Annotated in this window: 51 protein-coding genes and 6 pseudogenes; 11 read left to right on the forward strand and 46 right to left on the reverse strand. The window is 49.2% G+C overall.

The genetic code is table 11. The annotated features are described in order from the left end of the window. The first annotated feature begins 101 nt into the window (after window positions 1–101). Window positions 102–2,099: an AAA family ATPase gene (locus LHL20_RS11490; RefSeq protein WP_105934053.1), complete on the forward strand. Its 1,998-nt coding sequence runs from the start codon at window positions 102–104 to the stop codon at window positions 2,097–2,099. A gap of 102 nt (window positions 2,100–2,201) precedes the next feature. On the opposite strand, the gene LHL20_RS11495 is transcribed toward LHL20_RS11490, so the two are convergent. From LHL20_RS11495 to LHL20_RS11560, 14 genes are all read right to left on the reverse strand, one after another. Next, a complete protein-coding gene (locus LHL20_RS11495; protein WP_105934054.1) occupies window positions 2,202–2,909 on the reverse strand; it encodes a hypothetical protein in 708 nt (235 codons plus the stop codon). Between the two features lie 89 nt (window positions 2,910–2,998). Beyond that, window positions 2,999–4,072, reverse strand: a complete 1,074-nt coding sequence (locus LHL20_RS11500) for a DUF7146 domain-containing protein (RefSeq protein ID WP_105934055.1) — start codon at window positions 4,070–4,072, stop codon at window positions 2,999–3,001. Between the two features lie 90 nt (window positions 4,073–4,162). Next, complete coding sequence (locus LHL20_RS11505) at window positions 4,163–4,504, reverse strand: hypothetical protein (RefSeq protein ID WP_053426186.1); 342 nt, start codon at window positions 4,502–4,504, stop codon at window positions 4,163–4,165. Further along, the gene (radC, locus tag LHL20_RS11510; protein ID WP_105934056.1) at window positions 4,504–5,001 is read right to left on the reverse strand and encodes a RadC family protein; all 498 of its coding nucleotides are present in this window, start codon (window positions 4,999–5,001) and stop codon (window positions 4,504–4,506) included. The genes LHL20_RS11505 and radC overlap by 1 nt, the downstream gene beginning before the upstream one ends. Window positions 5,002–5,083: 82 nt before the next feature. Further along, window positions 5,084–6,739 carry a VWA domain-containing protein gene (locus LHL20_RS11515; protein WP_105934057.1) on the reverse strand — a complete coding sequence of 552 codons (1,656 nt, stop codon included), beginning with the start codon at window positions 6,737–6,739 and terminating at the stop codon, window positions 5,084–5,086. Between the two features lie 69 nt (window positions 6,740–6,808). Continuing rightward, window positions 6,809–7,249 carry a hypothetical protein gene (locus LHL20_RS11520; RefSeq protein WP_015066586.1) on the reverse strand — a complete coding sequence of 147 codons (441 nt, stop codon included), beginning with the start codon at window positions 7,247–7,249 and terminating at the stop codon, window positions 6,809–6,811. Window positions 7,250–7,310: 61 nt separating this feature from the next. Continuing rightward, a complete protein-coding gene (locus LHL20_RS11525; RefSeq protein WP_015066585.1) occupies window positions 7,311–8,264 on the reverse strand; it encodes a DUF3150 domain-containing protein in 954 nt (317 codons plus the stop codon). A gap of 98 nt (window positions 8,265–8,362) precedes the next feature. Next, window positions 8,363–9,127 carry a hypothetical protein gene (locus tag LHL20_RS11530; protein ID WP_442855911.1) on the reverse strand — a complete coding sequence of 255 codons (765 nt, stop codon included), beginning with the start codon at window positions 9,125–9,127 and terminating at the stop codon, window positions 8,363–8,365. A 2-nt stretch (window positions 9,128–9,129) separates the two neighbouring features. After that, window positions 9,130–10,089, reverse strand: coding sequence for an AAA family ATPase (locus LHL20_RS11535; RefSeq protein WP_015066583.1), 960 nt, complete (start codon window positions 10,087–10,089; stop codon window positions 9,130–9,132). Window positions 10,090–10,298: 209 nt separating this feature from the next. Next, entirely contained in the window at window positions 10,299–11,315 is a 1,017-nt protein-coding gene (locus tag LHL20_RS11540) for a YqaJ viral recombinase family nuclease (RefSeq protein WP_015066582.1), read from the reverse strand. Window positions 11,316–11,376: 61 nt separating this feature from the next. After that, on the reverse strand, window positions 11,377–11,520 hold the full coding sequence (locus LHL20_RS11545; RefSeq protein ID WP_015066581.1) for a hypothetical protein: 144 nt from the start codon (window positions 11,518–11,520) through the stop codon (window positions 11,377–11,379). Window positions 11,521–11,601: 81 nt separating this feature from the next. After that, window positions 11,602–12,420 (reverse strand): phage recombination protein Bet, encoded by an 819-nt coding sequence (bet, locus tag LHL20_RS11550; RefSeq protein WP_000414662.1) that lies wholly within the window; start codon window positions 12,418–12,420, stop codon window positions 11,602–11,604. 79 nt (window positions 12,421–12,499) lie between these two features. After that, window positions 12,500–12,919, reverse strand: coding sequence for a single-stranded DNA-binding protein (locus tag LHL20_RS11555; protein WP_015066580.1), 420 nt, complete (start codon window positions 12,917–12,919; stop codon window positions 12,500–12,502). 15 nt (window positions 12,920–12,934) lie between these two features. Then, complete coding sequence (locus tag LHL20_RS11560; protein ID WP_000455722.1) at window positions 12,935–13,261, reverse strand: hypothetical protein; 327 nt, start codon at window positions 13,259–13,261, stop codon at window positions 12,935–12,937. A 367-nt stretch (window positions 13,262–13,628) separates the two neighbouring features. On the opposite strand from LHL20_RS11560, the gene LHL20_RS11565 reads away from it, so the two are divergent. From LHL20_RS11565 to LHL20_RS11585, 5 genes are all read left to right on the forward strand, one after another. Beyond that, window positions 13,629–14,231, forward strand: a complete 603-nt coding sequence (locus LHL20_RS11565) for a hypothetical protein (RefSeq protein WP_015066579.1) — start codon at window positions 13,629–13,631, stop codon at window positions 14,229–14,231. A gap of 431 nt (window positions 14,232–14,662) precedes the next feature. Then, the gene (locus tag LHL20_RS11570) at window positions 14,663–15,634 is read left to right on the forward strand and encodes an AAA family ATPase (protein ID WP_020744900.1); all 972 of its coding nucleotides are present in this window, start codon (window positions 14,663–14,665) and stop codon (window positions 15,632–15,634) included. A gap of 14 nt (window positions 15,635–15,648) precedes the next feature. Then, a complete protein-coding gene (locus LHL20_RS11575; protein ID WP_015066576.1) occupies window positions 15,649–18,027 on the forward strand; it encodes a S8 family peptidase in 2,379 nt (792 codons plus the stop codon). Window positions 18,028–18,104: 77 nt separating this feature from the next. Next, window positions 18,105–20,030 carry an ATP-dependent nuclease gene (locus tag LHL20_RS11580; RefSeq protein WP_015066575.1) on the forward strand — a complete coding sequence of 642 codons (1,926 nt, stop codon included), beginning with the start codon at window positions 18,105–18,107 and terminating at the stop codon, window positions 20,028–20,030. After that, window positions 20,027–21,703 (forward strand): UvrD-helicase domain-containing protein, encoded by a 1,677-nt coding sequence (locus LHL20_RS11585; protein WP_015066574.1) that lies wholly within the window; start codon window positions 20,027–20,029, stop codon window positions 21,701–21,703. The genes LHL20_RS11580 and LHL20_RS11585 overlap by 4 nt, the downstream gene beginning before the upstream one ends. A 141-nt stretch (window positions 21,704–21,844) precedes the next feature. Here LHL20_RS11585 and traN read toward each other — a convergent pair whose 3' ends face one another. From traN to LHL20_RS21235, 9 genes are all read right to left on the reverse strand, one after another. Further along, window positions 21,845–25,537: a conjugal transfer protein TraN gene (gene traN, locus LHL20_RS11590; protein ID WP_015066573.1), complete on the reverse strand. Its 3,693-nt coding sequence runs from the start codon at window positions 25,535–25,537 to the stop codon at window positions 21,845–21,847. A gap of 2 nt (window positions 25,538–25,539) precedes the next feature. Further along, entirely contained in the window at window positions 25,540–26,568 is a 1,029-nt protein-coding gene (locus LHL20_RS11595; protein WP_015066572.1) for a TraU family protein, read from the reverse strand. Then, window positions 26,552–27,679 (reverse strand): TrbC family F-type conjugative pilus assembly protein, encoded by a 1,128-nt coding sequence (locus LHL20_RS11600; protein ID WP_443983612.1) that lies wholly within the window; start codon window positions 27,677–27,679, stop codon window positions 26,552–26,554. Before LHL20_RS11600 ends, LHL20_RS11595 begins: the two co-directional genes overlap by 17 nt. A 7-nt stretch (window positions 27,680–27,686) precedes the next feature. Then, window positions 27,687–28,199: a S26 family signal peptidase gene (locus LHL20_RS11605; RefSeq protein ID WP_015066570.1), complete on the reverse strand. Its 513-nt coding sequence runs from the start codon at window positions 28,197–28,199 to the stop codon at window positions 27,687–27,689. Further along, a complete protein-coding gene (locus LHL20_RS11610; RefSeq protein ID WP_015066569.1) occupies window positions 28,183–28,530 on the reverse strand; it encodes a hypothetical protein in 348 nt (115 codons plus the stop codon). Before LHL20_RS11610 ends, LHL20_RS11605 begins: the two co-directional genes overlap by 17 nt. After that, window positions 28,523–30,922 (reverse strand): type IV secretion system protein TraC, encoded by a 2,400-nt coding sequence (traC, locus tag LHL20_RS11615; RefSeq protein WP_015066568.1) that lies wholly within the window; start codon window positions 30,920–30,922, stop codon window positions 28,523–28,525. The genes LHL20_RS11610 and traC overlap by 8 nt, the downstream gene beginning before the upstream one ends. Continuing rightward, window positions 30,922–31,614: a DsbC family protein gene (locus tag LHL20_RS11620; protein ID WP_015066567.1), complete on the reverse strand. Its 693-nt coding sequence runs from the start codon at window positions 31,612–31,614 to the stop codon at window positions 30,922–30,924. The genes traC and LHL20_RS11620 overlap by 1 nt, the downstream gene beginning before the upstream one ends. Window positions 31,615–31,824: 210 nt before the next feature. After that, complete coding sequence (gene tnpB / locus LHL20_RS11625; protein WP_011788498.1) at window positions 31,825–32,079, reverse strand: IS66 family insertion sequence element accessory protein TnpB; 255 nt, start codon at window positions 32,077–32,079, stop codon at window positions 31,825–31,827. Beyond that, a complete protein-coding gene (locus LHL20_RS21235; protein ID WP_071979591.1) occupies window positions 32,076–32,348 on the reverse strand; it encodes a hypothetical protein in 273 nt (90 codons plus the stop codon). The genes tnpB and LHL20_RS21235 overlap by 4 nt, the downstream gene beginning before the upstream one ends. Window positions 32,349–32,467: 119 nt before the next feature. Between LHL20_RS21235 and LHL20_RS11630 the strand changes: the two are divergent. Next, window positions 32,468–32,970: pseudogene (locus tag LHL20_RS11630) on the forward strand (IS4 family transposase); the annotation flags it as partial. Window positions 32,971–33,048: 78 nt separating this feature from the next. On the opposite strand, the gene LHL20_RS11635 reads toward LHL20_RS11630, so the two are convergent. The 9 genes and pseudogenes from LHL20_RS11635 to LHL20_RS11665 form a co-directional block, all read right to left on the reverse strand. After that, a complete protein-coding gene (locus LHL20_RS11635) occupies window positions 33,049–33,240 on the reverse strand; it encodes a heavy-metal-associated domain-containing protein (RefSeq protein ID WP_015066565.1) in 192 nt (63 codons plus the stop codon). A 97-nt stretch (window positions 33,241–33,337) separates the two neighbouring features. Then, a pseudogene (locus LHL20_RS21240) lies at window positions 33,338–33,721 on the reverse strand (efflux RND transporter permease subunit). Beyond that, a pseudogene (locus LHL20_RS21245) lies at window positions 33,712–34,245 on the reverse strand (efflux RND transporter permease subunit). The pseudogenes LHL20_RS21240 and LHL20_RS21245 overlap by 10 nt, the downstream one beginning before the upstream one ends. Next, window positions 34,229–34,321, reverse strand: a pseudogene (locus LHL20_RS21250) (hypothetical protein); the annotation flags it as partial. The pseudogenes LHL20_RS21250 and LHL20_RS21245, both read right to left, overlap by 17 nt. Before the next feature lie 213 nt (window positions 34,322–34,534). Then, on the reverse strand, window positions 34,535–36,028 hold the full coding sequence (locus tag LHL20_RS11650) for an efflux transporter outer membrane subunit (protein WP_226433432.1): 1,494 nt from the start codon (window positions 36,026–36,028) through the stop codon (window positions 34,535–34,537). 1 nt (window position 36,029) lies between these two features. After that, on the reverse strand, window positions 36,030–39,221 hold the full coding sequence (locus LHL20_RS11655; protein ID WP_226433433.1) for an efflux RND transporter permease subunit: 3,192 nt from the start codon (window positions 39,219–39,221) through the stop codon (window positions 36,030–36,032). Next, on the reverse strand, window positions 39,218–40,276 hold the full coding sequence (locus tag LHL20_RS11660; RefSeq protein ID WP_319003228.1) for an efflux RND transporter periplasmic adaptor subunit: 1,059 nt from the start codon (window positions 40,274–40,276) through the stop codon (window positions 39,218–39,220). The genes LHL20_RS11655 and LHL20_RS11660 overlap by 4 nt, the downstream gene beginning before the upstream one ends. Beyond that, window positions 40,273–40,527 carry a hypothetical protein gene (locus LHL20_RS21185; RefSeq protein ID WP_269464978.1) on the reverse strand — a complete coding sequence of 85 codons (255 nt, stop codon included), beginning with the start codon at window positions 40,525–40,527 and terminating at the stop codon, window positions 40,273–40,275. Before LHL20_RS21185 ends, LHL20_RS11660 begins: the two co-directional genes overlap by 4 nt. 362 nt (window positions 40,528–40,889) lie before the next feature. Then, window positions 40,890–43,544 (reverse strand): heavy metal translocating P-type ATPase, encoded by a 2,655-nt coding sequence (locus tag LHL20_RS11665; RefSeq protein WP_011788492.1) that lies wholly within the window; start codon window positions 43,542–43,544, stop codon window positions 40,890–40,892. A gap of 329 nt (window positions 43,545–43,873) precedes the next feature. On the opposite strand from LHL20_RS11665, the gene LHL20_RS11670 reads away from it, so the two are divergent. Then, on the forward strand, window positions 43,874–44,062 hold the full coding sequence (locus tag LHL20_RS11670) for a hypothetical protein (RefSeq protein WP_226433434.1): 189 nt from the start codon (window positions 43,874–43,876) through the stop codon (window positions 44,060–44,062). A gap of 71 nt (window positions 44,063–44,133) precedes the next feature. On the opposite strand, the gene LHL20_RS11675 is transcribed toward LHL20_RS11670, so the two are convergent. Together LHL20_RS11675 and LHL20_RS11680 are read right to left on the reverse strand one after the other, a co-directional pair. Further along, window positions 44,134–44,412, reverse strand: a complete 279-nt coding sequence (locus tag LHL20_RS11675; RefSeq protein WP_443983613.1) for an ArsR/SmtB family transcription factor — start codon at window positions 44,410–44,412, stop codon at window positions 44,134–44,136. 44 nt (window positions 44,413–44,456) lie between these two features. Beyond that, the gene (locus LHL20_RS11680; protein ID WP_011788490.1) at window positions 44,457–45,485 is read right to left on the reverse strand and encodes a cation diffusion facilitator family transporter; all 1,029 of its coding nucleotides are present in this window, start codon (window positions 45,483–45,485) and stop codon (window positions 44,457–44,459) included. Window positions 45,486–45,911: 426 nt separating this feature from the next. On the opposite strand from LHL20_RS11680, the gene LHL20_RS11685 reads away from it, so the two are divergent. Together LHL20_RS11685 and LHL20_RS11690 are read left to right on the forward strand one after the other, a co-directional pair. Next, window positions 45,912–46,253, forward strand: coding sequence for a hypothetical protein (locus LHL20_RS11685; protein ID WP_226433435.1), 342 nt, complete (start codon window positions 45,912–45,914; stop codon window positions 46,251–46,253). Continuing rightward, window positions 46,247–46,768, forward strand: a complete 522-nt coding sequence (locus LHL20_RS11690; protein WP_226433436.1) for a hypothetical protein — start codon at window positions 46,247–46,249, stop codon at window positions 46,766–46,768. Before LHL20_RS11685 ends, LHL20_RS11690 begins: the two co-directional genes overlap by 7 nt. 40 nt (window positions 46,769–46,808) lie before the next feature. Here LHL20_RS11690 and LHL20_RS11695 read toward each other — a convergent pair whose 3' ends face one another. From LHL20_RS11695 to LHL20_RS11710, 4 genes and pseudogenes are all read right to left on the reverse strand, one after another. Further along, the gene (locus LHL20_RS11695) at window positions 46,809–47,162 is read right to left on the reverse strand and encodes an ArsR/SmtB family transcription factor (protein ID WP_011788489.1); all 354 of its coding nucleotides are present in this window, start codon (window positions 47,160–47,162) and stop codon (window positions 46,809–46,811) included. 370 nt (window positions 47,163–47,532) lie between these two features. Then, window positions 47,533–47,741 (reverse strand): annotated as a pseudogene (locus tag LHL20_RS11700) (IS4 family transposase); the annotation flags it as partial. Between the two features lie 183 nt (window positions 47,742–47,924). Next, entirely contained in the window at window positions 47,925–48,350 is a 426-nt protein-coding gene (gene cueR / locus LHL20_RS11705; protein ID WP_011788488.1) for a Cu(I)-responsive transcriptional regulator, read from the reverse strand. A 307-nt stretch (window positions 48,351–48,657) separates the two neighbouring features. Continuing rightward, on the reverse strand, window positions 48,658–48,948 hold the full coding sequence (locus tag LHL20_RS11710; RefSeq protein WP_226433437.1) for a hypothetical protein: 291 nt from the start codon (window positions 48,946–48,948) through the stop codon (window positions 48,658–48,660). A 452-nt stretch (window positions 48,949–49,400) separates the two neighbouring features. Here LHL20_RS11710 and LHL20_RS11720 point away from each other — a divergent pair. Continuing rightward, a pseudogene (locus tag LHL20_RS11720) lies at window positions 49,401–49,850 on the forward strand (Cd(II)/Pb(II)-responsive transcriptional regulator). An 86-nt stretch (window positions 49,851–49,936) separates the two neighbouring features. Here LHL20_RS11720 and cueR (LHL20_RS11725) read toward each other — a convergent pair. The 8 genes from cueR (LHL20_RS11725) to traL form a co-directional block, all read right to left on the reverse strand. Continuing rightward, entirely contained in the window at window positions 49,937–50,401 is a 465-nt protein-coding gene (gene cueR, locus LHL20_RS11725) for a Cu(I)-responsive transcriptional regulator (protein ID WP_226433438.1), read from the reverse strand. Window positions 50,402–50,426: 25 nt separating this feature from the next. Next, a complete protein-coding gene (locus LHL20_RS11730) occupies window positions 50,427–52,922 on the reverse strand; it encodes a heavy metal translocating P-type ATPase (RefSeq protein WP_011788479.1) in 2,496 nt (831 codons plus the stop codon). Between the two features lie 408 nt (window positions 52,923–53,330). Then, window positions 53,331–53,720: a TraA family conjugative transfer protein gene (traA, locus tag LHL20_RS11735; protein WP_011788478.1), complete on the reverse strand. Its 390-nt coding sequence runs from the start codon at window positions 53,718–53,720 to the stop codon at window positions 53,331–53,333. After that, window positions 53,717–54,289 (reverse strand): TraV family lipoprotein, encoded by a 573-nt coding sequence (locus tag LHL20_RS11740; RefSeq protein WP_015066557.1) that lies wholly within the window; start codon window positions 54,287–54,289, stop codon window positions 53,717–53,719. Before LHL20_RS11740 ends, traA begins: the two co-directional genes overlap by 4 nt. Window positions 54,290–54,363: 74 nt before the next feature. Next, window positions 54,364–55,653 carry a TraB/VirB10 family protein gene (locus LHL20_RS11745; protein WP_020745001.1) on the reverse strand — a complete coding sequence of 430 codons (1,290 nt, stop codon included), beginning with the start codon at window positions 55,651–55,653 and terminating at the stop codon, window positions 54,364–54,366. A gap of 2 nt (window positions 55,654–55,655) precedes the next feature. Continuing rightward, window positions 55,656–56,552, reverse strand: coding sequence for a TraK domain-containing protein (locus LHL20_RS11750; protein ID WP_226433457.1), 897 nt, complete (start codon window positions 56,550–56,552; stop codon window positions 55,656–55,658). Continuing rightward, entirely contained in the window at window positions 56,536–57,162 is a 627-nt protein-coding gene (locus LHL20_RS11755; RefSeq protein ID WP_000667170.1) for a TraE/TraK family type IV conjugative transfer system protein, read from the reverse strand. Before LHL20_RS11755 ends, LHL20_RS11750 begins: the two co-directional genes overlap by 17 nt. Next, on the reverse strand, window positions 57,159–57,440 hold the full coding sequence (gene traL / locus LHL20_RS11760; RefSeq protein ID WP_000433891.1) for a type IV conjugative transfer system protein TraL: 282 nt from the start codon (window positions 57,438–57,440) through the stop codon (window positions 57,159–57,161). Before traL ends, LHL20_RS11755 begins: the two co-directional genes overlap by 4 nt. Window positions 57,441–57,671: the final 231 nt, after the last annotated feature.

Raw genomic sequence — 57,671 nt, forward strand, 5'->3', positions numbered from 1 at the left:
TCTAAGAATATAATAAAAATATCAAAGAAAGTGGGACGGTTGGCATCGCTAACTCTGGATACCATGTTAGGTAAAATTTATGTTGAAAATGGAGTTCGAACATGGGTCTGATGCGAGTTAATAAGCTTATTTATGAAGGAAGCAAGTATTTTTTCGAGTCTAAAGAGTTCGACGAAAATATCATCCTAATTGAGGGCGATAATGGAACAGGGAAAAGCACCTTTTGTAATTTGATTTATTTTGCATTGGGTGGAGAGGTTCCAATATTTCGAATAAATAATGATAAGCGCCACGATGAAATAACTTCTGATAGTGATAACTATGTTGATCTTTATATCTCAATCAATGATGGCAGTTATTTACTAAGGCGCTACTTTGGAGATAATGAAGTAACAGTAATCCCCTATGAGCGGGTGGTTGAGAAGATATATTCAGAAGATAAAAATACTTTAATTGAAGAGAAGGTAAGATTTTCTCTTTCGGAAGATAAGACTGAAATATATCCCGTAAACAGAAGCAAAGATTCATACGTTTTTTCTGACTGGATTCTCGAGAAATTGGAAATATCTGTGGTCGAGCTTTTTCATGGATATAATACATTTAAAATTAATATATCAGACTTGATGCGGCTGATTTATCACGATCAACAGCCGAACCCAGAGGGTATTTATAAAAAGCCAGATACTAATTCAACGTATGTTTCTGATTCTGAGTTGGTTCGAAAAGCTATTTTTGAACTCTTAGTTGGTAAAGCCTATTCTGATTACTACGACTCTATTGTCGAGGAAAAGAAGCTGTCGAGAGAGAAAAGCTTGGCTAAAGCGGTTGTGAATGAGTACACGCTTTTAGCCGACAAAATGCGAAAAAATGGCGGGGCTAAAAATGTCAGTTTTTTACAGAAAGAAATCTCTGATAAAGAGCAGCAAATTGACAAGTTGCATGATGCCAGACAGGCATTCAAGCGAAATCGAACTGGATCAAATACAATTAATCAAGATATTGAGTCGTGCAAATCAGAATTAATTGATTGTGAACTTAGATTAAGCCGATTAAAAGAAAATCTGGTTTCAGCTCTTGATGAACGGTACAAATTAAACGTAGTTAGAAATGAATCTGCTTCAGAGATTAGACGTATTGAAAAAGTTATTTTTTCACACGATCATCTAAACCTTTTTACATCTGATACTTGTCCATACTGCTTAAGTCACGTGGATCGTGTGGAAGGGCATTGTGTTTGTGGCGCTTCGATAGAAGAAGAACAATATGAGAGGTTTTTCTACACATCAAAAGAGTATAAAGATATTCTGAAAACGAAACTTAAGGCACTGTCAACAATTAAAACCGCATATGATGATTGTGACTCTGAAGTTCAAGAGATTAAAAAAGAAATTGAGTTGATAGAGAAAAAGTCGGTGACTTTCCGTGAAAAGCTACAAGAAATGCTTGGGCGGGTCGATGAAATTGTTGACATTGAAAGCCTAAATGATATTGACGATAAAATATTGCAGCTTAGAGAAGATGTTGCGAATTTGAATCGATTGTTGGAGATTGAATCAAAGCTGGAACGTATCCAAAAAGATTTTGATCTGGTTAGCTCTAAAGCAAAAGACGCTGAGTTAAAGAGGAAAGGGCTTGAGATTAAAGCTCAACAGGATGTAACTTCGAAGGTAAATGCGTTTAGTAAAAAGTATGATGAGCTGATGAAAAATACTTTGCCTGATTGCAGATCGGCAAAGATTGCGCTTGATAACTATTTGCCTTCAATTAATGATGGTCTCTATCGAGAAACAAGTTCACTTGTTTCAATTCGAATGATGTACTTTATCACTCTCATGCATTTAGCTTTGTCTGATGAATCAGTGACATTCCCGCGCTTTTTACTTATTGACACACCTGAAACTGCCGGAATCGAATTAGAGTATCTGATTAACTGTATTCGTCAGTTGGAAGAATTGAAAAATTATGGAACTGACTTTCAAGTTATCATTTCGACAGGTTTAAACAAGTATCCCGAGTCATTAAAGGACAATCGTGTACTCTTTATGCCCGATAAGCAGAAGGAACATATGCTCTTGAAGAAGAAGAGCCTTTCTAAGTAATAACGTCAAGCAATTTAGATTCAACTAGTTAGTATGATTAGTTACTGAAGTTCTGCTATCGGCACGTAAGTAATATTCAGAAATTTTGAATACTACATTAACTCACTTTACTGCAAAAACCGTAACCAACGTTTTAATTGAGTCACCCGGAACCATAACAAAGTGCATTTTGCTACCAACATGCTGCCATAACTCGGCCTCTTGTGCATATTTTTTGGCTTTTTGGATAGTGACCCTTTCAGGTAACTGGGCTTTAGTTAGCGCAGAACATAGCAGCTTTGTGCACAAAGCCTTCCAAGGATGCTTGGGCACTCCATCAGAAAGCCGTTCCACAAATCTTTCAAGCGCGTGACGAGTCACCACGACAGGTCCAATGTTCGGAACGTTGATGACCTCATCGATTTCTCTCACTGTAGTATTATCGACGCTGTATTCTTCGAAGGAATGTGAGAGCCAATCGTCCCGCTTCTCTACCGAGATCTGTGCTTCCTGGTAGCGGGTGAGCAAGAACCTGGTCAGGCTGTAAAGTGAATGCTGAGTTGAGCGTTTTTTCTGTAACTTTTTGATAGCTCCTTTACTGACCCGGATTTGAAGCCCATTACCGCTTCGGTTACTCCCCATCACCTCTTTCACTGACAGTAGGTGATGAATCGCATAGAGCTCAGCTGCAATTGGCTTTTGCTGCTCAGCTAGCTTGTCGTATTGCTCACCTAAATCGACCTTTAGTTCGCCTCCTCTTCGAAGGCCGGTCTTCCAGTAAACCGTAAACTCACCATCAATCTGCTTTGTTAACAGGGTTAATACCATCATGTTTGTTTCTCCTATTGGTTATCTTTTTTCCATTCTCCATGTTTTTTCAAATATGCAAGGCGCAAAAAAAGGGGCCGAAGCCCCTTGGATCAGATATGAACTTTCGGAAAGCCCATGGCACCGTATACATTCAGCACATCATTCCAATCCCAACTTTTCACGCCGAGTGACGTTGGTATCGGGGGGATCAGGACTTGTGTCAGAATGCCTTTTTGCCAGGCTTTTTTCTTGAGTTCATTCGCTGCATTCAGGCCGGTCTCAGAGAGATCGTGATCTGCCCAGATGTACAGCATTTTCACATTACTTGGTGGTTCAAATCTAGCCAGTAGCGTTGCATTCACAACCGACCAACATGTTTGTCCCGTAGCTCTGGTAACCGCTAAAGCTGTTTCGATGCCTTCAGAAACACCTAATACCTCACCAGGCTCACCTATAGGAATGGCACCACCTGTGATTGTTCTGTCACTTGGTATCGGCATCATCTTTTTAGGCTTTTCAACCGGCGCTTTGAATCCATCTTCACTTAGGTAGATCCGATGAAACGTGGCCGAACGCCCTTGCTGAGTAACGATTTTACCTAGCAGCGCTGGGTAGCTATCGATAAACAAGCCATCTTCATCATGGTAAGGCAAGTTTGGATGATACCTCAGCACCGAATCCCATTCAGGACGAAGCCGGGTAACAATGCCACGACGATGCATGTAGTTCCAAACTGGTTGCGCACGAGTATCTGTAAGAGAAAACGTTTCTCCCCAAGTTTGATTCAAGCGATGGATAATCGCTTTGTCCTCGTCCTGCTTTCTAGCCTTCCAATCAACTGCGTTACTCGGTATTGGCCGAATAGGCGCTTGTATTTGTCCGGGTTGAATACCAAGAACCTGGCCGATTGCTTCAATAGACTGAGCAAAGTTCCACCCATTAATCCAAGACAACAGTTCAAAGCCATCATGAAAGATACCGCAGGTATTACAAACGCCACCACCGGTATATTCAGCATCTTTGAACAGCCTAAAGCCATCACGACCGCCATGAACAGGACAAGCCACATGACGACCTTTTCGAGCAATAGCGGCATCAAGTTCTGGCACCAATGCCGCCAAGACTTGAAGCCATTGGCCCTTGAGATATGGCCTTACTGTGTCAATTTGTAAAGGTAACGCCATATAACCTCCTTAAGTAAAATGCCGACTCCTACCACAGGTGGTAAAAGTCAGCTTAGGACCTGCATTAGCCGTTTGGTTAATGCAGGAACGTTAGTCAAGCTGGATACCATGTCGTCTTAATAGCCACATGATGGAATCACGAAGCACATCAGGATCGACAACCGCAGCCATCGCGCAAACACGAAAGCAAAATGGCGCTATTTCGTCATTTTGAATCCACGACAACACATCCTTGCGCAACCGAGTACTGACACGACCGTCCAGCAACACACGGATCGCATCCAAAAGAATGCCTTCGCGTAACTGCCAGATTTCTGTGTCAGACCAAGTGACAGGGGCATCATCAAACTCAAATAGAAATTCGAGCTGTGCTGATGTGTGCTGATGGGACTGCTTTTGTGATGAAGGAGAATGGGCAATGCGCCCATTCATTAAAGATAACCGCGTTCGGCAAGCGAAACGCAGCCCTCGGATGCGACCACGACATGGTCAAGCGTTCGAATATCAACAAGTGACAAGGCGTCACGGAGTCGATGAGTGATGCGTTTATCAGCTTCACTGGGTTCAGGATCACCCGATGGATGGTTATGAACCATTATCACTGCTGCCGCATTAAGTTCTAGCGCACGCTTTGTTACTTCCCTTGGATACACGCTCGCCGCATCTAAAGTGCCTTTGAATAGCTCTTCAAATCGAATAACGCGATGCTTTGTATCAAGAAACAGCACGCCAAAGACTTCGTGCTCATACTCGTGCATCAGTGTTTGCAGGTATGAGAACGCCGACGATGGCTGTTCAATTTTGCGACCTTTACTCAATCGACCACGGGCAAGCTTGAGCGCCATATCTAATATATCCGCTTCAGTCACTTGCTCAGGAACGATGTAAGTACCGGCTTCTTCGCCAGCTAAGAACTTTCTGTTTTTCATAGGAGTCTCCAAAAAAAACGGAGACGAACCCATGCCCTGACGGGGACGGAATCGTCCCCGCAGGGTGGTAAAGTTGATGTGGTTACTGAATTAACAGTTGTTGTGTTACTTCGAATAACTCACGCTTCAGATCTTTGACGTCGTTAATCACGATGCTTTGAGGAAAGAATTTCTCAACACTGCGTGTTTGAATCCCGATCCCCAGCAGCTCAAAGCCACTTCGTCTGCAACGGTCAACAATGTCATGCGTAGCAGCCCAATCATCTGGGTCACCATCGGTTAGCACTATCATTAGCTTTCGCTTCTGTTTTTGTGCCAACAAACTGTTTGCCGCAAACCACATAGCTTGTGCCATAGGCGTACAACCTCGTGGTTTTTGGTCAAAACAGGCGGCCCGATGTCGAACCGATTGCTTGGGCAATAACGCGATAGAAACTTCCTGATGAATACCAGGAAAATAACTGACCGCAGGTACAACACCCGGTATACCTTCCAATGCCATGGCCAAAGCCAAAGCAGCTTCATTGGCAACATGAAAGTACTTGCGATTACCTTCGCCAATGGGTTTACCCATTGAGCCCGATATATCGACAAGCAAGTGAACAGCAGCATTGGGCGCAATGCGCGGCTGCCTTTGAATAAACAATCTCGACTCACCTGCTTGGGAAGCGGCAAGACGATGGGTTGCAACTCGAAGACCGTGCCGTTTGGCATGATTCCGATTGTCCTGACTGGACTGAACCATACCTCTAAGTCGGGCTCGAATTTGAGCCGACTCAGACGCCGATAAGGTCAAGATGGCCTCATCACCCAACATAGCTTGCTCTGCTTGGGGCAAACTGAGTGGAGTGACGCCCTGATGTCCTTCAGCTTGTTCCGACAACACTTCTGCCACTTGTGCAAAGGTATCGGGTTCAAACTGAGCGGCACTGGCCTCTAAGGCTTGTCGCAAATTGTCAGCTTGATCAGAGTTATCTGAATCACCCGTTTCAGCAAAATCCCCCGTTGCAGACGAATCTGTTTCTGGGGTTTGACTATCACTACTGTTATTGCTGTCATTACTCGCATCTTGTCCAATGTCATTACCGCTATCAGCATCCGACTCATCCTGTGGTGGACGAGATTCTTCTTCCAACATGGCAACGATGGCATCGACAAGTTTCAGCACTTCACCTGTAGACCCTAAGCTAGGCACTGCTGTCAGCATGGCGCTTAACCGGCTCATCGCTGCGGCAGGAAAGAGTTGTCTCACTCTTTCATCAATCGCTTGATACAAAGGCGTCAGCGCTTTCTGGCCCAGAAAATGGCATCTCAAGCGGAACAACAACCATGCTTGCAAGTTAGATGCAGGCTCAAGCTGTTCAGGTACACACATTTGCTGTGTGTCCACCATGTACTCAATCACTTGCGAAATACTGCGCCTGGTTCCGGGGTAATCCTTTGCCAATTCGTTTTCAATGCGAACATCCTCAATGATATTGAGAAGTGCCTTACGGATCGGTTTGGACAACGCCTTCTGCACCATGTCAAAATTAGTATGGCGAATATGCGCCGCTTCATGAGCCAGGTAACCCCAAGCTATCTGTTGATAGTGTGGGTCGTCTGGGTTTGCTGTTGGGATCACAATCCGCTCACCATCGGTAAACGCATCTTGTCCTTGAATAAGCACCTTCACACCAAACTTTTCGCCATAAGCGGCGGCAACGATTGGCAGTGCGTTTTTTAATGGATGATTCATGGGAGTCTCCTAATCATTAGGGGGAATACTCCCTCAGCGGGAGCGTTTCCCCGCTGGGAATGTGGATGTTTAAACCTGTGCTTTTAGCTTATCCAGGTCGTATTTTTGACCTAACCAAGCCACCAATTGAGCTGGACTCTCGTGCTGTTCAAATGACGTTTTAAGCTGGTCTAAACTCAGGATGTCATCCAATGTCAGACCGTACTGGTCCTGTAACTGAGTAGACACCTCGTGTTGATATTGCAGCCAGTCCCGCTCAAAAGCGGCTTGCTGCAATGCCATGTTTGGAACAAATACCATGGCTGATAACCAAACACCTTGTGCGTCCGCATCTGCGATCAGCACAGGGTTCTTAGGGATCACGACACTATGTGTTGAGTACGACCGTTGTACTAACGCTCGACAACACGCCACTTCTGGTATCGATTCACTTTCAACCGCATCAGTCACACCACGAAAATGCGGTTCAAACTGGTTCAGTTGGCTGGGGTTATGGATGGTTGATTGCATAATTTCCTCTTACATAGTTCAGAGGACATGCGCCCTTCAGGGCAACATGCCCTCAAGGACGTTAGAAATAAAATGAGTTTGGTACAGTCGAACCAAGGTTTGGTCTGACGGTTGGTTGTGGTATTGCACGTAAGTTATCTGCCTGAGTAGATACTGGCTGTGCGGGTTTAGGTTCAGGTTTGGGCATCAGTTGTCTGATATCCAATTGACCTTCACCGTGCATTCTCATCTTGTCTGGATCAGACAAAATTAAAATGGTCGCCATCAGTTCGTGATAGAGATTGTCTGTCACAGGGCCGGTCTTCGGCAGACGAACAAATAAATTGTCCATCGCTTCAACCATCGGCTGAACTCGATGATCCAGGAATGACAAACCATCCAACTTGTCTCTTAATCGCTTGAGAGGATTAAGGGCTCGCTGGCTGATTTGATTCTTACCTGCAACGGAACGCTCAAACAGTTCATTGGCATCACGAGCCACCTCCCTAAAGAGGGTGTGTCCCATGCCATTGACCTTGTCATCTAAGCCACCACCTTGTTCAGCCGGTTGCATTCGATAGATGGCATAATCGAACTGAAGCCGTTGTTCCACGTCTTCGATGGGTGACAGCGCACGCCGGATTGCATCTGCAAATTCCGGGTGTTTTGCAACCCAGTCAAACGTCACCTGATCATAGTTGTCCAAGAACAACTGCTTGCACTGCGCAAACTCCTGACCGATCCGGTCAAGCTCTGGAACAATCTGATCAATTCGGTCCTCAGGGACGGCATAGCCACCTAAAAACCGCACACCGACTTGCTCACACAAGCGCTGCGCTTCTTTCTTAAGCCTTTCAAAGTTCGCCAATGCCTCAGGGTCGCAAATTTTTTTACTCCCTAAGCTGGCAACATCCTTCGGTGGAAGTTGGCTACCATTGGCTAATCTGAAATCTTCAGGCCTTAGTTTTTTTCTACCGCTCCAGATGGAACAGTCGATGTGACAAATCAAAAGTTTGTCGAGGGTTTGAATACTCATAGTGCATCCTCATGCGAGATGGGGACGCACCACTCCCAACAGGAGCAATGGCCCCCATTTGGGTGGTAGTAGTTGACGCGCTAATGGCAACATCACTATCAGAAATAGTAATTTTGCGAATCAGGCGACGATTGGTTGAGATCGATTTTCGCAGGCATTAAGTCCAGTGCTTCAGCTATCGGGCGAACCCGCTCTAAATCACTGCCTAAAAGCCTCAATACATCTTTTTCCAACTTCAGTTGGTCAGATACTTCTATCCCATCAGGACTCGCTACTGTGAGCGAACACAGTGGTGGTAATTGACGCTTAAAGGCCAGTAACAATAACAATGGCCATGGGCCATCATCAGTGTTAACAATGCCAGCGCCTTCACCTGACACCATGCTGATTTGATTGGTACTAGGTAATCCGCTTTTGCAAAATCCTAATGACCATTCTCCAATCCTGACCCGGTTATCATCAATAACAGCCAAGCCATAGGCTTCAAGCAGCTTTGCCATATCGAACAACGCTTTTTGCGCCAGCGAGATTTGGCCATTGACGTCCTTGCGAGTACGAAACTCCCAACTGACGTTATTGGCGCACGCGACACTATCAAGCGCATTTGAGAGTTCAAATGGCCGCCCTTGATGATCAATACCGACGTGTCCAACAAATCGATAACCCTTGTTGATTTTCTCATTGATTCTTCGGTCTGCTTCTGCGTTAGGATCAGTCGAATCAATCAATCGCTGCTGCGACAATTGACCGGCTTTTCCAAACCGAACTTCAATCTCCTGGTTATCTGATCCAACATAAATGGCCCATTCTTTGGCTGTCCCATCAGAATGACTGTAACGGTAAAGAGCAAAGCACTTTTCCATCATCAATCCTCCCAGTGATCACCGAAGACATCAGCGGCAATACGGTGAATGGCTTCACGTTGCTCCAACTCAGCACGAGCCGTCAAAGACCGAACCAGTGCATACTCCACTGCGTTAGGAGCACCTTTAAAAGCAAGTGTTAACTTTGCCCAGCGCACCAAGGTCCGAGTGGACATGGTGATACTAAGCTCAGCACCGCCATCCGCGCCCCCAATAAAAAGACGACGAATGTCACCAGCCACCTTCACCATTTTTTGGCGAAAGACTTCTGGCAAGCCCGGCGCAACGTTCTCCAGAATGGCTTCCTCTACAGAAGGCTCTGCATAGGTCGCTTCGATGATTCTAAAGCGATCAAGAAAAGCCAAATTCTGTTGAAGCACACCTTGATACAAGCCCGTTTGATCACCGCTGCCCGCACTGTTGCCGGTTGCGATAAAACGAAACTTGTTATGTGGCATGATGATCTCACCGCCATTTTGTGCGATGACCAACGGGGCACCTTCCAAAATGTCATTGAGCCCAGCCAGTTCAGCAGGCTCAGCAAGATCCATTTCATTAATGATCAGCAAATGGCCATGCTTGACAGCCATTGCCAGCGGTCCATACACAAAGGTCATGTTGCCATTAACCAGCGTGTGGTGACCGATAAGATCGGACAACTCCAATCGACCGTGCGCAGTAATTTGCTGAACAGGCCAATTCAATCGAGAAGCAACTTGGCAAATTAGCGAGGTCTTACCGCATCCAGTGGGGCCTGTAATATACAAACCGTCACCGTCTGGGTTAGACAAAAACGCCAATACGTCACGTAAGTCTTCTTTTCTAAAAACATACTCGTCCTTGCGAACGGGAATGTTTGGATGGGTAGTGTCGGCACCAAATCCTTCCAGAACGAAAGCATCAGGAGCCGGGACATTAAACGCTTGATTCACTTGAACCAAAAATGGGGATTGTTCAGTCATGATAAACCTCATCAGTTTTGACGAGGCCCCATGCCCCAACAGGGAATGAAGTCCCCGTCGGGTGGTGTGTTGATTGTGGTATGGCTGTGTATGTAAGAGTTCAGCTCGCTCTATCATTCGTATCCAGCATTGGCTACGAGTGAAACTGCTTTCTGATGCACTTGGTATAAGCGCATTAGAAAGGAGCCGAAATCGGCTCCAAGTGAACGTTAAAAGTAGAATGAGCTCGGCGAGTCACCTGGCAGAACTAAGTTCTCTTGCTCAAGGCTGATTTTGATTGGTGTTTCAACGGGCTGATCTGGCTTATTGGTGCTGATGCGCAACCGCTCTTGTGGCGCTTTTCGGTAAGCGGCTAAAACCTGTTCATCCAGCTCGCCTAATTTATCGGTGGCCAATTGCTTATAGTCCACCGCACCTGCCATCATGTAGCGGCTGAGTTTGACCCCAGCATAGTCGGCATGAGCGTAGTTACCCATCATAGCGACCAATTTCGACTGAGCATCTCGCATTTCCTCTTTCAAAGATTTAATGTGGTTTTCCAGTCGGACCACTTCGGCGTGTGCTGAGCAATACTGTCGAGACAGCGATGTCCAACGGTATTGGGCTTCACCCTTGGGAACAAAACAATCTTGCTCAGGGCATTTTGGCGGTTCTTTTTTAGTTTGAACTAACTCCCAAAACTGAAGCGCCGTTTCTTGCAACTCAGTTAAGAACGCCGCGTCTCGTTGTATTTCAAACTCAATCAGTTGATCCTCAAAATAGAATACCAACCAACCACGCGTGCTATTGGCGACCAGTATTTGATGCTGTACTTGTACCCAATACAACTGGTACGCCTCGCTTTGTTCTCGGTGAGCTTGCACATCCTCAAAAACTGACTGGCAAGGACATTTCAGTTCAACGGGTTCGCCCGCATCGTTGATGCCATCAAAGCTGGCTCGAAAGATTGCGTTATGATCGGCTTCTGCACATAACGGCAGAAGAAAGTCATTATGCGCATTCTCAAATGCTCGCCTTGCTTGAGGCTCCAACCTTATACCGCGAAGCACATTTGGATTATTCGACAGGTCTTCCGGTAATACGAATCCAGTTTTTTCTGCCCATAATCGCCAAGGTGTTTTGTAGGGTGAACGCCCCATAATAATTGGGGCTTCAGATGCCGTAACCCCTGCAATGCGCCACTGGTGCCATGCAGGAGTACGTTGTGATAGGTCGATAACCTTCATATTGCCTCCTTTGAGGGGGAGACTCCCCCGAAGGAGAGAACTCCCCTTCAGGGTTAAGTGGTTACTTTGCTGCTTGTGCTAACGCTGTTTGGTGCTGAACAACACTTGCTTGAACCGAATCAATTGCCGCTTTACCGGCTTGAATCGAACCTAAGACAAGGGCAACAACCAATACCAAGCGAAAAAGTGAGGCTGATTTAGTCATGGAAGATCTCCAAAAAAAGACGAGACCTTCCCCCTGACGGGAGAATAATCCCGCCAGGGTTAGTAAAATGAATGCGTGGCGCTAAGAAGCTAAAGGCTGTGTGAGCGCTTTGGCTGCTTGTTGCTGTGCATTAAATATTTCTTGTTTCGCAAACGTCAGTTCAACACCTTGAAAATGTTCATTGGCATATTCCAATGCACTATTCCAAGCGTTTGAAGCTTCCGCCCGCTCGATAAGCTTGTAAACAAGCCCTCGGGTTCGATCATCAACTTGCTCGGGTGGAATCACCGATGGCTCAACAACGTGTGTTGCTTGGCCTTCGATAATTCGCTCTGCTTCGTCTTGATCGAAAATTCCCACAAAGCCAAACGCAATGCGGGAACACTGGATCATGGATTTATGTCTTAGCATTCGCTTAGTGTGCGTCTGCCATGGACCATCTACACGGTAAGGGCCATTTTTGCCGTTACCTTCAAAAGGTGGTCGATAGACTTCATCCAGATACTCAGTGATTTTGACTGGGTGCGAACGGTCGCGCCGATAGATGATGCATTCCATCCATTCAGGGCATTCTTTCGCGCCATCCAGTGAGACTTTGTTTTCTGAAGTCTTAAACTCCATGCCATCAAACTGGTCGTGTTGATTGATGATGCGAGACCATCCATCGACACCTACCACTGGAATAATTCCAGCTTGTTTATCAGGGAACGCAAAAATCTCTTTGGTGAAAGGGTTCAAGCCGTACTGATCTGCAACCACCAAGAGCGCCATCATCTGCTCATTGGTCGGTGCACTACCGTCACGTTGCTTGAATGCTGTTGCTTTTAGGGTATCGAACAATTTGTTTGGATCGACACTAAAGCGCTCAGCAAAGCGTTGGATTAGCTTTGGTTTTTCCATTATGGACTCCGACAATCAAAGTGGGAGTCTGCCCCTGACGGGAAAGTACTCCCGGCTGGGTTAAAGCGTTTTTGCTCGGTTAAAAATCTGGTGCAGGATAAGTTTGTGCCCAATTAGCTTGGGAGCTCGCATCATCCGCTGGTGATGGCTCAGATGCTTTGTTCACACTATCAAGAAGCAAAAACTCGTCCGCGTCCACTTCGGTCAATCGATGCTTAATACCATCTTTCTCCCATGAACGCGTGCGCTGAGGACCTTGAACAAAAAGCTTCGCGCCTTTTTGGATTAAATCTTTTGCCCTTAGCCCTAACTTAAATCCACCACGATCTCGAAAAACAACCCGATGCCATTCCGTATGCTCTTTGAGCTCATTGGATTGACGGTCGCGCCATTTCTCAGAAGTGGCCAGCGAAATGCTGGTCACCAAATCACCTGATGGATAGGCTCGCGTCTCTGGCTCAGCACCAACGTAGCCTATGAGTGTTACTTGGTTTTTCATGATGTTCTCCTCGTCTTAGTTGAACTCTGTGCACACAGTCGCTTCTACCCGGCTGGGCAAAGAAGACTGACGACGCAGATAGGTTGGTATTTCGAGTAAAGCCATGTCGTACTGATGTGGCTCTTTGTAAAACGCAGATGTCAAACGGGGCATACCAGGAGCTTTAGGCACTGCCATTGGACGACGTTTTGGTGTTGGTGTGAGCAATCGCTTGATTTGAGTAAGTACAAATCGAAACGGGCGCACGCTTTGACGAGCAAGCAATCGCAAAAGCGACCAGCTCAGTTTTGCAAGCAACATAATGCCTGCGATTTGGATAATAAATCCGAAGATATATTCCATTGGTGACTCCTTATGTTGGTTTTGAAGGAGTCACCCCCAACTGGGGAAAACTCCCCCAGCTGGGTGGTGAAAAGGCGAACCGTAAGGAACGCATGGTTGAGCATGTAAAAACATGCAGGCTATTTGTTTAAGGAGGCTAGCTACCTCTTAGTACCACTGAGAAAACTCAGCGGCGGGCTTCCTTTGAGCTCATGCTCTCAGGCGCAGATATCACTGAAACAGATCAGCAATATTTGATAGTCAGTGTAACCGTCTTATCCAGACAGGATAGTTAGAAAGATGCTCAATTCTTCCACCTAGCTGAAAGGCCATTACCTCACAGAGGATTAGTCTAGGGACTGATTATTGTCATATCAGGAGCAAACTTATGGCCCAAGCAAAACCCAATTACTCAAAACCCATCTTTGAACAATCATTCACAATTAACAGCTTACAGGCGCAACGTGTCGTTGACCGTGTTTTTAGGCGCACGGTCAGTGCGCTCTACGGAATCGATGTCATCCTACGCATCATTGGCGATGAGAACGAAATTGATGAAGTGGAACAGATCATTAGCCAGCTGATCGAGGATTGCGCTATGGCGGTAGACAACGAACAAGCTCGTTTGGACAAACTGATGGAGTCCAACGGTATCGATGAAGTACCTGACTACACCGATCCGATTACCTTCAACGCCAAAATCAGCTCGCCTCAGGTTGGCCAGTTTGTTGGCTTAGTGCGCAAACTCGATGCGTTGATGATCTCAATGGACACACTCTGGTTATCTAGCGTGCTTAGCAACAAGCAACGCGTTGATGGCAACTACGCATGGCAACAGCGCATTATCAAACTTGCACGACGCATTATTGATATCGAAATTCGAGCACGAAAATCAGCCCAAGCTAAGGGTAAAGAAGCAGAAGTTGAGCAAGCGGTGCCTTCAACCGATGACGATATCACTGAAGAGGAAACAGATAACCCCGCCAACTAGCCAACTAGGCTCCCATCAACCAGCCCCTCTCGAAGGGGCACTATATCGCTATCCATGCTATCGGTAATGAGTTCAATAAACAGTATACAATGTACGCATAATGCAGTACATTGTATTGCTTATTTATCATGGAGAAGCACAGTGTCGCGTTCCAAAGAAGAGACTTTGTCAATACGAACATCTAAAGAAATCAAGCTGTTGCTAAAAGCAGCAGCGGAAAAAGAACATCGCTCTCAAGCGTCTATGATAGAAATACTAATTTTGGATTATGCAAAATCGAATGGGCTAAGCACCATCATAGCCTCAGATAATACTAAGTAGTTACGTCTGATTATTTTAAATCGTTATTAATATGATGAAATAATTAGTATTTAATACGATAAACGACTGAGTAATTCGATTATAAATGAACATTGCAAAGGGGAATAATAGTGGCTAACGGTAAAATACTGAGACAGTTGATTAGGGCTGGAACCATTGGTGATTCCGAGGCCTTTCGGCTTGCTTCAGAAGCTGTTATTCAAGATGAGCGTCAAAAGCAACATCACCTTCTTGCAAATGATCTTGAGCAGATATTGTATGGTGAGCATTTAAGACCGCTTAAACAAAATGGACGTAACGCTTTGCCTACTCCTCCTGTAGATAAAGAGCGAGGACTACCACTTTTAGATGTTCGACAAGCTCAGCGACCAATAGAAGAAATGGTTTTACCTGAATCTAGTATCGCACCCATCGAGGAACTTCTTGAGGAACACCGCCGTGTCGATGTACTGAGAAGTTTTGGAATGAAGCCTTCTGGAAAAATTATTTTTCATGGTCCTCCAGGTTGCGGGAAAACCTTAGCAGCTGAGGTCATTGCTTTTGAGCTTGATTTACCTCTTGCAATTGTTCGTCTCGATGCGTTGGTATCTTCTTTTTTGGGTGAAACAGCCGCGAATCTTCGCAAAGTTTTTGATTTTGTTTCTGAACATTCTATGGTGGTTTTATTTGATGAATTTGACGCCATAGGCAAAGAACGTTCTGACTCAGGTGAACATGGTGAGTTACGCCGCGTCGTTAACGCAGTGCTTCAGATGATGGACGCTTATCAAGGGAAGAGTCTAATTTTAGCAGCTACAAACCATGAGCACATTTTAGACAGTGCTATCTGGCGACGCTTCGATGAAAAAATTGACTTCCCATTACCTGATGAGCTGCAAATACAACAAATTCTTTCACTCAAATTGCGTGGTGTACGTCGCCAATTTGAGTTAGATGATAAATCTATCCTCGGGATATTTTCTACAAAGAGTGGCGCTGATATTGAACGTATTGTTCGTAGAGCAGTAAAAAGGATGATCCTACGTAGTCAGGAATTTTTGACCGTTAAGGACTTGAAGCAAGCAGCTTCTCGAGAAAGTTAAAAAAGGGACTAGGAATGGCTAATTATGAACATCTTAAGATTGAAAGAGAACTGCTTGAAAATGAACGTAGAACAAGGAAAGTCAATATCCCAAAACATCCACGAGGTGATCTTCGGGGGCATGGTCAAAAATTATCTAGAGACTTAACTGAATCAATCAGATTCGCACAAAGTCAGCAAACGTCACGTCCGGGTAATTTTGTACTGAAAATTCGTTATACAGGACTTCTCGATATTACCCATCTAAACAAACATGGTATCGAGTTTGTAAGCCAAGAAGACAATCATCTGTGTGTTGTTTTTGTTGATGAAACCGGAATGACTGTGTTTGAAGATCACCTGCAACGCTTAGGTTTGGACGAGACAGAATTGACGTACAAGCAGATTCTCGAGGCCATAGAGGGAATCGATAACTGGACAAGTGATGACCGGAAAAGTTGGGCTCTAAGAAGGCATGGCTTACCAAGGTCAGAGAAGTTTCTCTTAGATGTAGAGCTTTGGCCTGTAGCTGTTGCTCATCACCCAGAGAGATTAAGCACTTGTGATGCATTTGAGCGTTGGCTAGCTCATAACGGAATACGGCGAACAGATAAAGTTAACCTTGATAGCTTAGTAATGTACCGTTTGGAGGTTAACTCTAGTCAGGCTAATCTACTGCTGAATCACTCTGATGTCAGACTTGTTGATCTCCCCCCCAAGAGCGGTATTCGCTATAGCCAACTAAATTGTGACATCAATAGAATTCCTGAAGGAATACAATCCCCTACTCATCAAGCTGCAAGAGTTTGCGTCCTTGATAGCGGAGTAAATACTAACCACCCCCTGTTGGCACCCGCAATTGCGGAAAGTGCAGACTTTATTGGTGATACAGACGGCATGGATTTGAATGGTCATGGCACTGCTGTTGCTGGTGTAGCTCTGTATGGTGACTTGGAAGCGTGTAACTCAACAAATTATTGGCACCCTGAACTTTGGATTTTCAATGGTAGAATTCTTGATGAGAATGCAGAATTTGACTCCAGTTCTATCGAAAAAACTCTCATTGAAGCTGTAACCTATTTTGTCGAAGAACACCAATGTCGGATTTTCAATTTGTCGTTAGGGAATTCCAATGCACCTTACGATAATCGTCATATTCGAGGAATTGCGTATGTCTTGGATAAATTGGCTAGGGACTTCAATATCTTATTTGTCGTTTCTGCTGGGAACTTCTCAGGCTCTATCGATCCAGATGTGCCAAGACATAGCTGGAGAGACGAGTTTCCAGAATACCTTCTAGCTGACGAAAGTATTATCATAGATCCAGCTCCGGCACTAAACGTTCTAACGGTGGGAAGCTTGGCTCGACATAATGCGACTTTCGATGCTCAACGGTATCCTGAAATTGGGCAATTGGCTCCAGCCACAGAAAATCAACCATCCCCATTTACACGTCACGGTCCCACTATTAAAGGTGCAATTAAACCCGAGCTGGTAGCTATGGGTGGAAACTTGGCTTCTCCAATAAGAACAGGCAACGAACTCAATGCAGTTATGCGAGGCATGGGGGTACTGACCTGTAATAGTCGATTCGTTGGGAACACATTGTTTAGCGAAATTAGCGGAACAAGTTTTGCGGCACCTTACATTACCCATCTTGCAGGTCGTTTATTGAATAACTACCCGAAGGCTTCTGCTAATTTGCTCAGAGCACTACTGGTTAATCATGCGAATATGCTGTCGGAGATTGAAAGCAGCTTTCCTGAAGATATGAAGAAATCTTATAGGAGCGCAAATGGACGAGATGCGTTTAGAGATATAGCTGGTTATGGTGCTGTTGATGAGGGGGAGCTTTTTAGATCTTCACAAAATGCCGTTGTCTTAATGGCTGAAGAGAAAATTGAAAACAACTCGCATCACTTTTTCGAACTGCCGCTTCCCGATGATTTTTTAAGGTCTCAGCGTGCTTCCAGAGAAATTAGAGTTACTCTGTCTTATTGTCCAGCGGTCAGGACAACTAGGATAGACTATGTGGCCACTAAAATGTCTTTTAGGTTAGTCAAAGATCAGTCGCTTGAGTCTGTTCAAAGGCATTTCAATCACAGTACTCAGGATGAAACTAAAACCAGAAATGATGATGCTACAAGTAATAGGGACATAAGTGCTGAATTAAGAGGTAAAGGTACAGTTCAATCTTCAACTTGGCGGATTAAACAGCCGAAGCCTTCTGAAAAGTGGTTTGTTGTAATTACTCGACAAGATAGAGATTGGGGTGAGGCGTTGAGTTTCGAACAAGAAGACTATGCCTTGGTTGTGACTGTCACTGATCGAGAGAATGAGGAAGCCCAGCTGTATAGCCAAATATCACAACGCATAGAGCTTAAGGCTAGAGAACGTGCACGGGCTCGAGTGTAGGGAATTCTTGTTCTGTAAAAATCACCCATGGAACGGGAAGATTTAATTTTTCGGGCCATATGTATTAGGAAAAAAGGATGAAACTGCACAGTATTCGGGTTTCAAATTTTCAGAGTTTTGGTGCTGAACCAACAGAACTGACACTGGAAAATATTACCTATCTGATTGGCCCCAACGGGTCAGGCAAGACTGCTGCACTCCAGGCTTTGTGCCGACTGTTTGCATTTGATCCATCATTACGCCGTATTCAGCGCTCAGACTTCCATGTCCCGCACGATGAACAAGAAGCGCCCGAAGAAAGGCAGTTATGGATTGAGGCGGACTTCGTGTTCCCCGAGTTGGAGGATGAAGAAGATAACTCGACCGTTGCTCCCCATTTCAGTCACATGCGCCTTGATGACCCTGACGGAATTCCTAGGGTACGATATCGCCTAAGTGCCACTATGGGCCTGGATGGGGATATTGATGAGACTTTTGTGTATGTGCTTGAAGCTGGCCCGGATGGTTCGCCTCTAAATCCTCAAACGGTTCCAAGGTCTGAACGAAATCACATACAAGTCCACTATCTGCCCGCAAGAAGAGATCCGACTGACCACATAGCATATGGAACGAACGCGCTGCTTGGCCGCTTGCTACGGGCAGTGAACTGGGAAAATGAACGGGAGGAAGTCAAAGGGTTCACCGACCAGATTAGTGAGAGTTTGGCTGCTAATCCATCGGTCAATGCTTTTAGTGCCCACCTGAAGAAAACTTGGGGCACCCTTCATAAAGGCAGCTACTTTACAGATCCCAAGATTACTTTTGTGGCATCTGAGATCGAGGCGTTGCTTCGTCATTTGTCCGTATCATTCTCGCCTGGACATGATGAACATCTTGTCGATTTTTCCAGACTCAGTGACGGCCAGAAGTCGATGCTCTATCTGTCATTGGTTCTTTCATCTCAAGCAATTGGGCGTGCTGTCCTTGCCGGTGAGGACGGCTCTTTTGACCCAGAAAAATTGCGTCCGCCAGTCTTTACTTTGATTGCCCTTGAGGAACCAGAGAACAGCCTCTCGCCTCACTATCTGGGGCGGATTGTCAGCGCTCTGAACTCCATGACGAGCAACGAGGATGCTCAGGCCCTAATCGCTACGCATGCTCCGTCAATGTTACGACGTGTCGATCCGGAACATATTCGATATCTTCGACTTACCGAAACCCGGCAATCAAGAATTACGAAAATCCAATTACCCGCTAAAACCGATGAAGCGCACAAGTTTGTACGCGAGGCTGTCCAGGCATTCCCTGAGATTTACTTCTCACGTTTGGTTGTGTTGGGTGAAGGGGATAGCGAAGAAATTGTACTACCGCGCCTTTTCCAAGCAAAGGGTGCGCCAGTTGATGAATCAGCGGTTACGATTGCTCCGCTTGGAGGTAGGCATGTCAATCATTTTTGGCGCCTGTTATCAGCACTGCAAATCCCATTTTTGACCCTTCTCGATTTAGATGTGGGCAGATATCAAGCGGGCTGGGGAAGAATAAAGTATGTAAATAACCAACTTGGCTTATATCAACCTGAAAAAGTTCTGCCAAATACTTTTTCTTTATCAGATTGGAATGATGACAAAGTACCTGTTCGTACCCACCACTTCTTTGAAAACGGCACTAAGAGTGTATTTGCAGAGCTGGAAATGCGTGGTGTGTTTTTCTCATTTCCAATGGATTTAGATTTTTCAATGCTCCTTGCTTTCCCAGATGCTTACGGTGTTCAGCAGGAAGTTCCGGATGACTCAACAATTAAAGCCGTGTTAGGCAAGAGCCATCATGACCCATCCCAATATAGCTATGACGAGTTAAATCTTTTCTCTACGTATCACAAGCTTTTTAAACTGGGCAGCAAGCCCGCTGCTCATATCGAAGCTCTCGCTCAACTAAGCGACGAGGATTTGCTGGCGAACATGCCTGAATCATTTGGACGACTCACTGATGCCGTGATCGCCAAGCTTGCGGAACTGCCCGAGTGATTGCTGTAGATGCATGGCTGCCTTCGGATGGGCTAACTCTTGAACCCAATGCACTGCGGGCTGCGAAGGAACAAGCGCGCTGTCTTGCACTGACGGCGGGGCCGGGCGCGGGCAAGACGGAAATGCTTGCACAAAGAGCTGACTTCCTCCTACGAACCGGAACCTGCCGTTATCCGAAGAGAATACTCGCTATCTCTTTCAAAGTTGACGCCAGCAAAAACTTGAAGGAGCGAATCCAGCAACGCTGTGGACAAGAATTGGCTTCCCGTTTTGATAGCTACACATTTCATGCGTTTGCAAAGCGTATTATTGATCGCTTCCGAGTAGTGCTTACTGGTAATGATGCTCTTGATCTGGATTATTCGATTGGCGAAAGAAAAGTCACAAAAAGGCAAATTACATTTCATGATCTTGTACCGCTAGCAATTCAAATTCTTAAGGCCTCCACTGTCGCAAGAAATGCCATACGCCAAACTTACAGCGATGTTTTCTTGGATGAATTCCAGGACTGCACGGATCAGCAGTATGAACTCGTGAAGGTAGCCTTCCAAGGTACGAGCATTCGTCTCACTGCTGTCGGTGATACCAAGCAGAAAATCATGGGATGGGCAGGTGCATTGGACGGAATTTTCCAAACGTTCGCTAGGGATTTTTCAGCGGTCCCATTAAACATGTACCGAAACTTTCGTTCAAAACCACGCCTGCTTCGGATGCAGAACGAGATAATTCGCGTGCTCGATCCGGCTTCCGTCATGCCAGATCACCAACTTGCTGGTGAAGAGGGAGAGGTCTTCGCGTGGCAATTCGAGAATGCCCAGGGTGAAGCTGAGTACTTGGCCGATTTGATTGCCGGGTGGATAAGAAATGAACAGGTTCCGTTATCCGAAATCGCCGTATTAGTGTCCAAACAACTAGATCTTTACGCCAATCACCTGATGGTGGCATTGGAAGTTAGGGGAATACCGTACCGGAATGAGCAGGAGATGCAGGATATTACTGTCGAACCTGCCGCAAGGCTCGTTGTTGACTATTTGTCCTGTCTCTATGGCCAGCGAGAGCCCAAAGCCTGGATTCGGCTGATGAATCAATTGATTCCCTTTGCCGATGACGAGGTGCAGTCTAGCGTCAGGCAAAATTTCCAAAGCTTCTTCAAGGAACAGCGAAAAATCATCGCCATGGCCGAGTTGTTGGATGAACCGTTTTCGGGATGGTGGGATTCTGTGTGTAGATTTTTGAAGAAAATAGGAATGGAGACTCTTGTTGCTCTCTCGCCTGACTATGAGTCACATGCCAGATTAGGTGAAGTTGTGGGAGATACCAAAGCGCGCATTGAAGAATTGCTTGAACTTACCCCCGACTTGCCTCAAGCCTTGACTCGTTTCTCTGATGATCAGGCTGTGCGTATTCTGACTATCCATAAGAGCAAAGGATTGGAGTTCGACTCAACGATAATTTTGGCCGTTGAGAACGAAATATTTTTTGGGGATCAAGATTCTAATCTGTGTGCTTTCTTTGTTGGTGTATCCCGTGCCAAGCGTCGGCTTGTTCTTACATACGCTAAACAACGCGACAGGCCCCTTAACTATGCTAAAAGATGGGATGTAATTCGAACTCCACAACAGGAATATCTTCAATATGCAGCACAGTTTATTACCGATTTAACGCACATTTAAAAAGTCATTAGCTAAACTACTCAGTTCAAAACTTGCAAAGCCATAAACCGTCCTCAAAAACGTTCTCTTTACTAAATATAATGCAACATCTAGCGCGATGTCAGCTCCAAAATATACTGGAGCTGACAAAGATTTTTTCTTCTAGTTATTCCCCGAAATTTCCTCCGTCGCCTCCTGACGCAGTTTCTGGGCATCCATTCCGTTTAGCCGTTCAAGGGCTCTGTCTGCGGCACTCTGACGATTTCCATCAACGTTTAGCGTACTTCCTGAGCCTGTGAGTCTTTCCAGATCCAGTGACGGTACTTCGGGTAGGTTGCCTGTTATCGATAAGATACCTATCCATTCATCCAGATTGACTTGGCTCCAATCCACCTGGTTTAACTGACTCGCGGTCAATCCTTCACAGTTTGGAGATTTCGCACTGCCCCAGCCAAGGCCCAATTGCGGACGCACTTGCTCTTGAATGATCCGTGAAAGCGGCGAAGTAAAGCAGCAATATGATTGCCGTTTCTCAACACAGGCACCTAAGAACTTAGACTTGCAGTAAGAGCCCACATAGTGGCAACTCTTCAATACCCGCTTAGCGTTCATCTCAAACTCACTCTGCTCACATTTCCAGATAAGCTGAATGAGGATCATGGTGACTGAGTAAATCATGTAGGCCGTCATAACCGTACTCAGAACCGCGCCCGCAGCGCCACCCAGCGCAAAGTTACCACCCGAAACGACACCATCGGCTCCAACTGCGCCACCAACGTTACTAAACAGTGCCGATTGCGCCCCCGAACCAAAGGTCGTACCTACCCATTCAGCCGTTTTGTTGGTCAACACCTGCATGAAGCCAGTCGCAGCTTGCTCCGCTCCCGCGCCAGCAGCCGTTGATGGCCCAGCCCCCATAAGAGAGTCCCAAGCAGACACAAAGGGCTCTTTGACCGCACTCCAAGTACTCGTGATTGGCTCCCTAAGCGTATTCCAGGAACCATAGATTGCCGACGACGGATTCATGGCCATGACTGCCGTATCAAGCTTGTTGACCGCCACAATCATTGTGATGTAATCCGATAACGACACGCCACTTGGCTTTTCACAGCAATCCACTATACCGCCAACGGCTTTTTTGCACTGGCCAGCATTACCTTTAAAGACCGTACACTCGACGTTATCTTGGCCATCAGCTCCCGTGCATGACATATCATTGGTCATAAACTGCGCCGCATTAAGCATCGCGGCGGCCTCTGCAAAGTTAGCCTGCTTGATTGACTCTGGCTCTAAACAATCTGTGCCCATACAGCGAACTGGCCCCTCACAGTTGTATTGAGTTTCCATTCGTGCATTTTGCACTTCAACGCTTTGTCCACAGTCATACACCAAACTTTGGATATAACAGAAGCCTTCATGACCAGCCCCGCCTTCAGTGCATTCGGTTCTGACATACTGGCAGGCCGGGTTTTGCTCCAGCGCGGCACACGTATTGGTGGTCGTGTTTTGTCCGTTATTGACGATGGTTTGTGTATTACCATTGGCATCTACCCAGCTATCTGAGCTGCCCATGTTGAATTCTGGATGAGCAGTCGAAGCATTGTAGGTCGCTTTTGCCCTCCAGCATGAGAGCCCCAGTCCATCAGAGCTGCCACGACTGGTTAAATGAGCAGGAGACGAAACAACCGTCGGATAAAGGCTTCCAAGATTGGCCAACTCGCCACTACCAACTGTTAACCCGTCGATTCGTTTTATGCCCGTATCCAAACACTGCCACTGCACCGCAGTGAACTGATCCGTTTGCATCAAGCATTGGTCTATGCCCGGATCACTTGATTGATGAACAACGTCTTGCTCTAAGTATTTGCCAGAGAAGGTCAAGGAAGCACTCAGTTTCGCAGGAGCCAAACACTTCTGAACTTCTCGGCTGCAAGTATCGAAATCGACTTTGTTCCAGCCGGACTCACATCTGGAACGCGTGACTTCCTGCGGTTCATGCCACGAAATAATCGACCCATTAACGACCTTGCACAATGAGCCAACCAAGGTTCCTTTTGGACAGGTCATTTCAGGGTATTTAATGGACGGTTTCGTCTCTGTGACCGTCTCCTTGTTGCCCGTCAATGAGAGTGTCGTTTTCCAGCCATTTGCCTTGGACGGCGACTCGGTGATTTTTATCTCAGTATTTTGATTATCAAACACTCTCAGCGTCGCGTTTCCAGTTTGCATGGTACTGCTGTGCTGTGGAACAAAGCTGAGCGTTTCAGAGCTAAAGCAACCGCGCTCAATGGACCAGCTTTGTTGATGGGTTTCAGCGGATACACGTCGTTCTAACTGACACTGAGTAAGCGTGCTGATCTTCTCGCACACCTGGTAATCCGGTACATGCTTGGTTTCAGTAAATGGCGTAATCGTCTGAGTAGGCTCACATGCCTCAAAACTACTCGGCATAAGATTGGATACCACGCACTTTGGATCGCTGGTTTGCAATCCACAGTCATAGGTATCGGTAAAACGAATGCATTCACCTTTATCATTGGTTTCGGCACATTCTGACGACATGAATCCACAGGAAGGATTCGCTTCAAGCACTTGGCAGGCCTGATTTTCAATCCCCTTATAGCTTTCATCATCCACACTGACTTGTACACGCCGACACAAAGGCGATATGCCAGCCACAGGGCTTGGAGCAAAGTAGGATTCACAAACTGAAACACCATTGACCACCGTACATCCGTTGGTTGAAGACGGCTGATCCGTGCATTGAATGCTGTAGTCTGAAAACTTAGTCGGGATATCCGCTGCTTGTTCGATACAGGATTGTGGCGACCAACTATCATTCATCACCACCTTGGTTGGATCAAAGCGCACCTTGATACGTGCATACCCCTCACCACTACCCGTTACCGATACGCGAATTTTTACTGGCACTTCTAAACCGGGCTCTACCGCTTTTAGCTTAGAGGTTAAGTCAGTATTAGGATTGCGCTCCCAACTTGTACTGAGCTCGCAGCGGCCAGCCGTTTCTGGTGGAAAGTTATTGTTCGGCCCAGACCAGACTTTCTGATCACCAAGCCACACTTGCATGTAGTCATCCCATTTGGCGTATTCAAGAACGGCTGAGGTAATCGCATCGGGGTTCACGACTTTGAGTGTGATGGCCTGTTCAAACACTTTACAACGGCCACTCCAGTAGTTGTCGCCAATTCGTCCAATCCAAACTTCAAGACATCCCTCACCACAAGAGCGAAGGTTCATTGGTCCTGAAACATGCTCAATAATGCCTGCCGTGTAATCGTGAGTAATCGTGCAGCTGTTAACCGCTGTATTGAGCCTGTCACATTGCTGGTAGTTTGGGCTGCCTTCACCTTGAGACTCACAGCCGGGGAAGCTTTGCGTTAATAGATTTGGGTCAGTTTGAACCGCATCAGTTAATGCCCAAAGCGGATCATTGACCATATCTGGCCGAGACCTGTCTTTGATTTCCTGTAGCGAACGAAATGCTTCACCCGTAGCGCCACTTTCGGATGCCATGCTCTCTTGGCGCTGTGTCCCCAATTGATTCATGCTGGCATCAGAGCCATAAACGCCCGTTAAGACATCCAATGAGCCCTGATCCATACCAGGGAAAAGCTCTTGCAAGTTAATGGACTCATTACCACTGCCATTCGGCACCGACAATGTATTGCCATTGAGTGCGGGCATCGTCCAGTTTTGCAGCAATTGCTTACCTTCTTGTTGTCCGCTTAAGCCGGATTGGCGCTGCACATCAGCGGCCACACCATGTAAGGGCAGGCACGCCATAGTGATTGATAAAATACCCGCTAAAACTCGGGTAAAAAGTGTTGGTTTCATGGTTAACCTCCCGAGTTACAGCAGTCTTGCCAGCGCCACAAAATGTAGAGCGCATCTTCACCGGCACCGGGGATCGTTCGCCACTCTCCCCATTTCATGGTGCTTTCACCGATGACATGCGCACTTTCAGTTTCCGGTACAGGGAAGAACATACTCATCTTGTATTGGGATTTCGGCAGCATGGGTTCGATAACAGGTCGGCATAGCGCACTGCTCCCCATTGTTCGTCTTGCAAGACCACGCCTGTGTTGAGCCGCGATTGCACGCGCCGCTAAATGGCTGGTGTTTTCTGCTAATGAACCAAAGGCTAAGGTGTGGCCAGATAACGGATAGAGATGGCCCCAACTGCCAGCACACCAAAACAACTGATCGATGGGTTTACCAAGCGTTGATGAAGCAGCGTCAGCGGTACAAGCAGAGATAGCCAATGGATTAGCAACAGCAGCAGCTTCAGGCTGAGTAAAAAAGGCCAGTTCATCGTTCAGCCATGTTGGGTCCAATTCCGACAAATACATCAAGTCAAAATCCATGTAACCATCGGCATTGCAATTGCCATCCATGAACAAATCGAGCATGACCAAAAGCGGAAAGGCGTAATAATGGTAATGATAGAAAGCAAGATCACCGGTATCGTATTCACCTTCACCATGACCACCTTGCAATCGCCTATCACCTAACGGTAAGCGAATCCCTCCCAGTGAAGGCGAACAACCCGGCGTTCTGACCAGTTCAATCAGACGCGCTGGCTCCCACATGCTGGTAACAATACCTGGCCTTGGCACACCTAAGTTGTCTTCACATAAGCAAAACGACTTGTTTGATGCGCCGCTTGGGACACTGCCAGAGCCAAGTGGAAGACCTGCAACCCGGATAGGAAAAATGCATGACCAGCAAACATCCGTCAGCAACTTACCGGACAATAAACCCGCGTCTGGGCAGGTCAGTTCGGCTTTAGCAGAAATAGATGCGCCCAGGACAAACATGACAACGAGAGTCCGCAACAGACGATACGTATTATTGAGCTTTTTCATGAACAAGCTCCTTTGCTGGAATTTCTTCTATTTCAAACGCGAGCCCCTTTGCTTGAACAAACGATGGGGTGACTTGCAGATCAAAGCGCTGCTTTAGCGAGGCATTGAGAAGGTAAACCGGACTGTCCAATGTCTTTTCGAGCGCATTGAGGCTATTCCAACCTTGAGTACGGTCGAGCTGCGTGGTGATAAGCGTAATGCGGCGCAGTGTCCTATCTTGCGTCTCAAGCCAATGCGCAACTGCGTCCACTTCTTCAGCGTTCGACGCATTAAACACCACAAGCTGCTGAGTAAACGGCAAGGCTTTTAGCGGGTTAATACGCGTTCCTGCTGGGATCAATGTTCGGCCATTGGCATCCAATAGTGGCCGCTTCATGACGATGGTTGGATCAACCATTCTTATCCGATACTGCGTGGCTTTGGGTAAGTCAGTGAAAGTTTGGCGAGACCAGAAACGCTCAATGGCTTTTTTCTTTAATGCGCCCAGGTCAATCGACTGTAAACGCTGCATCGCCACTTGCATCAAATCCGGTTCTAAAATGGAATGAATAGGACCGCGTTGACCCAATGAACCGGTATTGCCTGTTTCAATTTGACGCTGCAACCAGTCGTTGCTGTAAACCCCTAGTGCACTTGCAGTCACCTTGTCATCTTCTATGCGGAAAATGGCAGGCACGCTAGTCACCCGCCAGTGCACAAAGGCTTTCGGATCGATTCGAACCTGAGGAACAGGATCAAGCCCCGTCATCAGCGTATGCCAATCACGGATAGCCGCCCCCAAGGTCTTTCCTTCAGGAATTCCCCGAAACAACACAATAGCGCCGGTAGCACTGGCCTCTTTAAATAGCTGCTTCAGTGACGAATCTCCCAGTGAAGACGACGCAAAAATCAACCATTCATCGTTGTGTTTGAGCGACGCAGGTTGTTCAATCGGTGCAAAAGGCTCAATAAATTCAGATGAACCATCCACAGCACTTTGTAAAATGCTGCGGCTCATTTCGACGATCTTTTTGTCTTCGTAAGACAACGGAAAAGGCTCTTGTGCCCAGGACACTTGAACCCAAGCCAATGGCGCAACCAACAAAAATAAGAGACATAGTCTTTGCATCATCTACCTCCTACCAAAGCGGCCAAGCGCGACCGACAATCTGCTCGCGCTTAACGGCGTTCCAATAGCGGGAGTCGAAACTCGTTGCGGCCTCACCGGAAAACCAATACTCGTTTTCTTGCAGCGTCAATGAGCGGCTAAATTCTGTTTCAGCCACACCAAGACGCTGGGCTAATGCCATGCCGGTAGAGACTTCAGCACCATTCACCAGTACATGCTCAGGCGTCACCTTGACTTCATCCCCTGGCATCCCTGTTAGGCGTTTCAGCATCCGAGTACCGTCGTTATATAACGGAGCAAGTCCTTTTGAGTGGAAGGCATACAAACCATCCTTAACGGGCTCTTTATTCCATAGGTCAATCAGATACACCGTGGTATCAGGCAGGCAGCGCTCTTGCTGGGTATCAATACCTATTCGGTAGCGCATCATGGCGTAGGTGCCTACCAAGGCCATGATTAACGCAAGAACAGTCAACCGGATGAGGTATGGCCGCCAAGGCATTCTTTTACGGAGTATCTGCATGAGACACCTCCTTTGAGCCTACTGGCACAAATACGGAATCATCAGCACCCACCACCGCTTGGGCATCCAGCACGATAAAACCGGCTGTTTTTAACTTTTCAATTTGCTGATTGGTCTGAAGCAACCTGGATTCGATGTCTTGTTCGCTGGCATTGGGGCCCAGTGACAACACCGCCTCCCCAAAATCTACGACTGCAATGGGCGTACTTAACGCCAACTGGCTGTGGATGGGTTCGAGTGTTTTCATTAAGAGCCAGCTGGTCATTAAACCGCTGCCTGCAATAGACAAAGTAATAGAGGCCATAAATGGCCAAAGCGTGGTCTTATTCATAGCCTCGCTCCTTCAACAACTGAGAGATGGCATCAGCAACAGAAAGGCCTTTGCGCGTTAACTGTTTAATCGCGTTTACATCTTCTGCACGGGACGAGTACAACAGCTTGTGAAACGGATCGACAATGAGGCGGCCAATCCCGGTGCCCATTTCGGTAATAAAGAAAATCTCGGAATAGACACCCGTGACGGTATGAACCGTTTTCAGGTATTCATAGCCGCCTTCACCTAGTGGCAAGCGGCCTTCTTTTTTGAGCGCGTTGATGGTTTCAGCTTTTTGGCCAAGCAGGTACATATTGGCCGAGTTTTCAGCGATGGCTTTACCTGTTGGGCTGTCATACAAATCGTTGACCGACTGCGTTACCGTTACAGCACTGCCGCCATATTTTCGAAATCGACGGTAACCCGTCTCAATGAACTTACCGACATCACCTTGAGTCAGCAGATCCCAAGCTTCATCAATGAACACAATCTTGCGACGATCCCGCTCACCTAAGTACATCTCTTGTTGGATTTGGTAGATAAGCTGAAGCAACACTACTTGTTGTAGATGCTTACGCCCCTTAAGCTCTTCTAACTCCAGAACGGTGAAACGGTTTTTGAAGCGAATATTGTTGTGGCCATTAAAGAATCGGCCATATTCGCCCTGTGTCGTAAACGGATAGAGCTGCTCACCCACGTCTTGCACACGTCGGTCTTCATGATTTTTTAAAGCCTCTGCCACATCATCAACCAACATGGCACGACCTTTTTTCTCCCACAGTTCACGGGTCTGACGCTTTAGGTTTGCCATCTGAAAATCGGTTAATGACTGCGTAGGTGCGGCCATTGCGGCCAATAACCCAACCAACACATCCGCTTCTTCGTCATAGTCCTCAACGATTTCAAACGGATTTAAGCAAATGCCACTGTCTCGCCCGAACTGTAAGAACTCACCGTCATAGACTTCACACAGCTTTTCATAAGAGCGGCCAACATCAATCACCCAGCATTGCCCGCCTTCTGATAGGTAGGAGGAGATGATTTCGTTCACCAGGAATGACTTACCCGATCCCGATTGCGCCGCGATGCAACAATTGTAATTACTGCCCGAGTCATAAAGGGACACACTCATGATCTGGCCATTACGGGAAACAAAGTTAATCACCGGCGTGCCAGTGCCTTTCCAATCCGCAAACAAAGGCAACAGAGGGATCACATGCCGTGTCGCCATGGTCTTGAATCGAAACAAGTCGTTCATCGCCTGGCGGTCGGCACCAAATGGCAGGGCATTCAGAAAAATGGGCAAACAGAAGTACTTGTCTTCCATCAGCTCAAATCCGAGTTCTTTGAAATAGGTTCGAGCATTTGAAACAGAACTGATGGACGCTTCTTCCGTTGGGGAAAACAGCGTCAAAGTCATATTTGCCCGAATAGGACGATCACCTTCTTGCAAAGCTTCAAAAAGAACATCAAATCTCTTTTTCTTGGCTGCAAGCACCGGCACAAACTTGAGCATCGGGCCATAGGCCTGATTGACCGCCCACTGACGCTTCGTCTCTAAACGAGATCGCATCGCCTCAGCTGAGGGAAAGTGAATGGTGACATTTAGCAAAAAGCTGCCGCGTAAACCGCGACTGCCCGTCATCATATCGCCCGCAAAACTTGCGGCATGACCAAACCAGATCCGCTCAGGCAAGCGTTTAAACGATAAGGTTTTAACTCGGTAATCGCCCAGCATCAGACCTTGGCTATCCACCTTGATAGCTCGGTCATAATCCAACACTTGCTCCCGAAGTGGTTTATCTGCCTCACTGCGGATTGGTGATGGATTACGCCAGGAAGCATCTTTTCCCCAGTTAAGCTGAGCACTTATTGCCGCGAGCCAGTTTCGGTCAGTCATCTCAGTGACGCGAAAACCAACCGTTGCCAGCGCTTGCGAGAAAGAAGCCCGAAGCGCGGATGCTCGACTCAACTCACGCTCCGTCGGAATAGGACTTTCCAAAGGCAATTTGCAGGTGACGATCAGTTGAAAGTTGCGTACCTGAGTCTGGGTCGATTCTTCTATCGATTGAACCGTGCCCCCATCGAGGAAATCCGCACGTTTGCGTATCGACGCCCTAAGCAATGGATCAGATTGACGATGCCGTAAGCCCATCATGCGCTGAAGGTCGGTTTGAATATCAGGCGAGGCGTAAAGGCCAAATTGCAGCAAAGTGTCTTTTGGCCAGTCGTTGTTGAGTAGAACATTAACCCTGTCTGCAACAGACTCATCACCACCCGGCAATGGGTCACATAGAAAACCAAAGCCAACACTTTGGTCTTCCATGAAAAACAGTTGCTCATCGTCTGAATAGGCCAATACTGGCAATAGCTCTGAAGCGCGTTGTCCTGAATACAAAGAGGCTTTCATTAACGCCCCTCCAACCAAGCAGAAAGGTCATAAGGACGACCTCGGCTGATGCGACCATCATTGGCGACAATGAAAGGCACACCTTGAATGCCCAGAATTTGAGCCGTCACCAAGGTACGCTGCATTGGTTCTAAGTTGCAGGCATCATCCTGTTCTAGGTTACCAATCCGGCCATTCAGCAATGCATCGGTGGCCGCTTTCTTGTCACGCGCACAGCCAAGCTGGCGAACCTGACGCTCTGAATCTGGACCAAGCACTGGCACAGGGAGAATTTGGAAGGTGTATTCTTTGGTTAACGGCAGGGCTTGTTTCAAAAGCTCATGGCAATGTGGGCACCGAGGGTCAACAAAGACCACCACTTTCTTTTTGCCTTCGCCTAAAGTCAGTGGGTTCAAATCAGCCATTTTTAAGCCAAGGCGACTTAAGTCCAGCGTGTTTCCCGCTTCTCGAATTTCTTCAAGGCTGGTAAGCGGCTTTTTGGACCAGGCATCATAGAGCGTGCCATCAATGACGAACCGGCCACTGTCTGACATAAAAATAATACGGTTATTGCTTTCGACCGCTTTCATACCCGTGACAGGTAAAGAAACCATGCCGTCAATTTTGCCAACGGGCGACACTTCAGACACAGGTTCAGCTTGAACAAAAGGAGACAGCGCAAGCGCCAGAATAAATGGAGATAGTTTTCGCATGAGGAGTCCTCGTTAATGTAAATCGAGGCTCCAGTCTATGCAGTTGTCCTATGTGGACTCGGTTAGATAGATTGAAGAATTGAATACCTTACTAAATAGCTGCTCCGAAGTGTAGATCACCTGCGAAGGTGAACTCAGTGTTGAATGAGCGATCAGATAAGTCTCCAAACCGCACTTTACAGAAGCACTTGGTGGTTTTGAAACCGCCCCCTACAGGTAGATTTCGAGAGGCCTTCTCTCATCAGAAATACAGATCCAAAAGGTATTAACCTTTTGTTCGTGGCACACGCCAGCACAACACTTTGATTTTATCGCGCTGTTTTTGGTGAACAGGAATAATGCGCCACTTACTAACGGTAAATCGGTGTCACTTTCGATAATCGCGGCAAGGCCGTTGATGGACTTTCTAAAATCGACACTTTCACGATACAGATAAATCTCTAGTGAGCTCAGCATGCCTTTCATGATAGCGCACCGATGAGTTCAGCCAGGTTACTTACTGGCGTGCATTGGGGATTGCGCAGTTCGATATCATTGACGAAGAGTGTCATGTTGGCGGTTGCCACTTGGGCCTGATACTGAGTTATCTTTTCAACGACTTCTGCTCTAACAAAACCTTGAGATGCGCCAGTGTTGTTGAGTTGCTGGCGCTTGGCAGAGAACGTTGAGGGATTGAGTTGATTGAGCTTACAAAATGTGAGTGTTGATAATGAACTCGATTCAGATTGCTTGATTAGCGTTTGCCATTATTGGTTGGTGCATCGTTTGCCATTTTAAATCTCCTTATGGTTGGAGACTTGATCTTATTCTGCGTGTTAGGTGATTAGAATGCGCGGTTTATGAGGCGCTTACGCTCGATTTGCAAGTTCGTCGAGGAAAGCAGATATTCAGAGTAATAAGGCTCTGTTTTGCCGGAGAAATACGATTTTGCATCTGGCTTATCAACCTCCCGCGGGAAACCTACTAAGCGGATGATGTTATGGCAATCTATCGTTGTCGCTGGCAGGTGAAGTTGCGATTCAAAGAGTTGAAATCCCATACAAACTTGCAGAAATTTATGGCGGCACAGAAAGCGATTGTAGATGGTTTGGTATGGTCAAGCCTGCTCGCTCTGATCATTCGGCGAAGCGTCTTTCTTCAAATCATGCCATCAGTCTAGCTATTCAAGGCCGCCAAAAATGTGGAAATTTGGCTGTTGCCGATCTTGAAAGCATCAGCCAGCACGCATGGTCAGAAATAGCGGAGAGGATAGATTGGGCGACCCGTTATATAACGAAGAACGCCCAAAAAGCCCAACAGTCAAAAGACAAACAAAACATCACGTTAGATGGGATACTGCATGGGCTTAATTCTTAAGGTCCAGTCTATGAATGAATGCCCTGAATGCGAAATTTAAAGTTGCCTCATTCAGGAGGCAACCGTAAAAGGAAAATACTAATCCCGAGGAGGGAAGCCTGCTTCAATTAGAGCATAGGAGACCTTTTCAACTGATAATGAAGTTTTTACCGTCACCTTACGAGTCGGAGGATCAGTTAAAACTGTAGCCTCTGGGTCTATATCCTTAATTGCTTTAGTTACCGTCCGGGCGCAGCCCCCACATGTCATATTTTCTAAATGAAATTGCATTTATATACCTCCAGTTTGGTTTGAGTACTTCTGATTGTAGGGCTTTCCACTGTTGTAAGGTCAAGGTCTAAACTCATTTCACTCTGATATCTTTTCACTAAAGATTGACTATACTTTCTGCGTTTTTTCTTAATGACAGATTTCTTACTATAACGTAAAACACCGGCGTAAGTAGTAATCCAAAGAAGGTTACACCAAGCATACCGGCAAACACTGCAATACCCATGGCGTGACGCATTTCTGCTCCAGCACCACTAGCTAGTACAAGAGATATCACACCAGCAATAAATACAAGAGAAGTCATCAAAATAGGACGCAAACGTAAGTACGCTGCCTCGAGTACGGCCCCAAGCGGTGATCGTCACTAATTCTCCTGAGTCCTTGCAAAATCAACGATTAAAATGGCATTTTTTGCGGCCAGCCCGACTAAAACAACGAAGCCAATTTGAGTATAGATGTTATTATCACCGTTTAGATCCATATACCGCCAATTGCAGAAAGGAGTGCCATTGGTGCAATAAGCAGCACAGCAAATGGAAGCGACCAACTGTTGTACTGAGCGGCAAGAATCAAGAATGCAAAGAATACCGCCAATGGGAAAATATACAGTGCGGAATTGCCCGCTAATTTTTCCTGATAGGTCAGATCAGTCCATTCGTACGCCATACCTTCATGTAGATTTTCCTTAACTATTTTCTCAATAGCATCTGTAGCCTGACCAGAAGAATATCCTGATGCAGTAACTCCCGTAATATCAGCGGATGGATAGCCGTTGTATCTCATAACGCGATCAGCGTCTGAAGTTAGTTTGATATTGATCAATACTTATAAAGGGATCATATCACCAGCAGAATTCCTGACTTTCAATAATCCAATATCGTCTGCCTGCATACGGAATGGGGCATCAGCTTGAGTTATTACACGGTAGGTACGGCCAAATCCATTAAAATCATTGACGTAAAGCGATCCCAAATTTACCTGTAATACATTAAAAATGTCGGTCAAAGCTACCCCCTGAGATAGTCCGGATCTGCTCCAGACTGATACCTAATACTTTGCAACTTAGTATAAGCTGCAACCGCTCAACTTGCTCCTGCCTTTATTGCCTTTAGTTGTTGCTATAACGATCAGGAGCAGGTAAAAGACCCTGAGCCTCGTAGAACCCAGAGAGTCCTCGTTAGCTTTGCAAGCTCGCCGGTTTTCATACTCATCTACACACGCATGGAGGCGACTGCCACCATGCGTCATTTCTTGGTACGAATATCCAATACCAGTGCCAGTAGGGAAAAACTAACTATCGACTCGCTTGCGCCACACCACTTGGTGTGCTCTCTGTCCACCCGCCTCCCAGAGCCTTGTAGAGCGCGATAAGGTTGCTCAACCGAGCCAGACGCGTACGCACCAACGTCTGCTGCGCGCTGTACAGCGTACGCTGCGCGTCAAGCAAGGTGAGGTTATCGTCCACACCTTCCCTGAAACGTTGCTCGGCCAGGTCATACATGCCCTGACTAGCAGCAACCAGGAATTGCTCTGAACGAATCTGCTCATCAAGTGTTCGCTTGCCGGCAAGGCCATCAGCCACTTCACTAAAAGCAACTTGAATGGACTTCTCGTAGTTGGCGATCTCGATGCGCTTTTTTACGTGCACCACATCCAGATTGGCGCGCAACGCGCCACCCCGGAAAATAGGCACCGTAATCTGCGGCAAGAAGCTCCAGGCGCGCGAACCCGATTCGAAGAGCCCATCAAGCGATGCGCTTGCCGTCCCCGCAGAACCCGTCAAGCTGATGGTGGGGAAGAAAGCGGCTCGCGCTGCTCCGATACTGGCGTTGGCACCCAGAAGTACCTGCTCGGCCGCGCGCACATCCGGTCGGCGCACGAGCAACTCAGAAGGTAGGCCACTGGGCAGTTCGGTCGGCACGATGCCATCCGGCAGCACTATGGCTTTGTCAAGTTGCTGCGACAGCTCAAGCGTCAGCGGCTGGCCGAGCAGTAGCACTAGCGCGTTTCGGTCTTTGGCCGTTTGACGTGTGTAGTCCGCGAAGTTGGCCTCGGCTGTACGCAGTGCAATTTCCGAGCGGCGCACGTCAAGTTGCGTGGCATTGCCAGCCTCGAACAGTTGGGCAGTAAGTTCATGCGAACGCTTTTGCGTGCCGAGCGTCTCGCCTGTTAACTGCAGTAACTCCTGGTCAGCCCGCAACGTGAGATAGGCGTTAGCAACCTCAGAGATCAAACTCATCTGCGTCGCTATGCGAGTCTCGTCCATAGCCAAGTAGGAAGCCAGCGCTTGGTTGCTGAGGCTGCGGATACGGCCCCAGACGTCCAGTTCCCAGGCAGCGGTCACCCCAGCAACCTCGTAACGACGCACGACGTCGGCAGCGCCGGTGTTGCTGAGATCGGCTGGCAGTCGTTCTGCGGCCCCTCTGCCGGATACCCCCAAGTTCGGGAGCACCTCAGCGCGCTGAATGCGGTACAGTGCCTGCGCCGCCTCAACGTTGAGCGCAGCTTTGCGCATGTCGCGGTTGCTCTCCAGCGCGATACCGATCAATTGTTGCAACAGCGGGTCGCGGAAGAAATCTCGCCAGCCGATATCGGCCGCGTCCGTGGCTGGGGCCTCTGACGTCGCTTTCGCCGGTTCTGCATAGGCCGCGCCCGAAGGATATGCTATATCAATCGGCGCTGGCGGCCGATCGTACTTGGGTGCCATGGAACAACCGGCTAACGCTATCGCGAAAGCTACCGGTGCCAAGCTCTTGGCAGGTTGTGTGAGTGCGAAAGGTTTCTTCATCTCAAAATTCCTCCTGGCCGTTATGCTTGTCGCTCATACCGACGCGGGCTTGACTGGCTTCACGACGCAACGCCAGCTTGCGCACTACGACGTAGAACACCGGCGTGAGCACCAGACCGAATGCCGTCACGCCCAACATGCCGGCGAACACAGCGATACCCATTGCGTGACGCATCTCGGCACCCGCTCCACTCGCGAGCACCAGCGGTATCACGCCAGCGATAAAAGCCAGTGACGTCATCAGAATCGGGCGCAGCCGCAGCCGCGCCGCTTCAAGCACGGCCGCCAACGGATCGACACCTTCACTCTCCTTGGCACGGGCAAACTCCACGATCAGAATTGCATTCTTGGCTGCCAGGCCTACGAGCACCACGAAGCCAATTTGCGTGAAGATATTGTTGTCGCCGCCCGTAAGCCAAACACCGGCGATCGCCGAAAGCAACGCCATGGGCGCGATCAACAGAACAGCGAATGGAAGCGACCAACTGTTGTACTGAGCGGCCAGGAACAAGAATGCCAACAGCACTGCCAACGCAAAAATGTAGATGGAGGTGTTGCCAACCCGCTTTTCTTGGAACGTCAAGTCAGTCCATTCGTAGGTCATGCCGTCCGGCAGCGATTCGCTCACGATCTTCTCGATCGCGGCAGTAGCCTGGCCAGACGAATAGCCCGGTGCTGGTCCGCCGCTGATGTCAGCTGATGGGAACCCGTTGTAGTGCATCACTCGATCGGGACCGGAGCTACGTGTGATCGTCGCGATCGCGCTCAACGGGATCATGTCCCCCGAAGCGTTCCGCACCTTCAGCATGCCAATGTCTTCAGCCTGCATACGGAACTTCGCATCGGCCTGCGTCATCACTCGGTAAGTTCGGCCAAATCGATTGAAGTCATTGACATAAAGCGAGCCCAGATTGATCTGCAGCGTGTCAAAAACTTCGGTCAGCGACACACCTTGCGACTTGGCCTTTACGCGGTCGATGTCCACCTGCAACTGTGGAGCATTGGCCTGGAAGCTGGCCAACATGTTGGCCAGCTCAGGCGCTTGCATGGCTTTGCCCATGATCTGACCTTGGGCCTGTGCAAGTGCGTCTGGCCCCAGGCCCGCACGGTCTTCGATCTGCAACTTGAAGCCGCCCATTGAACCCAGACCAGGCACTGGTGGCGGAGGAAAAATCCCGACGAAGCCGTCCGGTATTTGACTGAATTTGCCCATGAGCCTGCCTTGAATGGCGAACGCCGACAACGACGGGTCCTTTCGTTCGTTGAAGGGCTTGAGCATGGCGAACACCAGCGCGGTGTTGGGCTGATTCACTGGGCCGTTGAAGGAGAAGCCGGGGAATGCCATCACGCTTTCGACGCCAGGCTCGGCAAGCGCGATCTTGCTCATTTCCTTGACAACCGCGTCGGTGCGGTCCAGCGAGGCACCAGTCGGAAGCTGGGCGATGCCCACGAGGTAATACTTGTCCTGTGCGGGCACAAAGCCGGCAGGTACCTTATGAAAGCCCAGCCACGTCAACCCCAGGAAACCGACATAGAGCAGCAGCACCACAGCACTTCCGCGAACTGCGCGGCGCACGCCTCCGACATAAGCATTCGAGGCGCTGTCAAAGAAGCGGTTGAAGCGGCGGAAGAAGCCACCAAACAGGCCGTCGATGAGGCGCGTGACTCGATCGGGCTGGGCCGCGCCATGATGCGGCTTGAGCAGGATGGCGGCCAGCGCGGGCGACAGTGTGAGCGAATTGATCGCCGATAGAATGGTCGAGAACGCGATGGTCAGCGCGAACTGGCGATAGAACTCGCCTTGCAGCCCAGACAGGAACGCCGAGGGAATGAAGACCGCCGCCAGCACCGAGGTGATGGCCAGGATCGGGCCAGTAACCTCGTCCATGGCTTTGAGCGCTGCGTCCTTGGGCGACTCGCCAAGTGCCATGTGGCGCTCCACGTTTTCTACCACGACGATGGCGTCGTCCACAACAATGCCGATTGAGAGTACGAGGCCGAACAATGACAGTGTGTTCAACGAGAAGCCGAACATGTGCATTACGGCGAAGGTGCCGACCAGCGAGACCGGCACGGCGATCAGCGGGATGATCGACGCTCTCCAGGATTGCAGGAACAGCACCACCACGATCACCACCAGCAGAATCGCCTCTAGCAGCGTGACCGCTACAGACTGAAGCGAGGCCCGCACGAAGACCGTAGGATCGTAGGCGATCTTGTACTCGATGCCCTCTGGAAAGCTTGCTTGTAGACGATCCATCGTCGCGCGTACCGCGCTAGACACATCTAGTGCATTGGAGCCAGGCGTCATCAGGATCTGAATGCCAACCGTGTTGCCGCCATCAAGTTGGGCGCGCATGGTGTAGTTCTCCGCACCTAACTCCACACGTGCCACGTCGCGCAAGCGTGTAACCTGGCCGTGGGTGCCAGCCTTGATGACGATATCGCCGAATTGCTCTTCGGTGGTGAGACGCCCGAGTGCGTTGACGGTGACCTGAAAGGCAGACGAGGCGTTAGGCTGCTGACCGATAGAGCCGGCCGCAACCTGCACGTTCTGCTCCCGAATGGCGGCGACCACATCGCTAGCGGTCATGCCACGAGACGCAACCTTTTCGGGGTCGAGCCAGACCCGCATCGCGTACTCACCCTCACCACCAAGCAACACGTTGGCGATGCCCGGCAGGCGTGCCAGTTCGTCACGGACGTTGAGCATCGCGTAGTTGGACACATACAGCGGGTCGTAACGATCCCCTGGCGATAGCATGTTCACAACCATCAGGATGTCGGGCGCGGTCTTCTCAGTCACAACGCCGATGCGTTGGACCTCGGGTGGCAACCGGGGTAGCGCACGCGACACCCGGTTCTGCACCTGGATTTGCGCGATATCGGCGTTGATGTGTTGCTCGAAAGAGATGGTGAGCACCATCTTTCCGTCCGTGGACATCTGGGACTGCATGTACATCATGCCTTCCACGCCGTTGATGGCTTGCTCTAGCGGCGATGCCACGGTGTCGGCAATCACTTGCGGATTGGCGCCGGGATAGCTCGCCGTGACCTGTACCGTTGGGGGGGTAACCTGAGGGTACTCGCTCAGTGGCAACTGGAAGTAGCTGATCGCGCCCGCGATCAGCATCAGCACCGAAAGGACGATTGCGAAGATAGGGCGGTTGATGAAGAAACGGGGGAAATTCATTTGCGAGCCTCCGCTGAGCCAGCTGCGCTGTCAGCCTTGACCTGATCGGCCCCAGCCGCCCCAGCGGCCTTGGCAGACTCCGCAGGGACTGCCGGGGCACTAGCCGCAGTCTTAGTCGCGTCGGGAGCGCCGGCGGCCGGTGCTGCCGGCCCCTGCATGGGCACCATGCGCGGCGTGACAGTCATACCAGGTCGTACGAGGCCTTTGATTATGATTTTTTCGCCACCCTGCAGGCCACCGTTTATAACGCGCAGACCGTCGACTACGGGACCCAGCTCAATCGGACGATACTGAGCTTGGTTGTTTTCACCCACGACCAGAACATAGTTTCGGCCTTGATCGGTGCCAACCGCTTGGTCGTCGATGAGGACGGCCTGCCGAGAGCTTGCGGTGGAGAGCTTGGCCCTCGCAAACAGCCCAGGCGTCAGCCGTCCATCAGGGTTGGGGACGACCGCGCGAGCGCGGATCGTGCCGGTACTTCTATCAATCGCATTGCCGACGAAGTCGAGCACGCCCTTGTACGGAAAGTTTCTGTCAGTGCTCAAGCCTACTTGAACGGGCAACGAAGCATGAGTCCCTGAACCAGGTCTCGAGCGGCTCACCACATTGACGTAGGTTGCCTCATCGATGTCGAAATAGACGTGCACAGGATCGATGGACACGATCGTGGTAAGTAGCGTGGCTGCTCCTGCACCGCCGCCGCTGACCAGGTTGCCCTCGGTCACCAGCACTCGGTCCACGCGCCCGGCAATTGGTGCCGATACCCGCGCGTAGGACAGGTCGAGCTGCGCCGCTGCGACTGTGGCCTTTGCCGCCTGTACCTGCGCCTGACGCGCATTGCGTGCGGAGACTGCATCGTCATAGGTCTTCCGAGACAGGGCGCCATTGGCAACAAGCCGCTCGGCACGATCAAAGTCGGCCTGAGCCTGACTGGACAGCACCTCAGCCTGCCGCAACTGCGCCGTGGCGGTGTCGAGCGCGACTTGGAAAGGCCGTGGGTCAATCTGGAACAACAATTGCCCCTTGCGTACCAGACTTCCCTCGGGCACGCTCACCGCGTCGACGGCCCCCCCACACGCGAGCGCAACTCGACCACCTTCGGTGCGGCCAAAAAGCCGGTGAACTCAGTTGACGGCGTGATTGTGCGCGTGATGGCCTCAGCCACAGGCACCTGCGGTGCCATCGGTGCGCCAGCTGGTGGTGCTGCTGGTTTACTTTCATCCTTGCCATCTCGGGCAGCCACCGCTATCCCCCCGACGGCCGCGATGACGCTAGCTACCAAAATGATCCTGATTTTTTTATGCATGGAAGTTACCTTTTTTATTACGGGGCTTCGGTCCATCCGAAGCGGTTCGCATATGTTTCTAAAGGCTAGCCCTTACAACCACGTCAAGGTCAAGCCTTTTTCGATGACCATGACGAGCATGGGACTGGACTACAAGCTCTGGAACCTTCCGGCCTCCCGGTGAACGCATGAGATGCAGTTACGGCCGAAAGGGACGCATCTGAGCCCATTATCCACGTCCGATCATCCCATCTATTTAAACTCGTTGTTCTAAAGGCATTCTTTTATCGCCTAACATCGATGTTTTCGGAGATCGATTTACAGATGAAGATATGGAAGGGCTTGGCGCCGCAACAACGGCAGTTCAAGCCCTCTGCAATACCTCAATGGGCATCCTGTACGGACACAGAGCTTTGATGACCTCCGTTCTGGCCATCGGCTGGCTCTTGGGCACCCTTAAAGCGGAGTAGGCGCAGCGCATTGAGCGTGACCAAAGCGGTGGCACCGGTGTCGGCCAGCACAGCAACCCAAAGGCCAGTGATACCCAGCACACTGGTGACTAGGAACAGGCCCTTGAGGCCAATGGCGAACACTACGTTCTGGTGGATGTTGGCCATCGTCGCGCGGGACAGCGCCACCAGGTGCGCAACGTCCGTGACGCGGCTCTTGAGCAGAGCAGCGTCTGCGGTCTCTAGGGCCACGTCGGTGCCGCCGCCCATGGCGATCCCTACATCGGCGGTCGCCAAGGCCGGCGCGTCGTTGATGCCGTCGCCGACCATCGCCACCTTCGCGTCGCGCTTCAAGTCGTTGACCAGGCGCAACTTGTCTTGCGGAAGCAACTCACTCTCCCACTCGATATCCAGCTTGCCGGCGATGGCCTGCGCAGTTCTCCGATTGTCACCGGTGAGCATGACCGAGCGCACACCCATCGCCTTGAGCTGGGCCACGCCTTCGCGGGCGTCACGGCGAGGTTCGTCACGCAAGGCCAACAGGCCCATGACATTCTTGCTTGCTTCGTCGAACAGAACCACCACCGTCTTGCCACCATCTTCCAGCTTGGCGATTTCCTGCTGGTGCGCGAGGGTCAGCGTGGCCATCTGCCCTGCATGGACGGGCGATCCCACGGCTAGCTTGCTGCCGTTCACGGTAGCGCGAACTGCCTTGCCCGGGATAGCGAATGCTTCGGTGGCTTGTGGAACCTCCACATCGAGGCTCTTGGCGTGGGCAACGATTGCCTTCGCCAACGGGTGATTCGATCCAGACTCGACGGCGGCGGCGAGCGCCAGTACCTGTTGCTGCTTGGATTGCCCGAAAGGCACGACTTCAGTGATGCGCGGCTTGCCCTCTGTCAGCGTGCCAGTCTTATCGAAGGCGACTGTGCGAACGCGACCAATGGTTTCCAAGGCGTTGCCACCTTTAATCAGCAAACCTCGGCGAGTAGCAACAGCCAGTCCCGAGGCAATGGCCGCCGGCGTTGACAAAACCAAGGCGCACGGGCACGCGATTAGCAGCAAAGCAAGACCACGGTACAGCCAAGTGCCCCAATCACCACCCATGGTAAGCGGGGGAACCACGACGATCAGCGCCGCGATGGCCATCACGGCCGGGGTGTAGTAACGGCTGAACTTTTCGATGAAGCGTGCCGTCGGCGCCTTGGAGGATTGAGCTTGCTCGACGAGCTGGATGATGCGCGAGATGGTGTTGTCCGATGCAGCCTTCTCAACCAGAACTTCAAGCACACCGTCGACGTTGATCGAGCCGGCAAATACGTCATCGCCACCGGCCTTTTGACGCGGCACGGACTCCCCTGTGATCGGAGATTCATCGAGACTGCTTTCGCCGCGGAAGATCTTGCCGTCAGCGGGCACTCGATCACCCGGGCGCACCAAAACCCGGTCGTTCACGCTCAGGGAGGCAGCGGGCACTTCGCGCTGCCCACCATTGGCGTCGAGCAAGACAGCAGTTTTAGGCACCAGAGAAGCCAGCGCTTTAATGCCGGCGCGGGCGCGGCCAGCGGCCACACTTTCAAGCAGCTCGCCGACCGCGAACAGGAACACCACAGCAGCGGCCTCCTCGGCCTCGCCAATCACGAGCGCGCCCAGCGAGGCGACAACCATCAGTGTTTCGATGGAGAACGGGGAGCCAGATATGGCCAGCGCGAAGGCTTTGCGCGCGAACGGGAGTACGCCAGCGATCACGGCAGCGGCGAAGATCCATTCGGCATAGCCGGGGATAAATTGAGCAACTGCATAGGCCGAGCCCATGAGAGCTGCTAGGCCCTGCACATGCTTACCCTTCTTCGTCTGCCACCAGCGTTGAGTGATAGCTGAGGGCACGCGGGCAGGCGCGGCAGGCGAGGATCCATCAAGGCGGCGCACGTCGGAGACGCCGAAACCCAGGCTTTTGATGGTCTTCTCGATGTCGCCAATATGTGTAGGACTTCCAGACGCGAGCGTCAGCTCAAGCGTTTCTGCCGTGAAGTTGATGCGGGCATCTGATACGCCCGCCATGCGAGCAAGAGCCGTTTCAATCTTGCCAACGCAGCTCGCGCAGTCCATGCCTTCCACGTGCATCGAAACGTTGGGTGGGTTACCAGGGGGCTCGCGGCGAGCGTGTGAGGTGTGATCATGTCCACTGCAGGAGCCGTGTTCATGCCCGCCGTTTGTCTTTTGCGTGTGGCCGTGCCCATGATCACCGCCGCAAGCGTGACCATCCTTGTGATCTTCGCTGTGGTCATGTGCATGGACCGATTGGCGCGATACGGCCGCAATCGAGAGCGACGACACTGGCAGTTCTTCCACACCGAACCCCAAAGTTTTGATTTTCTTAGCTACATCGCGAGCAGTGAAGCGGCTTTTCAGATTGCGAGTCAACGTCAGCGTTTCGCTAGAAAAATTGACTTGCACGTCCGTCAGCCCATCCATTCGGGAAAGGGCCTTCTCGATTTTGCCGACGCAGCTCGCGCAATCCATGCCCTCCACACGGAAGCTCAGCTGCTCCCTAGCCTTGTCCTGGTACTCCGTTATTTCCCTTGTCATATCTACCTCCAAGTTCTCTGAACACTTTGCAAGTTAGGTTCGCCGCACGCCGCACATACTGCTTAAATACAACAAACACATGAACATACATTCATATATTAATCATTAAAAAAGAAGGCTGTTGTCCTTCTGTTTACGATCGTCTGTGGTTTTGGCGTGCGGCGCACGTGCTTACAGTTTCGACGCATTTTCAAAATGCAGATTGAATTTTAGCACACATATGAAGATATGTTCAATTGTTTAATTAATGGAGTTAGCATGGTTAATTTCTACGCTCACGATGGGAGGGAGTGAAAGCTGGCGTCGGCTGATGAGGCCCAGGGGATTGAGTGCGGTCAGATCCATACAACCGTCACCCAAACATCACGCATGGGCGAAGTCGCGCTTACTCAGGACTGGGATGGCGCATTACAGTTGCTGACGGGCTGGCACCTCTCTTGCGCAATCGCGAAAATGCCCAGCAAAAAGTAGGCTTCTTTGCGTTCGACGCAATTCGCAATCATTCCTCAGAGAAGTGACAGGCCATGTCCTGAAACACTTGACTGATGTGCTCATCCGCGATGCCGTAGAAGATATGTTTCGCCTGACGTTATCCACGCACAAGTCGAGCTCCACGCAGGAGCCGCAGATGATGACTGACCAAGAATTGGGATAGATCGAGCGTTTCTGCGATGTCGCCCACCGCGATTGATCCGCGCATGCACTGCAGCAGGATCTTCAGGCGCGATTGATCTCCTAACAGGAGAAAAGTCTCAGCGAGAACAGCGACGTCACTATGAGAGAGCGCCAAGAACTCTGGGGCCGAACGCTGAGCATTGGTGGCGCAATTCTGAGCATTGTCGCCATTGGCGTGTTTTCGAGAAGTCATGGATTTCTTGTCCCTGAGCTGCCAGCACTACGCTGGCTGCAGCATCAGTGTTGATGACCCGGGACGGAATGGTCGTGCTTATGACCCTTTTCATGGCTGTGGCTAGTGTCATGCTCATGTGGGGTGTGCCCTTGCGGCCCACCTGTCGGCTGCAAGCTGCAAAGGTTCTTTTCACCAGGAGAGTTCCATTCGATCCCGACCGTCACGTGCTCGATGCCAAATTGCTCTCGAAGCACCACCTCTACGCACTTGACCACGGTGCGCGCTTCCTCAGCCACACTAGGGCGAACGTGCAGCGTGGCCATCGTGCGACCAGAGGTAAGCTGCCATACATGCACATGACTGACGGCCGCCAAGCCAGGCACCGCGCCCATCAGGCCTTGTTCCACCTGCTCCGGAGAAGCGTCCTCGGGCGCACCTTCGAGCAAAATGTGGATCGATTTCGCCAGGAGCTTCCAGGCGCTGCGCAGGATCAGGGCTGCCACCAGCACCGACAGGATGGGGTCAATTGGCGTCCAACCAATGAGATAGATGACCACTGCAGCGACGATGGCACCGACCGAGCCCAGCAGGTCGCCCATCACGTGCAGGATGGCCCCCTTCACGTTGACGTGATCGGTCTCTCCGCGGGTCATGATCCACAACACCAGAACGTTTACCAACAATCCAAGCACGGCGACGATCATCATCGGGCCGGCAAGGATGGCGGGCGGAGCTTGCAGTCGCTCCCATGCTTCATAGGCGATCCATGCCACGATCACAAAGAGCGTCACAGCGTTCAGGAAGCCGGCGATGACCTCGAACCGAAGGTAGCCAAAGGTGCGCTTGCTGTCAGCTGGTCGGCGCCCGAACCGGAATGCCGCGTATGCCAGAGCCAGCGCTGCTGCATCGGTCAGCATGTGGCCCGCATCGGCCAGAAGAGCCAGCGAGCCCGACAGCACGCCGCCGACAGCCTCCACGATCATGAAGCCGAAGATCAGGAAGAAGGACAGCAAGACCTTGCGTTCGTTAGCGCCGGTCACTTTTGGAGTGTGGTCATGGTCGTGACCATGTTCATCGTGCGATTGGGACATCAGGGCCTCGCGCAGAAATTAGGTGGTTGACTGTACGTAAAATATAATACATGAACATATGTTTATGCAATGTATTTTTAGCAAATCATACTAAGGACTGCGAAAGATGAGTGGCGGCGATGCGGCTAATTAGTACGCCTATCCTCTTGGCCACGCCCTGTGCAGGTCGTCCACAATCAGGTCGTGATGATGTTGGCCCAGATCCAAGTGCTGACGCAGATAGAGGATGACCCGCCGGAAGGTTCGGATGGTCGTAAGCCAGATCGAACGGGGCGCTGGCTGGCCAAAATCGCAGCGCGAGCACCACGCAGGAAAGCGCCTGAAAACATCTAGGAGATTTCAATCATGGACACGAACTTCGACGTCATCGTCATTGGCGCCGGGCCTGGTGGCGACATCGCAGCGATTCGCGCCGAGTAGTTAGGCATGAATGTCACCTGCGTCGATGCCTGGAAAACCAAGGAAGGCAAGCCAGCCCAAGACGGTACATGCAACAACATCGGGTGCATCCCGTCAAAGGCGCTGCTGCAGTCGTCCAAAAACTTCGACCAAGCCAAGCACCACCTCGGCGCGCTCGGCATCATGTCCACGGGCGAGCTACGCATGGACGTGGCTGTGATGCTGGAGCGCAAGAATCAGGTCGTGAAGTCGAGCAACGAAGGTAAACTCTATCTGTTCCGAAAAAACAAGGTGCAGTTCTTAAACGGTCTGGCGTTTATGACTCGGGCCGCCTTCGGCCTTGAACTGGATGGGCGCCCGTCGTGGTGAACGGCGAATGGCGCACCAGCGTGCTCAGTATCTGGGCCATCGGCGATGTGGTGCGCGGCCTGATACTAGCGCACATGGCAGAGGAAGAAGGTGTCGCTGTGGTCGAGCGCATTGCAGGCCATCGCGGTCATGTCGATTTCAACACGATCCCCAACGTCATCTACACCAGCCCGGAAATCGCCTGGGTAGGTCGCACCGAGCAGCAGCTCAAATACGCGAGCGCTGCATATCGGAGCTGTACATTTCCGTTCATGGCTAACGGTCGCGCGCGTGCATTGAGCGAGACAGCGGGTCTCGTCAAGGTGATCGCAAATCCTACGACAGACGAAATCCTCGGCGTACATGTAGTCGGCCCGCAGATCAGCGAACTTGTGGCTGAGGCGGTCATCGCGATGGCATTCAATAAGGCCTCACTTGCGGTCGATAAGCGCGCTGAACTTCTGATTGATCAGAATTGGACCCGCATTCATCTCATTGAGTGTAGCCGCGGGCGGTCATACGGCCCCAGCTTGTAATAGATCGCAATCCGCATCGCAACGAGCGCTTCGCCCGCGGCTAATCGTCGTTGTGCTCTTCGACGATGTGAGTGGACATGTCCAGCAGCACTTGGTTCACATGCTTGTCGTCCACCTCATAGAAAATTTGCTTGGCCTGGCGCACCCCCTTCACAAGGCGGGCTCCACGCAGCAGCCGCAGGTGGTGACTGACCAGCGACTGCGAAAGCTCGAGGGATTCCGCGATGTCCCCAACCGAGGAGGAACCCTTCATGCAGCACAGCATTATTCTCAACCGAGACGGGTCGCCCAGTAGGCGGAAGGTCTCGGCCAGGATCGTAACGTCATTCTGTGACAAAGAAGCCAGATCGTCGCTTGCACCGCGGGGCGCGTTAACTTGTTTGCGTAAAGTCATTTCTCAAAAATTCCAACTCTCGAACAGCTACTCATGCCGTTCAGAATTAACGAGGCTGCGATAATTTGATCGCACTCGCCGACAAAGATCAGGAGACAGCCTGCGAGCCAAGGCGCGCCGCGTCTATGCGCAGCGAAATCGTCCAAACCAGCAGCGCTCAAAATAGGGCTTAACCTTACAACATAGTAACCCTCAAGTACCCTGTATGTCTAATTTCAATTTTGAGAAGACACCTTGAGCATGCCATTAACAAGTGCTGGTCGTGCCACCGTAGCAGCGATCAGCCTGCCCATCGAGGGCATGACCTGCACGAGCTGCATCGTCCGAATCGAGTGCGCCCTGACCAAGGTGCCTGTCTCTTGATCACATCTCATTGATCAAGAGACTTGGCTAACAGGTAACCTTCAAGGATGGTTTGTGGTAAAACTATCCTTCCCATAACCGCTCCCTGCCGACTCGTCCCGTCCTTTTTGAATCAAACCAACCCACTAATTTTCCGAGACTTATACAAACCCAATAAACACTTGGAGTTCGCTTCGGTACTTTTTTCTTTTCGACTTTTGACCACAGCAGCTTCCAATCACTCACAAACTTACTTGTTAGCACTGATTAAATAAAGTTGACTTTAATCATATGAATTTTAATAAATTAAAAATCAGGCCGCATGCGACCTCATCCTGACGACAAAGGTCTAGCTTTCGAGCTAAACTGCGTATTCCCACCCATGGCGATCACCTAATAACATTGAAGGGAGTCGAAAGTTTAAGGGCAGCTTTCTATGTCCTGCAGATGGGAAGTATCCGCGAGGTAGAGAGCCTTCAGTATTGGGCAGTCGGGTTTTTCATTTCCCGCGCAGCAAGCAGAGAGTGTGGTAAGAATTGATGCCATACGTTGAAATTCTTCAATTTTTAAGGTTAAATCATTAATATGAGATTCAACTATACTTTTAACATCTGCACTCTGACGCGAATGATTTCCCCAAAGAGAAAGTAACTCTCCTGCCTGTGACAGAGAAAAACCGAGATCTCGACATCGACGTATAAAATGTAACTTATAAACATCGGCATCTTTGTAGATCCGATAACCAGCCTCTGTTCTGGAGACTGATGGTATTAGCCCAACCTCCTCATAGTAACGAATCATTTTCGCCGAAACTCCCGATAAGCGGGCTGCATCACCAATGTTCATCTTCACCTCCCAAATGATTTTTACTAATACTGTAGTTAGCTTTAAGTAACATAGTTTCGGGTAACATTTATTGAAGGAAATTTCCTAATCCATTGAACCAAGTAACCATTAACCTGTTCCCAAAAATCTCACCAGCCCCCACCTAACTTCAGGTTAAACCTTCCCCTAACCGGAAGGTCAAGAGAAGTCGATAGATTTTTTGTATGATATTAAAATCTTGATCGTTTAGATTTCCCACATGGTTTAATAATAAATAATTCTTAAAGTTCAAAAATAAATGCCGACTTAATTCATCTGACTCCACTGATCATCTAGTGTTCAAAAAATTATCTACCCATTGAACCATTGCTTTAACCAAATCATCATCATATGCGATGTGCTGACCATGGCGCTGTTCTGGCGAGGGCAGCCTCAAGGTGTCATCGTTCATACTGATAGTTGGACCATTGCAGTTTTGAGAGTCAAATTCCATTAGAGATCCGATTGCATTTCGAGCTCTATCGAGTGATTTTGCTTCAATGAGTTCAGCAATAGTAAAGAGCACCATAATCATCGCAGCTTCTGGCCACTGTCTAGAATTAAGGCCCATAACTGCCATATACATCCCCTTATTTCTTTTTAATCAGTTTTTCCTCTACAGGACAATCCATTTGCATAATGCGGATTTCAGTTCGCCCCCCCCAGATTATTTAATCTTTGTAGGCGCAGCCGCGCAACAGTCTCCACTAAGGCCATGATCATCTTGATCATGCGATTTCTGGTCATGGTCATGGCCACAACCTTTGTAAGTAGGCTTATCATGATTTAGGTCTTTTTCAACATGCGAATGGTTGCAATCATTATGAACATACAAATGACCATTCGCCTTGTTCAATTCGCCTGATTTCTGAATCTTGCCTCCCACAACCAAGCTTAATTTTTAAATACAACTAGCAGCTTCCTTCCTACTAGAGTTTTACTTTTTTGCGGGACCACTTGCCCAATATGTTTACTATACTGACTACTGAAGACCCTAATCTAACTACAGAGTCAAGTTCAAACGAGGGATATATGAAAATTGGTGAGTTGGCGCGTAAAGCAGGCTGTCCGGTAGAAACGATTCGTTACTACTAGAAAGAAGGTCCACTGCAGGCACCTTTACGAGACATAGGAAATAATTATCGTCACTACGACAAAACCCGTCTTGAAAAACTACTATTCATCCGCCGCTGCCGTTCTCTCGATATGACCCATGAGGAAATTCGCGCTTTGCTGTTAGCAATCAATAATCAGGGTAAAGAATGTGGCCCGATAGATGCAATCATCAACGCCCACCTAATTCACATTCAGCATCGAATCAAAGAATTAGTAGCGTTAGAAGAGCAACGTAAGGAGCTGAATGCTTTTTGTAGCGCTGACCGCAGCATAGATAAATGTTGCATAGTCCAAAAATTGACAGCTGATGAAAGTGATAGCGATCTTTCCTTAACCGCACCAACCAACCATTTAGGGGGGCATTAGTGATGCCACGCGCTTGTTTAAAATGAAAAAAATGTGATGGTGTTAAAACTGCGTAGTCTTACACCATTATGGGCCAATTTAAAGTACTACATTTTGCCGCTCAGCTTATCTCCAGAGCGGCGCTGTACCGCTCCTCCTCGGTTTACGGTGCGGGCTTTGCCCGAAGCATTGGTTAATGTCCTAAGAATAGGACATTCTGACCGCTCATCCCCAGCACAACTCCGGATTAAAACTCGTAGTTTCTCAGTCATTTGACGTATACTTTCCATACGTCGTTCTAAGTCAGCAATGCTCTCCTGAGCCAGGCGTTTAACATCAATGCTCTGGCGAGATTTGTCATTCCATAACGTAAGCAAGCCTTCTATATCTTCCAGAGAGAACCCGAGATCTCGGGCACTACGAATAAAAACCAATCTATGAACATCATTGAGAGCATACTTACGATAACCTGACTCCGTACGCTCGGAGGCAGGGATTAATCCAATTTGCTCGTAATAACGAATCATCTTGGTGGATATTCCTGATTTACGCGATGCTTCTCCGATATTCATAAGCCCACCTTGTTAATGCTCAGCGTTAATGCTCAGCGTCCTCAACCAAAGGAGGCTGGAACCGACGCAGACGCAATGAGTTTCCCAGAACGAACACGCTTGATAGCGCCATCGCCCCTGCTGCAAAAATTGGAGAGAGCAGTATTCCATAAGCTGGGTATAGCAGTCCTGCAGCCACTGGAATCAATGCTGCATTGTAAGCAAATGCCCAAAAGAGATTTTGTCTGATGTTACCGATTGTTGCCTTAGACAATCCAATAGCATTAGGAACTCCCTGCAAGTTTCCTGACATTAAGACAACATCAGCTGACTCCACGGCTATATCTGTTCCTGTACCAATTGCAAGTCCAATATCTGCAACTGCAAGTGCCGGGGCATCGTTTATCCCATCGCCGACAAAAGCAACTTTACCGTAATTTTCTTGCAGTCGACGCACCGCTTCAACTTTGCCTTCAGGTAACACTTCCGCAACCACTTCATCAATATCTAATTGTTTAGCAATAGCCTGAGCTGTATTCGCATTGTCACCGGTAATCATGGCGACCTTGAGACCAAGCTGATGTAATGCCTTTATAGCTACTGGAGTACTTGATTTAATAGGGTCAGCTACAGCAATAATTGCAGCCAACCGACCATCTATAGCAACATAGAGAGGTGATTTCCCCTCATTCCCGAGGCGTTCAGAAATCCGGGAAAAATACGTTACCTCCAATGCTAACTCACGCATAAATCGATCAGCGCCTACTTCTACAAGGCTCCCTTCAACAGTCGCTCGTACTCCCATACCAGTGATTGAATCAAACTCAGTAAGCTCTGGCAGTAAAATGCCGTCTCCTTCTGCCGACTCAACAATAGCGCGAGCAATAGGGTGCTCAGAACGTGATTCAACTGCGGCAACTTTTGCTAATACCTCATTACGTTCAAAACCCTGAGCTAGTTCCAGATCTGTCATGACTGGACGACCTTCAGTCAGAGTTCCGGTTTTGTCTACAGCAACAACTTTGGCATCTTTGAGTAACTGTAGGGCTTCTCCCTTGCGGAATAAAATTCCCATTTCTGCACCACGACCTGTACCAACCATGATAGATGTCGGTGTCGCGAGTCCCATTGCACATGGACATGCAATGATTAGCACTGCCACAGCATTAACCAATGCGAAAGACAGGGCTGGTGATGGACCAAATACTAACCAAATCAGGAATGTAAAAAGTGCTGCCAACATCACAGCTGGAACAAACCACAATGTCACTCTGTCCACAACAGCTTGTATAGGTAACTTTGACCCCTGGGCCTGTTCTACCATCCGTATGATTTGTGACAGCATTGTCTGACCACCAACCGCAGTAGCACGCAACCTCAGTGCTCCTTTCTGGTTCACAGTCCCTCCGACAACTCCACTGCCAACGATTTTTTCCACTGGTATAGGCTCACCAGTTATCATCGATTCATCTATAAAACTGGTACCTTCACTTACCTCTCCATCGACCGGAATCCTTTCTCCCGGGCGAACTTCGATAATGTCTCCAAGCACAACGTCTTTGACAGGAATATCATTCATTACGCCATTACGGAGCACGTGCGCCTCCTTAGCCTGCAAGCCTACTAAGCGTTTGATAGCCTCAGACGTTCTCCCCTTAGCTCTCGCCTCCATAAATCGTCCCAAAAGAATGAGAGCGACAATCACTGCAGCAGCTTCGTAGTACACATTAACGGTACCCTCAGGCAAAAGGTATGGTACAAACGTAGCAACCACAGAATAACCAAAAGCAGCAATAGTCCCGACAGAGACCAGTGAATTCATGTCAGGAGCAAGCCGCGTAAGAGCAGGAATGCCTTTCATGTAGAATCGACGACCTGGAACCACTAAGACTAACAATGTCAATACAAACTGGACGTACCAGCTTTCCTGGATCCCAATGGTATTCATCACCCAGTGTTGCATTCTTGGAATCATGTGAGATCCCATTTCGAGAACAAATACCGGCAGAGCCAGTGCTGTTGCAATAACTAAATCTTTCTTTAATAAAGCCTTCTCTGCGTCCTTTCTTACTTCAGACTCATTACTGACCTGATTTTGGGTATCGATGACACGGGCTTCATAGCCAACTTTTTGAATAGCAGATATGAGATCGTCTATGCCAGCCACTCCGCGAATAGTTGCCCTCTCAGTTGCAAGGTTAACCGTTGCCGCCTTTACACCATCAACCGCTAAGAGTGCCTTTTCAACACGGCCAACACACGAAGCACATGTCATACCTTGCACTGAAAGTTCAACGGATGTTACAGGAACTTCATATCCTACCTTTTCAATTGCTTCGATTAACTTCAGTCGATCAACAGGAGCTTTAAGATGAATATCCGCCAGCTCAGTCGCAAGATTGACACTTGCGTTTACGACGCCTTCAACTTTGTTTAAAGCTGCTTCAACTCGTCCTACACAACTTGCACAGGTCATACCCTCAATAGGTAAGCTAACCCGGGCTTCAGCATTGCTGGAGAGCTGGTTTTTATGAATGCTCATGATGTATTTCTCATTGTTGGTTCAGATATTAAACAGTCTAGGGCTTACCATGATGGGAAGGTCAAGCGTATTATTTTTAACCTCATGAACACAACAAATGAAGCGCCATCATTCCTGATATTCATCCAGCTGTTTGGTAGTGTGTAACTCTAACTCAAAAGAAACGAGCGCCTAAATCTCAAAATATCAGGCTAGTAGCCTGTTTGAATGTGCTCCCTCAAGAAAAGCCCCGCTAACTGCCTTTTGCAGTGGCGGCGCTAGCATTCTTTTCGGTATTCATGGCCGCTGCTTGTAATCAAGCTAAGTGAATGGGAAACCTATTAACTGAAACGCCGTCATGGTAATCGGGGACGGGGTGGGATGACGCCCAAGCCGTCAGAAATCTGGCCGCTTGGGCGTTTTTTATTGTTATAAGGTGCCCAGTAAAACGGCGCTGATTGCTGGAATTGTTGTGCCAATGACTTCTTGAGTGCTAGCAACAACAGGTAAAGTTGCAGACATGACACTTTCAACGACTGTTGGTGTGTTGTAGAGACCCATACCGCCACCAATGCCCAAGGCAAAGGCCATCAAGCTTTGGCGAGCGATACCGCCCACAATACCCACCAGAACCATGGCTCCCGCTACGATCCGTCCCAAAGTACCTTGGGTCCAATCTTTTAGGGTATCCCACACATCGGTGAAAGCATCACCACCGGTGCCTGCAAATGAGGGCTCCGAAATCATTAACGCCATTAAACCAAGCGCACCAATGGTCATTAGGCGCTGAGTCTGAATGCTGCGAACTGCATTTGTCATTCGTTAGTTTCTCCGTAGATACTCAAGTTATCGCGCTTACCATCAGCTCCCGCTGAGGCTGAATCGCTTTGAGTCTGAAGTGGACGTAGCACTGGCGAAACCGTTCGAGGTGCTGACACCCCAATATCCCACCGGCGCGGTTCAATTTCGGTAAACACGTAGCTGGATAAATTCAGATCTCCACGGTCATCCTCCCAAGGCGCAATCCAAATCCGCATTACCCTTGAAGGAATGCGAATAGGTGCAGATTGCTGCGTCTCGGGTAATGCTGGATGGCTCAGCAGTCCTGTCTCTAAATCAGATTGTGAATACCCAGAGGGAGAACCAATTCGAGTCGCCACAGCATCAATCGTCTTGGGTGCAGCGCCATAACTGGTAAGCTCATAGACTTCACGAGCAGATAAACAGCGCACACCGTCAGGCATACCTGGGCATCCATATTCACTACTCCCAAGACCCAATGAACTACAGCCAGACAATAAGGTTGAGCCGACTGCCAATAAAAGTAATCCAGCTTTAGACCACTGTTTTGACTGGTGCTTTGGGTTGTTCTGCATTGATGTCGTCATGGTTAACTCTCCTCTGGATACACATCTTATTGTCTGAAACGGACTTCGATCGGTTAGCAACATGCAGGATTTTTTCATCTTCTTGCACCACCCCCTTGAGAAGTGGCCAACGACAACGAGGCACCACGAGTGACTATGACTTCAATTTTCCTTGCAGCGTCTACCTCTATGACTGGGAACATATTTTCAGCCATGTCCAAATAGAACTTGGCCACTCTATCCAATGCTTTACCTGTGCCTTTAATCGCAGCGCCTTGTAATGCTTCTTGGCTCATGACTTGCTGGTACAGCTGAGTATCACCGGCATTACCCGTCTGAATCGTCGGAACAGGATTTACATCAAATGCGCCAGCCAAGCCCTGAAGGAATCCGGCCATCATCGACTTGGCCACCAGCTGGCCTTGTTTCGACACCAATCGGCCACGAATGCCGGCTTTGCCGTCTTCACCTACAGCATAAGAATCCAGTCGTGTTTCAATGACGCCACCGTCTTCTCTCACACATGAAATGGTCTCGCCTCGCAAATAAGCACGCTCAGAGCTCAAATCACCGTAACCTGCGGCGATCAAGAAACACTCTTTGATATCCGCTCTAAATCGGTTGGGTAAAATGGCTTCCTTTTGAATCCTCAGCAATGCAGGAAAAGGTTCGCGTCTTGCGGACTCGTGAGTAGGTGCATCCAAACCTGTGATCAAAGTACCTGAGATGATGCTGCCCGCCGGTAAATACAAAGGCGGCGCTTCTTGCACAACAACCTCTGGTTCAGCAACCACTTCAGGCTCAATCATACGAATCGTGATTGGCGGCAATGGAACATCCCGAGCTCGTGTACCTTGGCCATTGGCTGGCTGCTGATAGAGCGGATCAGGAAGTGGCGCATTGGCAAAATAGTCGTCTGGGTTAGACGGCAATGGCTTTTCTTCTTCAGGCAATTCCATGGCAGATAAAGGTACTTCAAAGCGGCTATTTGTGCCTTCAACTGCTGCATCACCTCCAGCGCGAACATCATCAAGTTCCGCTCTAAGGCGGGCCAGCTCCGCATTGACTTCACTTGGTATAGAAGGCGAACCTGGGCTTAGCCGTCCTGAATCGACGTCACGACGCAAGCGCTCAACTTCACGACGTAACTGTTCATTGCGCTCACTGAGTAGTTTTACGTTCGCAGCCAAACTATCGACCCCAACATCACGAGTATTGGTATCCGTAAGAATGTGCCGGATCGTTTCCTGTCGGTTCCGACTACTTGAGTCATCGTCAGGATTAGGTGAAAACACCATCACCATAAGGATGAGACCACCAGCAATACCAGCAACCGATAGGCCCCGCTTCATGTTCGGGCTCATTTGTTCCCATTGTGCTTTCATCGTTATTCACCTCCCACAAGAAGCGAAGGTCGCTGACTTTCCACCGCTTCTTCACGATGATTGCGAACAACCACATACAACTCAGTCTTTTCACCCGGCAACAAGATATTGCGAGGCCAGTAGGCGCTTGCCACTATATCTGGTGCATGACAGGCTATTTCACTGGCTTCTATCGGCCCATCGGCAAAGCTTTCAACCAGTCCTACATAGACGGTGAAATAATGGCCTGTCACAATTTGCCCCTGCTTAAAACCAAACTTTAAGCCCGGCTGAAAACATTTCGGGCTTGTGTCAGTTTGGCCAGCTAAACGGATGTCATAGCCTTGTTGTAACTCATTTAGTGCAAGGCGTCTGAGTAAATCACGTAAGCTATCGACGTATGGCTGAGCCGTTTCCCAAGTGGCGGCTTTTCGGTTCACGACGCCCTTAATGGGCCACTGCTGACCATCAATCGCTAAGGTGATTTCACGCGGTGGAATACGACGAGGTACTAAGGTGACTGATAATGCGGGCGCTTCCTGACCAGGCGGTGTGATGTAAAGTGAAACCGGTGATTCTTTGTCCGTGGCCACATATACAACATTCCCCTTGATTTGCGTCTGAGCATCACTGGTTGTTCTCACCTGAGGCGATTCAAACGGCGTCACAATCCAATTCAGATGACCAAGTGCTACAGGGATCAGTTCATTAACCCCCGGTGTCATCAGTAACGTTGTTGGCACATCCGTTGAAACCGTATTGGTTTGAACCGGCGAATTTGCTGTAGCGGGCTGCTTCATCACACTAGCTGGCACAATCGGCAATTCCACGTCTGCATACGACGCTTGAGATAACAGGACGCCACTCAAGCTCATTGCGATTAAGTTTGGTGTTATCCATCGATTAATTTTGGTTCGCATCATTCACCCTCCGGTTTTGCTCTTGGGTCAACTTTTCACGAACGCGCTTCGTTCTAGCTTGCCCCTCATACGTATCCATCCAACTGAGCTTTGGACGGTATTGCTCAATATCGATGTCAAACTCATAGGTGCGAGTTTGGCGCTGTTCATCTCCAGATGGTCCAGAGACCAAGGAATAACCGGTCACAAAGACATGGCCGGTTTCATACTCATACTCCACCTGTCTGGGTTGGAATTTGAGCGTGACTCGGTCTTCTCGGATTTGCCTTGCCTGAATTTCCAGTGCATCGACCACTTGCTGGTACACCGCTGGAGAAAGCAGTGGTTCTATAGCAACCCGGATAAAGGACACATTACCCGGCGTCACGTTGCCCATAAGCTCAGCCAGGTAGAGCCCCCAGGACTCCAGGTAAGGTTGAGTGGCTTGGTTTCGTGACACTTCAGCCGTTTCAGACAAGGTTGGTGGTTGAATGGCCACTACGGTATTGCGAGAAAATGCCGCAACCGCAAGCAGCAAGTTAGATAGCACCAGCACTGCAATCAGAAACCGTTGCCATCGGTTCTCTAATTGCGTGCCTTGCCATGATTTTAAAAACACGTCGAACTTCACGGCAGATAGCTCCTGATAAATGGGTTAGGGATCGTCTTGGCTTTGGTTGGCAACAGTCCGGCCCAGTAGATGGCGTGAAGAATAAAACCATCTGGGCGACCATCACGAAAACGCCGATAGAGCTTGGTTGTCACCAACCCCAACAGGCATAAAACCAAGGCATTACCGGTAAAAATGCCGATCACTAGCCCCAACAGAATGGGAGCCATCTCATCGGCACTCCAAAGCAGGAAGTGCGGCGGGTCATCGATATAGGATGGAATACTCACAGGTTCCATAGTCACTCCTCGTTGTTTGAATTGAGAAGTGAAGAATGCCTTGGGATTGGCAGGTTCGGTGGTCAGCTAGATGCCGAATTTTTGAAGGTTTTGAGGGTTCTACTCAGACAATACTAACAATTGATCTTTTTGATGCGGTTGATATGATGAGGATATTGGTCGTGTCGAGACCAGCTGCCCACTTTAGCAAACCCGGACGGGACGACATGCATATCAAATTTATTTGGGTAT

Source organism: Alteromonas sp. McT4-15, from assembly GCF_020515205.1.
Taxonomy (GTDB): domain Bacteria; phylum Pseudomonadota; class Gammaproteobacteria; order Enterobacterales; family Alteromonadaceae; genus Alteromonas.

Excerpts from the sequence above, each read along its gene's own strand:
- LHL20_RS11490 (WP_105934053.1), top strand. The coding sequence starts at position 102 with ATGGGTCTGATGCGAGTTAATAAGCTTATTTATGAAGGAAGCAAGTAT.
- LHL20_RS11495 (WP_105934054.1), bottom strand. The coding sequence starts at position 2,909 with ATGATGGTATTAACCCTGTTAACAAAGCAGATTGATGGTGAGTTTACG.
- LHL20_RS11500 (WP_105934055.1), bottom strand. The coding sequence starts at position 4,072 with ATGGCGTTACCTTTACAAATTGACACAGTAAGGCCATATCTCAAGGGC.
- LHL20_RS11505 (WP_053426186.1), bottom strand. The coding sequence starts at position 4,504 with ATGAATGGGCGCATTGCCCATTCTCCTTCATCACAAAAGCAGTCCCAT.
- radC (WP_105934056.1), bottom strand. The coding sequence starts at position 5,001 with ATGAAAAACAGAAAGTTCTTAGCTGGCGAAGAAGCCGGTACTTACATC.
- LHL20_RS11515 (WP_105934057.1), bottom strand. The coding sequence starts at position 6,739 with ATGAATCATCCATTAAAAAACGCACTGCCAATCGTTGCCGCCGCTTAT.
- LHL20_RS11520 (WP_015066586.1), bottom strand. The coding sequence starts at position 7,249 with ATGCAATCAACCATCCATAACCCCAGCCAACTGAACCAGTTTGAACCG.
- LHL20_RS11525 (WP_015066585.1), bottom strand. The coding sequence starts at position 8,264 with ATGAGTATTCAAACCCTCGACAAACTTTTGATTTGTCACATCGACTGT.
- LHL20_RS11530 (WP_442855911.1), bottom strand. The coding sequence starts at position 9,127 with ATGGAAAAGTGCTTTGCTCTTTACCGTTACAGTCATTCTGATGGGACA.
- LHL20_RS11535 (WP_015066583.1), bottom strand. The coding sequence starts at position 10,089 with ATGACTGAACAATCCCCATTTTTGGTTCAAGTGAATCAAGCGTTTAAT.
- LHL20_RS11540 (WP_015066582.1), bottom strand. The coding sequence starts at position 11,315 with ATGAAGGTTATCGACCTATCACAACGTACTCCTGCATGGCACCAGTGG.
- LHL20_RS11545 (WP_015066581.1), bottom strand. The coding sequence starts at position 11,520 with ATGACTAAATCAGCCTCACTTTTTCGCTTGGTATTGGTTGTTGCCCTT.
- bet (WP_000414662.1), bottom strand. The coding sequence starts at position 12,420 with ATGGAAAAACCAAAGCTAATCCAACGCTTTGCTGAGCGCTTTAGTGTC.
- LHL20_RS11555 (WP_015066580.1), bottom strand. The coding sequence starts at position 12,919 with ATGAAAAACCAAGTAACACTCATAGGCTACGTTGGTGCTGAGCCAGAG.
- LHL20_RS11560 (WP_000455722.1), bottom strand. The coding sequence starts at position 13,261 with ATGGAATATATCTTCGGATTTATTATCCAAATCGCAGGCATTATGTTG.
- LHL20_RS11565 (WP_015066579.1), top strand. The coding sequence starts at position 13,629 with ATGGCCCAAGCAAAACCCAATTACTCAAAACCCATCTTTGAACAATCA.
- LHL20_RS11575 (WP_015066576.1), top strand. The coding sequence starts at position 15,649 with ATGGCTAATTATGAACATCTTAAGATTGAAAGAGAACTGCTTGAAAAT.
- LHL20_RS11580 (WP_015066575.1), top strand. The coding sequence starts at position 18,105 with ATGAAACTGCACAGTATTCGGGTTTCAAATTTTCAGAGTTTTGGTGCT.
- traN (WP_015066573.1), bottom strand. The coding sequence starts at position 25,537 with ATGAAACCAACACTTTTTACCCGAGTTTTAGCGGGTATTTTATCAATC.
- LHL20_RS11595 (WP_015066572.1), bottom strand. The coding sequence starts at position 26,568 with ATGAAAAAGCTCAATAATACGTATCGTCTGTTGCGGACTCTCGTTGTC.
- LHL20_RS11600 (WP_443983612.1), bottom strand. The coding sequence starts at position 27,679 with ATGATGCAAAGACTATGTCTCTTATTTTTGTTGGTTGCGCCATTGGCT.
- LHL20_RS11605 (WP_015066570.1), bottom strand. The coding sequence starts at position 28,199 with ATGCAGATACTCCGTAAAAGAATGCCTTGGCGGCCATACCTCATCCGG.
- LHL20_RS11610 (WP_015066569.1), bottom strand. The coding sequence starts at position 28,530 with ATGAATAAGACCACGCTTTGGCCATTTATGGCCTCTATTACTTTGTCT.
- traC (WP_015066568.1), bottom strand. The coding sequence starts at position 30,922 with ATGAAAGCCTCTTTGTATTCAGGACAACGCGCTTCAGAGCTATTGCCA.
- LHL20_RS11620 (WP_015066567.1), bottom strand. The coding sequence starts at position 31,614 with ATGCGAAAACTATCTCCATTTATTCTGGCGCTTGCGCTGTCTCCTTTT.
- tnpB (WP_011788498.1), bottom strand. The coding sequence starts at position 32,079 with ATGAAAGGCATGCTGAGCTCACTAGAGATTTATCTGTATCGTGAAAGT.
- LHL20_RS11635 (WP_015066565.1), bottom strand. The coding sequence starts at position 33,240 with ATGCAATTTCATTTAGAAAATATGACATGTGGGGGCTGCGCCCGGACG.
- LHL20_RS11650 (WP_226433432.1), bottom strand. The coding sequence starts at position 36,028 with ATGAAGAAACCTTTCGCACTCACACAACCTGCCAAGAGCTTGGCACCG.
- LHL20_RS11655 (WP_226433433.1), bottom strand. The coding sequence starts at position 39,221 with ATGAATTTCCCCCGTTTCTTCATCAACCGCCCTATCTTCGCAATCGTC.
- LHL20_RS21185 (WP_269464978.1), bottom strand. The coding sequence starts at position 40,527 with ATGCATAAAAAAATCAGGATCATTTTGGTAGCTAGCGTCATCGCGGCC.
- LHL20_RS11665 (WP_011788492.1), bottom strand. The coding sequence starts at position 43,544 with ATGACAAGGGAAATAACGGAGTACCAGGACAAGGCTAGGGAGCAGCTG.
- LHL20_RS11675 (WP_443983613.1), bottom strand. The coding sequence starts at position 44,412 with ATGACTTCTCGAAAACACGCCAATGGCGACAATGCTCAGAATTGCGCC.
- LHL20_RS11680 (WP_011788490.1), bottom strand. The coding sequence starts at position 45,485 with ATGTCCCAATCGCACGATGAACATGGTCACGACCATGACCACACTCCA.
- LHL20_RS11685 (WP_226433435.1), top strand. The coding sequence starts at position 45,912 with ATGAATGTCACCTGCGTCGATGCCTGGAAAACCAAGGAAGGCAAGCCA.
- LHL20_RS11695 (WP_011788489.1), bottom strand. The coding sequence starts at position 47,162 with ATGACTTTACGCAAACAAGTTAACGCGCCCCGCGGTGCAAGCGACGAT.
- cueR (WP_011788488.1), bottom strand. The coding sequence starts at position 48,350 with ATGAACATTGGTGATGCAGCCCGCTTATCGGGAGTTTCGGCGAAAATG.
- LHL20_RS11710 (WP_226433437.1), bottom strand. The coding sequence starts at position 48,948 with ATGGCAGTTATGGGCCTTAATTCTAGACAGTGGCCAGAAGCTGCGATG.
- cueR (WP_226433438.1), bottom strand. The coding sequence starts at position 50,401 with ATGAATATCGGAGAAGCATCGCGTAAATCAGGAATATCCACCAAGATG.
- LHL20_RS11730 (WP_011788479.1), bottom strand. The coding sequence starts at position 52,922 with ATGAGCATTCATAAAAACCAGCTCTCCAGCAATGCTGAAGCCCGGGTT.
- traA (WP_011788478.1), bottom strand. The coding sequence starts at position 53,720 with ATGACAAATGCAGTTCGCAGCATTCAGACTCAGCGCCTAATGACCATT.
- LHL20_RS11740 (WP_015066557.1), bottom strand. The coding sequence starts at position 54,289 with ATGACGACATCAATGCAGAACAACCCAAAGCACCAGTCAAAACAGTGG.
- LHL20_RS11745 (WP_020745001.1), bottom strand. The coding sequence starts at position 55,653 with ATGAAAGCACAATGGGAACAAATGAGCCCGAACATGAAGCGGGGCCTA.
- LHL20_RS11750 (WP_226433457.1), bottom strand. The coding sequence starts at position 56,552 with ATGCGAACCAAAATTAATCGATGGATAACACCAAACTTAATCGCAATG.
- traL (WP_000433891.1), bottom strand. The coding sequence starts at position 57,440 with ATGGAACCTGTGAGTATTCCATCCTATATCGATGACCCGCCGCACTTC.